Raw genomic sequence first — 57,671 nt, 5'->3', positions numbered from 1 at the left:
ACTATTAGCTTGACTGCTTCTTCAGTGGAGTAGGGAGTGTATTCTCCTTTTTCCCATAAATCATAGAGTTTGGACCCTTTGGTCACCAGGCAGGGGTAGATCTTCAGCATGTCTGGTTTGAACTGTTCATCAGAGAATAATCTCCTGAACATCCGCAGGTCACGCTCCTGGTCACTGAATAAGCCGGGCATGAGATGCATTGCCACCTTAATCCCGGAGTCTTTTAAAACAAGGGTGGCCTCTACGGTGTCCTGCACCCGGTGGCCACGCTCTACCCGGTGATAGATGAAGTTATAAATGGTTTGCACACCCAGCTCAACCCTGGTACCACCCATTCTAAGTATTCGATCCACATCCTCTCTTTTAGCATAATCTGGTCTGGTTTCAAAGGTCATACCGACACAACGAACACTGGAACTTTCATTGGCTATTTGAACGTCTTCCAGGTACTCGAATCCCTGCAGATCAATGTTGCCTCCTGTGTACTCATCATCAGAATTCAATTTATATTCCTTAACCCCGAAATCAGTCATTGCCTGGAGGCACTGGGTAATGAACCATTCCTGGAAACATAAAAAACGTGAAGGGAAGGTTCCCCCCATAATTATAAGTTCCACCTTATCCAGGGGATGGCCTATGCTCTCCAATTGTTGTAACCGGTTGTAAACCTGTTTATAAGGATGAAAATCGTACATCCTCGCCCTCAATGCTGCTGGCTCTTCCCCCGTATAACTGGGAGGGGCTATTGTGCTTTCAGGGCAGTAAAGACACCTTCCATGGGGACATTTATGTGGGGGACACATAACTGCTACCACTGCCACACCAGAGATGGTTCGTGTGGGTTTTTTCTTCAAAATAGGGGTGATGATTTCTTTTTCACCTTCCTGTGCCATATGAAGTATCTCCGAGTTACGGGGAAACCGGTCCAGTTTATAATTACGACACACCTGAAACTTCGCCTTCTCCAGATCCTTCCTGTTTTGTATTTTTCCTTCCAATATATCGTTTATTATGGATCTTGCGGCTTCCTTCATGTTTTTTCTCCAAAAATTTAGTAGAATGTGATATTTTTTAGCTTAATAATGAACTGTTAACTATGATTTTATTGAAAATCAATGATTTCCATGGTAAAAATATGTGAGTTTAATTATTATTTTTTAAGTTTAAGTATCTCCATGGCACGCATAATGTCGGTTCTGGAGATTATACCAACTAACTGGTTATCCTCTACCACAGGGAGCCTTCCTATGTTTGCCTGGCTTAGCTTGGCCAGGGCATCATTTAAAGGTTCTTCCGGGTGGGTTATGATCACATCACGGGTCATGAATTCAGTTACAGGTTTCTTTTCATCTCCTTTATTGGCCCGGGAAATGTCATTGAATGTTATGATACCTAAAAGATTGTCCCCATCCGTAACTGGGTAACCCATATGTTTATTCTGGAACATAACTTCCATTAGCTCTTCCACTTGGGTTGCAGGTGGCACTGTTCTCACTTGTGGTGTCATTATCTCCTTCACTTTTATCCCCTCCAGGAGAGTGGAAATCATTATTTCCTTGTACTCGGCATCAGCTCCAATGTAAATAAATAATGCAATGAGTATTAGGAAGTAATTCCAGAATATACCAACTACAGCCATAATTATGGCCAGGAACTTACCCACTGAAGCAGCAGTTTCCGTGGCCTGAAGGTAACTCATTCTCCCTGCTAGAAAGGCTCGTAAAACTCTGCCACCATCCATAGGGTATGCTGGGATCAGGTTGAATGCCCCCAGAATTACATTCACCAGTGCAAAGTAATTAAGGAAGGATGCAATGGTAGGATAAGATTGTAACAGTACAAAAAAGAGCCCGTAACATACCAGTGCTATTAAAATGTTTACCAGTGGTCCGGCAATGGCGATCCTGAACTCCTGGCCCGGTTCTTCTGGCAATTCTTCCATAGCTGAAATTCCACCAATTGGTAAAAGCACGATCTTTTCAATGCCAATACCGTACCGTTGAGCAACATAGGAATGGGCTAATTCATGCAGAACAACAGTAACAAAAAGCAGGGTGATTAGTAACGCTGCATTTAGATCCACTCCAGGGACCAGGTTGAAGATGGCCACACCATAGATCAGGGCCATCAGAAGCAGGAATGAAATATGCAGTTCCACAGGGATGTTGAAAACACTGAAAATCTTAAATGAATACTTCATTATTCATCACTCCCTAAATTCATATCGTACTCCTACAATTATTTTATTAACTCGTACTCCTACAATTTATCTTATTAATAGTTGGTTTTAAAACTGTATAAATGACAGTGTGAAAATAAAAACCCATCCCTGAATAATCAGAATATATCTGGGAAAATTGACTTTTGAAGGTGTTTCATATCCATCTTTCAAATTTGAACTAGATTAAAAGGATATAAAACCCTCTAAATGGGCAATAAAAAATATATACATTAAAAAACAGAATATAAACTGGTGTTTAAATGAAAGTGAGCGACTTTTTCGGGCGAAGAGTTTTGGATAAAAAGGCTAACGAAATAGGTAAAGTTGTGGATATGGTCATAAAACCAAAGGAAGGAGTTATAACCAGTATGATCATATCAACCAGTGACTTTGGCCTCACCAGAAAAGATCTGGAGATAGAAACAGCGGATATTGATGAAGTGGGGGATTATTTACTGTTAAATGTTGAAAAGGACGAACTGGAAGCAAGGGTAGAGGCTGTTCAAAAAAAAGAGATTCAGAAAAAAGAGAAAGTTAGGCTGGATATTAAAAAATAGAAATTAATATGGATATTAAATTTAAACCGGATATTAGAATTAGATATAAAAGATATTAAAATTAGATATAAAAGATGTTAGAAGTTAAGACATTAAAATTGAACCATTAAAAATAGAACTTTTGATATTTAAACTCTTTATTGGGAGATGAATTATTTATATACAATCCATTAACCGGGGGTGAAGATGTGGAATCAGTAAACCCGAAAAACAAAGAGATTTTAGTCGGTTCTCATGTGCGTTACAGTGGTACTGGTAGTGCAGGGGAGGTTTTAAGTGTTCGAAGTGATGAAGATGGTGTTTGGGCTAAAATGGACACCACTGAGTTATGGTACAACAGCCGTTATCTTGAACTGTTGAATGAAGAAGAGTACACTCGATTTAAAAGTAGGGAATACCGACGAAATTCTACTAAATCCAGTGATGAAGCTGCTGATGATAAGGAAGCTACTAAGAAAAAGCTGGAAAACATTAAAAAGAACCTGGAAGACATAGACATGAGCAATGAACTGTGTGATGGTGGAGGTTAAAACTCCACTTTTAATCTATTTTTTTGAAATTTATGACTTATTGAACGCTATTAATTTGATCTTCATGGAATCGATTATTATTTTTTTATTTACCTATTAAAAATGGAATATAAATTAGGTCTTTTGAATCTATTAACATGGAAAGTAACTTAGGTCTTATTTACTTGTTAAACATAAAATATAACTTAAATTAAGTTTTTGCTTAAATTAACTCATAATAAGGGTTTAACTTAAATTAAAGCTTCAAATTCTGGATGCACTGATTTAATGAGTCTTTAACCATAGATTTATCCACTTCTAGACCATCTAAAACCTCAATATTGTAACTTTTTCCCTGAACCTGCTGGTGTACTGGATCGCACACAGTTTGATTGTTAGCAGGAATATGCACCGGGTCACAGATAATAGGCTCTGTCACCATTTTATAGAAAACATAAACTATAATTATGGAGGCTATCCCTGAAATGATGGCAATACTTATTTTTATTTTATCATTCTCCACAAAATAATCAATAAAACAACTAAATAGGTAGCTCAACACCATGCCCGTCACCAGAAAGGTGAATATTTTCATTAAAAAGAGATAGGAGATGTGGGAAAAATAATAATTATAATAAAAGTAGTCACTGCCCAGTAGAACAGTTATCATGGCGATACAGGGAATGGTCAACAATAAAAATAGGGTTACCTTAAACTTGTTAGGATAAAGTAGTTCTCTTATATCTACCATAACTATTCTTTATCTTTTTTAATATTTAATTTTTAAGATAAAATTAAAGAAAATCTGCGAATCCAATTTATAAGTTTTTTTAAAAGGCTAAATCCTGAAAATCTTCTCCATAGTTGGTGAATTTTGAAAATAATCACTCACACCCCTATCCTGAAACTTTTTTTCCACCAACTGAAACCTTCCCATTTTTCCAGCCATTTCAGATGCCTTTTTAGTTGAATTTTCATAAAAAACATTCATCTTTTTGAATAAACCGTTTATATCATCCTCAATTATTTTTTCAGCCACCAAATTGTAGATTTCAAGTAAAGACTGGAGTGTAAATTCGTTGGTATCCCTGATAAGGCATTTTGTCTCATCCTGTAGTTTTTCTGATTTTTTGCCTGGATAAAAATGTTGGAGTAAGTTGGAGCGATAGGATAATGCTATTAGTTTATGGGATAGTTCAGGGTAGGGTGAGTTTTCCCTGTAAAATGTGAGACTGTTGAGGCGGAACATCTTCTCAACAGCATCATCCTGAATTCGATAATCCCAGTGAGGCCACTGGCCCATTAAAAGTCCTTTACGTTTAACAAACTGTTCAAGTGGGGAGCCAGCCACAATTTCCGCCCTACCAAAATCAAATGCCAGTTTTTTGTTCATATTCATGAAGCATATGTTCTCGTTGATCTCTTCTAGGGTGGCCCGTGGATGGAACATCAGCAGATTAAAAGTAACGCCCATGTTTAAATCTTCCAGGAGTTTCAGGGAATGATTAATTTCATCTACAGTTGAAGAACGAGCCAGGACTTTTAATCCACTGTCACTTGCATTTTCAACTCCCAAAAACACACCTACTGTGCCCATTTCTTCTAAAATAGTTAAAATATCCTGATCAACACCTTCGGGGCGGGTTTTAATTAAAAGAGCAATATCCTCCAGTTCCACTTTCTCCTCTATTAATGATTTTTTCAAAGAATTCAGGCGAGCGTGGGAGCTCTTTTTAGAGGGTAAAAGGAAGTTATCGTCATGAAACTGAAATAATCTCACTTTATGCTGGTGATAAAGTTTTCCCATTTCCCTGGCAACATTTTCTGGAGATCTCAATGAATAGGGGAGTCCTGTTTTTTGTTTATGAAACGCACCAATACAGCAGTAAATACAACTGGAATGGAAACATCCCCTACTGGTGATGAGGGTGGCAAATCTCTCACCCAACCTGTTATGGGGGGTTTCATTACGTAGTGGGAATGGTAAATAATCCAGATCAGGGAATTTCCGAATAAGATGATTCTCTTTTATTGTTGATTTTTCTCCAGCCGATTTATAGACTAAGTTAGGAATTTTTGATAAGTTTTTTTCGAAATTGGAGATATTTGATAATCTTTTAGGAGTATCTAATAAGCTTTCAGAGATATCTGATAAATTTTTATTTAATTTAAGTTTATTAAATGAACTTTTATCATTCACCAGGGCATCTGCCAGTCCTACAATGGAGTGTTCTCCCTCAAAACGAATTACTGAATCAATGGTTTCGTATTCTAATAATTTTTCAAATTCAAAGGTGGGAAAATGCCCTCCCACAGTTACGTGTACTCCTGGTTTAGTTTCTTTTATGTTTAAGATAAGTTCCAGGAACATGGGTGCTAGTGACTGGAAGGCCATTGAAACTGCCACAATATCGGGATCAAATGTTTTCAATTCCTTTAAAACCCCTGAAAAATCATCGTTATTTGAGCAGGGGACAATTCTAACCGTATGTCCTTTTTTCTGGAGTTCAGCTCCCAGATACCTGATAGCCAAGTTTTCTTCGTCTTCTGCACCTACCAGGAGGACTTTTCCTTTTCTCTTTTCTTTCATGTAAAACCCTATACATTTAGGTCCTTTGAATCGATATTTTTCTCTTACACGTATTAATATGTCTGGACTACATTTCAGACATATGCTACTACATTTAATAATCCTTTATAACTAATTCTTAAAAAGTTAATAAGTTTCGAAAAAAGAAGTACTAATTTTTAACAACAATTAAGGCGTTAAATTAATTAATTTACACGATTTTAGTTTTTTTTTCATATATTTAAACATTAACTCCTTTATAAATAAAATTTATGCCTAAAAATAATGATCTACAAAAATGAATGCGTACCCACTATAATTATATGTTAGAATAAATAATATTAATTATAAAATACAATTTTGTCAGTGAACAAAAATACGAAACATCTACTAAAATAACCTTTTACTAGTTTTAAAGGTTTGACAACATTCATTGACAAAACCTGACAAAATAAATGAATTACTTGATCAATTGTAAAAGGAGGTGAAAAGAACTTGAAAAAACAAATAACAATCTTAATACTGGCTTTAGTAACAGGAGTAATTTTCTGTGGTGCAGTTTCAGCTGCCGACGGAACATGGAACACAGAAACCGTTGACAGCACTGGAAACGTAGGTGTGGATACTTCATTGGCTCTGGACAGCAACAACAACCCTCACATAAGCTACTATGATGAAACAAATGGTGATTTGAAGTACGCCTCTTATGATGGTACCCAATGGAACATTGAAACTGTAGACAACACCGGAAATCCAGACTACTATACCTCACTAGCTCTAGACAACAACAACAACCCCCACATAAGCTACATGGACGGAACAAATCGTGATTTGAAGTATGCATATAATGATGGTACCCAATGGAATATTGAAACCATAGACACCGCCGGAGCTGTGGGTTGGTTCTCTTCTCTATCTTTAGACACCAGCAATAACCCACACATCAGCTACTATGCAGGGGATCCCTATAATGATTTAAAGTATGCTTATTGGGATGGTACTCAATGGAATATTGAAACCGTGGACAGCGGAAATGCAGGTCCATATACCTCTCTGGCCCTGGACAACAACAACAACCCCCACATCAGCTACTATAACTGGGATATTGGTGATTTGAAGTATGCCTATTATGATGGTACTCAATGGAATATTGAAACCATAGACAGTGCAGGATCTGTTGGCAGATATACTTCATTAGCCCTGGATAGCACCAACAACCCCCACATAAGCTACTTTGAGGATATTAATCATGATTTGAAGTATGCCTATTATGATGGTACCCAATGGAATATTGAAACCATAGACAGTGATCTGGATTGGTTACCTACTTCATTGGCTCTGGACAGCAACAACAACCCTCACATAAGCTACACTGACGGAACAAATGGTGATTTGAAGTATGCCTATTATGATGGTACCCTATGGAATATTGAAACCATAGACAGTGCAGGATCTGTTGGCAGATATACTTCATTAGCTCTGGACAACAACAACCCCCACATCAGCTACTACGACTCTACTAACAGAGATTTGAAGTATGCATCTTTTGTGCCCACTCCAATAAATCCCAATGATCCTAACTCGGTAAGTTCATCCAGCAATGGCTCTCAAGTAAACGCCGCGACCACAACAACAGCACTGGGAAACACGGTCGGAATGCAGACCACTGGAGCACCATTAGCACCATTGGCCATAGCTGTTCTAAGTGTACTGGGTGGATTATTTGCAACCCGGAAAAAAACAATAAGTAATTAAATCCCTTCTTCACTTTTTTATTTTTCTTTTAAAATAAATTAATCAAAGATTTGATCTAAAACCTTTTTTACTACCTTTACCCAACATATTAATATTGTATTACATGCATAATTAAATGTTTATAATCTGTCAATTTTTTGGATTAATTCTTTTTAAGTTATGTTTTCATGGATATTCTGTGGAGATAAGTTTATATTGAATAAGTTTAATAAAAAAATTAACAAACCGACGGTCGGTTTGCAGGAGGTTAAGATGGTTCCAAGAAAACCCCGGGAAGAAAGAATAAATGAGATAACACAGGCAGCAATTGATGTATTCCTGGAAAAAGGTTACGAAAACACTACAATGGATACTATTGCTAAAAAAGCAGGGATAAGTAAAGGTGGACTTTACCATTACTTCCCCAGCAAAGACATGGTGTTGGTATCGGCCAATGAGAAAATTAGCGAAAAAGTAGGGGAAATAATGGAAAGCGCAGGGTGTTGTTCATCAGTCCGTGAAGGAATCCTGTATTATATCGAAAATTACATTCGCTACTGGCTGGAACATCCCAAAGAAACTGCCTTCCTGTTTCTTTCAATTGCAAAAATGCTGGAAAATCCGGAGTTATTAAAGTACTACCAGCAGTACACCTCAGATTATGTGGCCTTTTTTGAAGGTGCATTCAACCTGGGGATCCAGCTGGGTGAATTCAAACCCCACAATGTGAAAGCCAGTGCCATAACATTGATGGCAGCACTGGACGGTGTTTTAAGTTACATGATATTTGATGAAGAATTAGTACTGGAAGAAGTTGTTAAACAATTTGAAGAAAAGTTCATCACACCCATTGAGGTCTAATTTAGGGATTACCATGAACAATAAAAGACAAAAAATCCGAAAAACAACATTACTCATATCATTTTTACTCTTTCCGGTTACATTATTCTATTTTTCCCCATTTTTGATTATGTGGGGAGCATCACTTGGAATAATAACTGGCAGCTTTTTGACCTTCACTGCACTGTTTATCCTGTCTCTGTTTTTTGGAAGAGCATTCTGTGGATGGGCCTGCCCTACTGGTGGAGTTCAGGAATACTGTTTTTCAATAAACAATGGAAACACAAGGGGAGGAAAATATAATTGGATTAAATACTTCCTCTTTGTCCCATGGATAACCACCATAGCACTACTGGCTGTGATGGCTGGAGGATTGACTACCATTGATCCTTTATTCATGACCAAGTATGGAGTTTCCATCTCAGAACCAGCCATATACATTATTTACTATGGAATCATCTTCACAACGATTATAATAGTTATTCTTGCAGGTAAAAGGGCCAACTGCCATTACTTCTGCTTCATAGCTCCATTCATGATCATAGGGACAAAGATTAAAAACTTCTTCCAATGGCCCTCCCTTCACCTGAAAGCCAATAAAGAACTGTGTGTGGAGTGTAAGTTATGTAAAAATTGCCCGATGAGTCTTGTTGTGAAAGAAAAAGTACTTAAAGAAGATATGCACGACTTTGAATGTATTTTATGCGGAAAATGCGTGGATTCATGCCCTAAAGGAGCTATAAATTATTCTTTTGGCATACCCAAAAAGAGGTAGATGAAAATGGAAACAGTGGATTTTTACTTTTTCTCAGGAACCGGAAACACCTTACTTGTGGTTAAAAAGATGCAGGAAACCTTCCAGGAGAACGGTATCCCTGTGAACCTGCACAAAATAGAAGAATCAAACCCGGAAGATGTTAATTTAGAACATACCATTGGCCTGGGATTTCCAATAGCAGAATTATCCACCTACAACTTCGTATGGAAGTTCATCCGGGCACTGCCCGTGACTGATACGGCCACAGAGGTCTTTATGGTGGACACCCTGGGAGGATTCTCAGGGGGCATTGTGGGTCCAGTGCACGAAATAGTCAAAAAGAAGGGATACAAACCTATTGGGGCGAAAGAGATTGTAATGCCTCCCAACATATTCTACATTCAGGATGAGGAAACCTGTCATGAAAAGGTTCAAAAAGGACTCATAAAAGCAGAGGAATATACATTGAATCTTATCAATGATGAATCAAAGTGGGGAAGGGTCCCGGTACTTTCTGATGCACTTTACTACACATCCATTGCCAGTTTGAAGATCACAGAATCCAATCTCAACCAGAAACTGTTACGTCTGGAAACAGATAACGAAGAATGCCGCAGGTGCGGTATATGTGTAAGACTCTGCCCGGTGGATAACATAACCCTGGAAGAAGGAAAGCCACCGGAGCATGGTTTTAACTGCGAATACTGTTTAAGGTGCACATCTTTATGTCCCCGTGGAGCTATTCCCTGCCCCTGCAATTACAAGGGTAAAACATATAGGGCGGTTAAGGCCAAGGAATTTCTAAAATAGATTAGTTGGTTAAAAAGGGATTAGTTGTATTAAATGGATTAAACGTGTCAAATGGATTATTGTGTTAAAATATTTCACCCGGTTATACTATTAAAAAAAGTTAAATAAGGTTAAACTAAAAACCAACTAAATTTTTAAAAACCTTTTTTCAATAAATCCCAGGGAGATTCTAAAAATGCTAAATTTAAATGAGAAAAACATTGATGTGGAGGGACTGGCCCGAGATGCAGTTAAGGATAATGATACTTTCCAGGAACTGAAAGATGGGGTGCGATCCAAGGATAACACCATCCGGCAGAACAGTTTCAAGGTCATGCAGAAAATAGCCGAGGAAAATCCTGAATTCCTGTATTCTGAATGGGATTACTTCCAGGAAATGCTTCAAAGTCCCAATAACTACCATAAATATATAGCCATCTACATATTGGCCAGTTTAACCAGTGTGGATAAGGATAATAAGTTTGAAACAATATTTGATAGTTATTATAGAATACTGGCCGGGGATAAAGCTATGACTGCATCTCATGTTGCTTTAAATTCTTGTGTGATATCTCATAACAAGCCTAACCTCAGATCCAGGATTGTGGATATACTCATGAGTATTGATGAGATTCATCAGGGCAAGCAGAAGGAACTCATAAAAGCCTACGCTATTGAGACCCTTGGGAAGATCTACCCCGAAGCAGAGGATAAAGAACTTATTGAAAATTATGTGAAATCTCAGAGGGATAGTAAAAGTCCTAAGACCCGTTCTATGGCTCAGTGTTTTCTGGAGAGGTGTTAAAATAAATCTGGAGTGTATTAAGATAAATTTAAAACATATCTTAACCGTATTTATTATTTATCCTGATTTTTAGGAAATTTAGGATTAATAATATCAATCATTTCAATATAAAGTCGATTGTATCCAAAAGAGTTAGAGATGATCACATGAGCTTTTTTTACATTAATATTATTGCAGGAATAGGTTTCCTAATTGCGGGTATTCTAACTTTATATAAGCAGAGAAAAAATCCATCAGAGAACAAATATATGACATTAGCCGGATTTTTATTAATCTTAGCCGGAATTTGTCAATTTATAAGTGTTGTATCTTATTTTTATGAACTTAATTTCTGATTATTTCAATGTCTTTCACCAAACTTGAATACTGGATTGATCTTCACTCAATATGGTAATTTATCCCCGGTAAATTGAGGTTTGAATATCCATTTCCTGTCCACATAATTAAATACTATAAACCTTCATAATATTGATTAAGGGGTAAAAATGGTAGATATGGTCCGTACAACAAGGTCCCACCACTTCCCACAGCGGAAGAATAAATTCAAGAAAATGGTGGCCCAAATCAGGTCCAGGCGGGGATCTAACCCACACAGTAAAAAGCCACCAAAAATGGCATTGCTGAAATATTCCACAAAAGAAAACGAGTCAACCAACTGGTTATCTAAAAACCCGGAACGATGGAAAAAGTTCCAGAAAGAGTACCAGAATGAGTTTATAGATAAGATCAAACTCATGGATGAAATTAGGGATAAGAAAAAAGGCAATGAACTATTATACAGGTTCTTCACGGGTGGAAGATCCTAATTTTTAGGAAGATCCTAATTGTGATTTAGTGGGTTTTTGGGTTAAAAAAGAGTTTTTTAGTGTTAATTAGTGCTTTTTAAATTCAATACTCATTTGATATTATCAAATTATTTTAAATCATCTGAAAATCATATTATATAATCAATTAATTAGGAATTTAAAATTAAAAATTACACAACAAAAAGTTATTATCAAGGGGGATGGGATAAATATGGGCAATTTTGGAGTGATTAAGGCAATGTAATTATAAAATGAAATGGTTAAAATTCAGTAGAATAATTTAAATTATTTAAAATGAATTTCAATAATACATTAAAAATTGTTAGGCTTGGGCGCTTACAATTCATTTTAGGAGGGTTTTTATTCTTTTGTGCCGGAACATTACTGGCTCTTTTATTAAATGCCCAGTTCAATTTGGAAAAATTTATAATGGGCTATGCGGCTTTATTTGCTGCACATTTATCAGTTTCTTACAGTAATGATTACTTCGACTTTGAGGTGGACCAGTTTCAGAAACCTACCCGTTTTTCAGGGGGGAGTGGAGTTCTGGTTACCAATCCTGAGCTTCGTGAATTTTCTAAAAACTTTGCCCTGTTTCTCATGGGATTATCCATTTTCCTGGCCATTATCACCACTATCCTTTTTCAGTTACCAGTTTCATTCTTCATTTTGATATTAAGTGGAAACCTCCTGGGATGGTACTACTCTGCCCCTCCGCTCAAATTATCTTATAATGGGTTAAGCGAATTAGCAACGGCATTAACTGGATTTATAGTGCCTGGGATTGGTTACGTAGTTTTAATGGGAAAATTGGATATAAATTTCATTATTTTTGCAATCCCTCTGATATTTTATGAGTTACTCTTTATAATCAATGTGGAGATACCGGATATGGAAGCAGATAGCTTTGGGGGTAAAAAAACAGCAATAGTAACATATGGTCGTCATTTTGGATTTATAATAGGTGCAATAGCAGCATTAATTGCAACATTATCCTTCTTTTTCATGCCACTAATTACAAACATTCCCCCAATCAACTGGGGAATGCTTTTCATATTTTCATTAGTTCCCCTAGGTTTTGGAATATTAAGCGCCAGGAAAAAATCAATTAAAAAAAAATCTGCCCTTAAATTAGCGAATTATAACATTTTATCTCTTTCTGTTTTCATAATCATGGTAAACACTTATTTCATCTACTTAATTTAGAAAATTGGTAGGTGAGGGGTGTTTAATGGGTTTCATTGAATTTTAATAAATTAATAAAAATAATAAACTGAGATCATCATACGCATTTTCCTGCTTCCTAAAGTACAGGGAGGTACAAGTAAAGGCTGGTATCATGATTTAAATGAGTTTAATTCTAATAATAGAGTCTAATTCCAAATAATATTCAGGATGTTTATATAGTTCCAATTCATTGAGAATTGGAAAATTAGTTCTCATTCATTGAGAATTGGAGATAATAAACAACTTATTTTTTAATTTAACCTTTCACTTAAAAAAACATACAAACGAGGCTTTTTCAACACCCTGAAAGATTTATAAATCTCAAATATTCCTTTTAAAAATTTGCTTAAAGCTGAGGCCACTTCATACATTCCAATGAATTGGATTAAAATAAGGATCACATAGGCCACTCCACCTATACTGAAGCTTAGAGCAATTTCACCTGGATTTGTAAAATGATCCTTGATGAGGTTCACCAGTAAAAAAATACCTAAACCCACAATAAACTGGACTGTGGCCACAAAAAAGGCTTCACCAGATGTTACCATTGATTTTTTCACCTTTTCATGCAAGTCACTCATCGCAGCGATGTAGGTGAAGGTTAGAAGTGAAAGTGTGGCTGAACTTAAAACAAAAACTTCAATGAGAGTTAAAACCTGATCTGAATTATGTAACTGGAGATTACCAAGAATCCATGGTACCAGAAAAATTAAAACAAATATAAAACTCAAATAAGGAGTTACAAGGGTACTGATTTTGTAGATAAATCTTAAAATATTTCTTGTATTCAAAGGAGAATCCTTACAAATAATGGTAATACCTCTATTGGTGTTTTAATAATTTATTTCATGTAGTTGAGTTTATAACACGTTGATTACGGACTGTTTCACATGTGAATTCATGTTTTGAATTTTAGATTCACCTGTTTTAGTTTAATAAATGGTTTATTTGATCTTGTACTCTTTCTAAAAAAGGTTATAAAAAGAATTTTTCCCAAATTAAACCAGTTTGTGCCCAAGTTCCAGTATTCCCTAAAATAATCTGACATTTTAAAGCTTATTCATGTTGTGATGTCTTCATTGTGCTGGTTTGGGAGTGTTTTAAGTAGCTGCTCGTTTTTACCATTATTTAAAAATTAACGAACAACTATTAACCATTCATCCTCTTTTAAGGGTGAGGTATCTGCAGGAACAGCTAGTGTTCCGTTGCTTAAAACCCTTAGAAAAGGTTTCATTCCCTGTGGAACACCACCTTCAGCCGGTTGTGTTGATGGATTAATGGCTTCAAAAACAGCACCTTCATCTAAAAAGTCCAGTATTTCGTCCTGGTTGCGGCCAAAAAGTCCAAATGGAGTGTTTATTAACATGTCTGATCCTCCTTTGGCGAAAATAATCTCATCCTGCTTCTGCCGGTACCTGCCAAGCACGATCATGCTCAAATATCCTAACTGGCGTAAAAAAGTGTCCTGAACAATTTTCACGCGATCTGGATTTTCAGTGACTATTATAAGCCACTCAACCCTATTTTTAAATTCATGAAATTCATCTATTCTATCTTCATCTGCTAAGTGCGCCATAGGCCCGGTATAGGTTAAGTAGGGAAGTGTGGATTTAATTTTCTCAACATCCTCCTCATCAGGGGCCACCAACATCACACTGCAACCTGCTTTATGTAGTGAGTTGGTTAAACTGATGATCCACGGTTGGTCACCAATCACTGCTACTGCATTCCTTCCGGGCTGAGAAATTTTTAGTTTCCTGGAAAGAATTGGTGCCATGATCCCATATATAGCCACTGTGAATATTATTACCAGGAATACCATGGGCATCAAGTGTGGAAAATTAACACCTACCTTTAACAGGCTTATGGAAAACAGAGAAGCAGTAGCTGCAGCCACAATGCCCCTGGGGGCCATTGCTCCAATGAAAATCCGTTGTTCCCAGTTGAATCCTAAACCTCTGGTGGCAACCATTCCCACCAGTGGCCGGACAATAAGAACGTAAACACCTACTAATAGCAGAGCCGAGAAGAAATATGTTCCCATGGCATTTAAATCAACCAGGGCAGCCAGCATTACAAATATAATTCCCAGTATCAATGGTTCAATTGTCTCGGTGAATTCTTCAATACCCTTTGCTGGAGCTAAACGTTGATTACCCACTACTAACCCCATGGTAACTGCGGCGAAAAGTCCTGCTTCCTGTAGTATTAATTCTCCACTAACTATGGCTATTATTCCAAACATGAAGGCTACCAGTGCACTTAAATTTGGTGGAATTCTTCTGGATCTTTCAGAAGCAATGTATAATCCTGCTGCAATCAATCCGATCACAATTCCAGTTATTATGGTAAATAAAATATCCAGGATGGGGAATGAATTGGGGGAGATAATGTAACTTAAAACTGCAACCCCTAAACTGGCACCTATGGGATCTATAATAATACCCTCCCACATCAATACCGAGCCCACTGGCTCCTTGGGACGAGCATATTGGAGTATGGGGCCCACTACTGTTGGTCCAGAAACAACCAGAATTGAGGCAAGAAGAAGCGCCAGGATAAATGGGACTTTTAAAATTAGTAGAATAGTTAGCGTACCTAAAGTCAGGGTTATTAATACACCTAATGTAACTAAACGCCACACAGCCTTACTCACATTGGGTTTAAGATCCCGAATGCGTAACTCAAAACCTCCCTTTAGAAGGAGAATACCAACACCAAGGGTGATAATTGGGAAAAGCGAATCTCCAAAAATTTCAAAGGGTTTCACCAGACCTAAAACAGGACCCACTATCATTCCTGCGGGGAGTAGTAATATAATTCCCGGTATTTTAATTGTACGGGCTAACCATTGCAGAGAAATTCCCAATCCAATAATAAGGCCCAAACTAAGTAGAATTTGATCTCCACTCATGGTCATCATCCGTTAGATAGATTTAAAGCAATTTGCACCTTTTTTGCAGTTCTTAGATATCTTTATGGGGTGCTTACATACTTTTATAAGTGTTTATAAACTATTCCTCACTGAACAGATAAAAAATAACTAAAAAATATTACTTTTTACCCAGTCCATTTATGATCAATCTGCGTATAATGTATGATCTGGAACGATCCTCTTTTTTGGCTATCTGGTCAATTCTTTCGATGTACTCTGGCTCCAGACGGATGTAAACACTCTTTTTTTTTGTCATGTTTATCAGTACATTCCAATACATATATATACTTTACTGACAAACTGGGGTTATCTGTTAATTTAGCCACGTTAATGAATCGATTGAATTGGAAGATGTTAAGAATTTGGTTGGATAATTAAATAAAGTGAATTACTGATTATGATTAAATAAATTAAGGACAGCAATGATTAATAATCCTGTAATGGTTTAATGCGATTATTGTTAATTTCTCCTGAAATTTGTTAAGTGTCATTGAGGATCATAGAAATAGAATTATAGAAGTTAAATACAGGATATGCTACCTTATAGAAATGAGGAGAATCCAATGAGAAAGATCAGCATTTCAGATATCAGCATACGACTTATACATTCAACCTTCAACACTCGTTTTTTCATGGCAAGGGCTTGCCAGAAACTTCCACCTCTGGCATGGCTGGTTAATAGAATACTTTTTGCAGGGGATGATATACAAGTACTTCCCCGGGATGCTACTATTAAAACCAACCTTGCAGTAAATGTTCAGGAGCTGGATGTAAATACTAAAGTTCCATTTTCAAATGAAAATACAGTACTCCCCAGTCAGGTTTTAGGGGAGATGATCAAAAGGTCAAGATACCATTTTATAATGGATACTTGCATATGCCGAACTTCCAACGATTGCCAGAACTATCCTCATGATATAGGATGCTTATTTTTAGGGAAAGGAAGTCAGAGAATATCTTCCACACTGGGGAGAACAGTTTCAGCAGATGAAGCAATTCAACACATAAATAGATGTCAGGAAGCAGGTCTGGTCCCGATAATAGGTAGAAATAAGATAGACAGCCTTTGGTTAAATACAGGTCCCAAAGAAGAGCTTCTTTCCATCTGTCACTGTTGCCAGTGCTGCTGTCTCTGGAAGATGACCTCCAACCTACCAGAGAGTATGACTGGTAGTTTTTCGTCCATGGAAGGAGTTGAAATAATTTTCCAGGAGGAAAAATGCAATAATTGTGGATTGTGTGCCCGCAACCAGTGTTTTGTAGAATCAATCATCATGGAAGAAGGAAGAATAACACGAAACATGGAAAAATGTAGAATATGTGGACGATGCGTTGAAATCTGTCCTAAAGGTGCTTTAAAGATTGAAATAAGTGATGATGCTGTAAAACGCTCACTGGCAAGAGTGGAACCACTAGTTGATGTTGAGCTGGAATAAAATCAGATTTTATGGGGTAGTATTGTATTATTTGTCTTGGTAAATATTGTCGTGATGATTATAATCCTGAAAAACCACTCTACCATTCTTAATTCCGTATATCAATACAAAATCTCCTATATGTGTTCGTCGGGAACCATGCAGATCACCACTCAATGGTTTGTAGTGCAAGGGGTTGGCTGTGATCTGTTCCATCTTCTTTAAAACATGACTATACTGTTCATGGTCTTTTTGGGACAGTTTTTCCATCTCGTTCTGGAACCTGTTGGAAATTATTGGATTTGATCTATGGGATTCAGCCCAGAAATCCTCAAAAAGTAGTAAACATTCCCTCAAAGTACTACAATGGCCCTGTTTCACTTTTTCCCGGATTTCGTCCAGTTCAGCATGATATTCACGGGAAATAATCTGATCTTCATCATTAAATTTATCATTGATGATAATCCCCCCATTATACTCCTAATTGTCGTTTATATGATTATTTATCATATTCACTGTTTTTAGAATCTATTTTATAATGTTATAATTCTATACATTCCGTTTTATAAGGTCATTCGCCGGTATGTTTAGTTTTAGCCCATCTTCTCTCTTTACGGGTTAAAATATGAATAAAAGCAGCAAAGAAGAGTGGTATCAGATAAAGACAGTAAGCCCAGTATTCCACTGCCCGAACCAGTGACCTTAAAATTCCAACTTTATCCCGTCTGATCCCCAAAAGAACCCCTGGGAAGAAGGCTACTGTAGATATTAATCCAATGATCACCGGAGCTTCCATTGCAAAGCGTACCACATTCCCTAAATTCATTATGGCTACAATGTATCCCAGCATCACAAATACGGTGAACAGGAGGAAAACCAGGTACTGTATGGAATCTATTTTTTTGTAGACGGGGATTTTCGCATCTATAATTGGGGCCAGGTACACGAATAATGTTTCAAGATTTCCTGTGGCCCAACGAACTCTCTGCCTGAAGAAAGGCTTCCACTGGGGAACTGCTTCCTGCCAAACTACTGCTTCAGAGCAGTAACGTATTTTATGACCGTCCAGTATCAGTTTAATACTCATGTTCAAGTCTTCGGTAACTGCAAAACCATCCCATCCCTCAATATCCTCTACAAATTTCTTCCGGGTTAACTGCCCATTACCTCCCAGGAATCCAGATTTGTCCATTACATCCCGTGCCCTGAGAATGACATTACCAAAAATGGAAAATTCAACCTCCTGCATCTTGGTGAGCAGATTTCGGTCAGCGTTGTACATACGTACCCTGGCCTGTACTCCTGCCACATCGTCATCATCAAGATATGGGACGATTTTACTGAGAAAATCAGGTTCTAACCGGGCGTCAGCATCAAAAACAGCGATAACTTCACCTTGACATATTCTCACACCATCGTTAAGTACGTATCCTTTACCTTTACCTGCCCTTGGCGCTTTGCGGGTTACAATACGCAGAAAATTGAATTCTTTTTTTAGTGGGCTTAGAACCTGACCAGTCTGGTCAGTGGAGCCATCGTTAATCACAATGATCTCATAGTTGCGCTTTCCATCTTTATAGTAATCTAATTCAGCCAGTGAACGAACGCACCGCTCAATGGTGAACTCTTCATTGTGTGCAGGGATGAGAATGCTGATAAATGGAAGTTCCACTCCTAAAGCCGGTGAAGGTTTCTTTAAACTGACGGTGACAATGAAAAGGTTGTAGATAGCAGGGATGAATAAGAGATACATGAGCCAGGTCATACTTCTGGTGGCCAGACTGTAAACAATCAATGAAAGAATAATGGCGCTGATGAAGAATACCGCTGTTTTTTCAATTACCATCTCCTCTTCCTTAACACTGATCTTATTATCCATCTCTTTTATCTTCTCAAGCTCTGATTTGTGTTGTTGCAGGGCAGTTTCCAGGGTACTGTAAAGTTCATCAATCTGGTAAGGTTTGGACAGATAACCATAAGGAGATGTTTTAAGAGCCCTTGTTACTGTTGAATCATCGGTGTAAGCACTGAGGTAAACCACTGGTATGTCCAGGTCCTGTATGTGTTCAGCAACATTTATACCATCCAGTTCTCCGCTGAGCACGATATCCATCAGTATCAGATCAGGACGGAATAACTCTGCTTTTTGAATAGCTTCCCTGCCATTGGTCACTGTATCCATCACCAGATAACCCATCTCCCCCAACTGGGCAGCAAGGTCCATGGCGGTGATGATCTCATCTTCCACAATCAGTATCTTTGGACGTTCCTCCCATGAAACCTCTTCATCAGGACTGGTCACAGGCACTCCTTCGCCCAGGCCGGTATAACGTATTAATTCAATCTTTTCACGGTATTCCCGGTGTTTCTGGATAGTGGTTTCAAGTACCAGCTCTAGTTCTTTATCAGGGTAAGGTTTAATAATATAACCGTAAGGACTGGTAGTTTTAGCCCTTTGTAAGGTCTTATCATCTGAATAGGCTGTTAAAAATATCACTGGTATGTCCAGGGAGCTTATTTTCTGTGCAGCCTGGATTCCATCCATCTCCCCCTGCAGAACAATATCCATAAGCACTACATCTGGTCTTAGCTCCGCCACGGTGTTAACTGCATCTTCTCCATTGGAAGCGATGGCTGGAACTTTAAAACCAATGTTAATCAGTTTCTGCTTCAGATCCATGGCAGTTATTTTTTCATCTTCCACGATAATTACTGATGCCGGTTCCATATTGTGCACTCCAAATAGCTGTTAAAACTGTTTTTAATATATTAAACAAAATAGCTTACAAATTCTTTGTTATTTAATTTAAATAGTTTTTATCCTCTTTTTCATTTTTTTATTCCCTTTTTTCATTTCTTCATATTTTCAAGATGATACTAGAAAACTACTAGAAAAACAATTTTTTGTAAATTCAGTAATTGTTTGTTACTATTATTTTATTAAAATAGGAATAAAAACATTTGATAAATTAGGGGTTATGTTTTTCATCTACACTCTTATCCTGCACTGAAACGCAGAATCGGCACAGTGCACTGGGAGTATCCTGCTGTTTATCCTTCACTGGACACAGGTAAACACCCTCAACCAGTCGCAGGGTGAAACCACCTGGGAAACGGGTGCCCAGTGGATGGATGGGTTCTTCTTTTACAAAGGCAGTGTAGGTGCTGACCACCCGGGCGATAATATAGAAACATTTTTCATCAAGACTCTGGGAATTTTTGATATTCTCATTCTGAATCTTCAAGAAATTTTGAAGCTTATAAGAATCAACGTAACCGGAATAATTAGAACGGTCGTCCTTTATATTTTTAATACGGACAAATAATGCCTTGGTGAATCTGGATATGATATCATCCCTTTCCTGAGGAGGCATGAACTTCACATCCTCTTTAAGGAAATTGGATCCCCTCATAATATCTTGAATATGGATGGAACGTGCTTCGTTTTTTAAAACTTTAAAAAGATAATCTTTACTTATTTCCTGGTTGAAATCCATTTCACTAAGTTTATTGGCCATAGTTATCACCAGGCTATTCCTTTTATTTTATCAGTGTCATTGAATTATTCTAGGTGTTTTGGGGGTGGTTTTTTATCAGGTTCATTCTACATACTTGGTTTTATCAGGTATTTTACATACTTGGTTCCTGTAGGGCAATGCAGAAACCACATACCGCCAGGGGATTGTCTTCATTATTTTCTTTGACTGGGCAATAATAAATATCCTGGTCTTTACGCACCTTCAAACCCCCGGGGAATGGTGTATCCACTGGGTGGACTGGTTCTTCCAGTATGAAAGTGGTGTAAAGGGACATGATCATGTAAGGCTTGAATGATCGATTTTTACCATACTCTGCTTCCATTAGTTTTTCCTGTTTTTGCAGCAGATGTATGGCTTCTGCCAATTCAGCAACATCAACCAGTCCTGAATAGGAAGTTATATCTTTTTTAACATCAATGTAGCCCTTTAAATAACCTTCGGTGTACATTTTAATGTATTCTTCCTGATAATGTGGATGGACATGTTCCATATTCTTCTTGAGGAAGCTACAAGTTTTGATGAAGTCATTTATGTGCACCTGGTTTGCTTCACCCTTAAGCGCCTCCAAGAGATCATTTTTTGATATCTTCTGGGAGAAGTCCAGTTCTTTGATGATCATGGTTTTTTTTATTCTTTGATATTCCTGGGGTTTCTTTATAATTTAGGTTTGTACTGGTATCATGGGCTAATCATGTGCATGATACTTTTTAAGTATATTTTCAGCTGTTTTAGGTCCTATTCCTTCAATTCGAAGTAGTTCTTCACGGGACACATAGCGAAGGTCTGTTCCAAAGGCATCTACCAGAGCCCTGGCACGTCTGCGGCCCAGGCGTTTGATCCCCACCACCAGTGGAAGTAACTCCTCTTTCACACCGTAGTAAAGTCTGGCAGTAAGGATATCCATGGCATCCAGTCCAGTGTAAATACCCAGAACCTGGCATATCTCCCGGTGGAATTTCACCAGCTGGGATGCCTCGTAGGCTGCTCGTCTGGTGGATGCAGCGTAGACATTGAAGGCATTTTCAATCTCATACTCGCTCCGTTCATCCATCCACTCCATGAGGGTGGCAGTAGTAGCTTCATCATTACCCACATCCACCACAAACAGACCTGACCTGTTCAACCGGTCCCGGACAGGGTCCCGGCTTTTGCGGCCCTTAAATGAGATGGGGATCAGATCAGGGGTGCGGCATATCTCGTATACCAGGCGGGACATGTCAACTTCCCCACCAGAACGGGCGAATTCCTTAAGACGCACCGCAGTCTGCACTGCGTAGTTGCTCTTGGCAACTAACATACCAAATGCAGTGGCCCGCAGACCATCCGGGACTGCCTGGATCATCCCGTGTTCTGTGAGAAACTCCAGTGCCTCCTTAATCTGAAACTGGATAGTGTCTGAGGCGAATAAGGATGTGAATTGCGAGTGACTCATCTGGAAACCGGAAAACGTGTTCTGGAAAAATTCCATAAGTTCCTCCAGGTTTCGAGCCATCCCTGCTGCTACCTGGGATATGATCTGACGGTAAACTGCATCCCTGTTTTCCAGTAGCTTGGAGTTGGTGGCTTCAATTTCCCCGTAGATGTACTGGTACTGGAGTTGCTCAGCTTCTGATAAGGTCTTACCAATCAGGTAAGAATAACCCTCTTTATCATATCCTGGACGCCCGGCACGGCCAGACATCTGTAGGTAATCAAAAACTGGTATGGGTTGGGGTCCCTGGCTGGTCCAGCGGGTGTAATCACGGATTACAACATTTTTAGAGGGGAGGTTCACCCCGTACATCAGACTGGGGGTGGCGGTGATCATCAGAAGGTTCCCGGCACGGAATTCCTCCTCAATGATCTCCTTTTGCCGGTCGAAAAGTCCTGCATGGTGGAATGCCATCCCTTTTTCAGCACATTCTGCCAGTTTCAGGCACACCTCTGTGGGTAGTGATCCCCTCCTGCGGGGAACATCCAGTATCTTCTCAGCCACCTTCTTGAAATCCTTCCTTTTATCTGCAGGTAGACTCTTTTTGATCTTACCCGCCAGGTAATTGGCCAGTGATTCAGTGAAACGGCGTGTGGAAACAAAGACCAGAGCCTGACTGGATTCATCCATGGAATCCTTAAGAATGCGAAGAATAACATCGTTTTTGTTCTTGGTACCGTACTCCTCGGTGTTGAGAACTTCCTTAAAAAGTGGTACTGGTCGGTAGTCGTGTTCCACCACCCTGGCACCTAACCAGGTGGAAAGCTCCTCCATATTCTGGAGGGTAGCAGACAGGGCAATTAACCTCATCCCGGGGTTTAGGAGGCGGGAACGGGTTATGGCACATTCTATGGTGGGGCCCCTGCTGTACTCCCCGATCATGTGAAACTCGTCAACTATGAGAAGATCCACCTCGGAGAGGGTGTTCCAGTTGAAACGGGTCAGGGCATCGTAGGATTCAAATACCATCACTGCCAGGTCTGATGAGGAGGGGTGTTTACCCACTTTGATACCGTGTTCTTCAAATTTTTTAAATTCCTTAACCTTTTCATTCTGAATGGACAAAAGTGGCACTGCATAAACCACTTTACCTCCATCGAGTATGGTGCGCAGGGCTGCCAGAACACCCAGGAGAGTTTTACCACTGGCAGTGGGAATAGCGATGATGTAATTTTCTTTCTCATCCAACAGCCCGGCATCCACCACTGCTTTCTGGGCAGGGTTAAGCTCCTCAATCTGGGGATAAGAATCATGCACTATCTTTCTGATGGTTGGATCCACGGATTCAAGACTCATATTTCCTCTAGTTTAATTTTAATTTTTTCCTTTTTAATTACTTCAATGTCAGTGATGCGAGTGGAAGGGTACTGTCCATTTTCATCCTTTTCCACACTTTTAACCATGTCCCATATGGTCAAAAGACCCACACTAACTCCGGTGATGGCTTCCATCTCCACTCCGGTTTTCCCGGTGCTGCTCACATTCACTGTAATCTCAATAGAATCATGATTCACACAAAATTCCACTTCCACACCACCAATGGGTATGGGATGGCATAGGGGTATCATCTGGGAAGTGGATTTAACTGCCTGGATGGCTGCTATCTGGGCAGTGGTGAGCACGTTACCCTTTTTAACCTCCCCTTTTTCAATGAGGTGGATAGTTTCAGGGGTTAACTTTATTTTTCCCCTGGCAAGTGCGGTTCGTTTGATAACTGGTTTATCTCCCACTTCCACCATGTGCACCCCACTCTGGGTAAGATGTGTGAATTCTTTTTCATCCATATCCATTACTCTCCAGTTTTATTTATTAAATCTGATTTATTCATAATTGTTAAGTCTGATTTAATTCCTAATTTGTTAATCTGATCCTATCTGTTAAGTCTGATCATTCCTAAACTATAGGTGAGTTCCTAAAGTATAGGTGAGTTAAATCTATAATTATACTGTTGGGATAGAGCTAGTGATAAATAATAATTGAATCTATAATAAATGGAATTAGTAAGGTATTTTGGAATTAGTAAGGTATCTGAACTTTACTGTATCCCAGGGCCTGTTCCCTGGCCGCAACACCCATACCATTCCTTAATGCTTTATTTTCCAGTATTTTATCCAGTGCACTGGCCAGTTCAGTGGGGCTGGATGGGTTAACCATTATGCCCACCTGTTCATTCATCACTTCACTGATTCCACCCACATTGGTGGCTACTACTGGCAGGCCACTGGCCATTGCTTCCAAGATTGTGATGGGGAATCCTTCGGATATGCTGGGTAGAACAAAAACAGTACCTGATGGCATAATATTATCCACATCCCTACGGGCACCTGTGAAAACTACATCCTGGATCTTTTCATCAGGTACTTTCAGCTCCAGTTCAGGGCGTAGTGGACCATCACCCACAATCACCAGTTCTGCATCAGTTTTCATTAACTTCTTAGCTTCCAGAAGATATTTAACCCCCTTCTGATATACCAGGTTACCTACAAATAATATTACAGGCTTTTCATGACTTATCTTTATGTCGGATGGTAGTTCCTTCTTTTTGGGGTTGAATTTTTCCACATCCACGGCATTGGGAGTTATATAAACCTTCTCCTGATTTATGCCCAACTCTAGCACTTTATCCTTAAGTGTCTGGTTCACCACCAACACGTAATCTGCTTTTTTTAGAACAAACTTAATCATACTCCTGAGGACTGGATTTTTAGCCTGTATCATAAGGTCAGAGCCATGAGCAGTCACTGCCGTTTTTTTCCCAAGAAGTGACCCCACACATACTCCTATAAGTCCAGGTGGTAGAAGGAAGTGAGCGTGGATTAATTCGATATTGAAACGGCGTACCATGCTGATAAGTTTGAAAAATGAAGATATGAAGAAAAATAAACCCCTTAATCCCTTGATATTAGGTGCGAAGGCAGTTTCCACCTTCACCCCACCAATATCTTTAACATCTGGGTGAGGATAAGTTAACACGTAAACTTCATCCCCTCTTTTTACAAGTTCCCTGGAGAGGAGATAAGTATGGGATGAAACACCTCCAATATGGGGTGGGTATTGTCCTAGTAAGCACACACGCATGATTTCACCATAAAATTATCTAATACTATGAGATTTACCTAAATTAATTAATAAATCATTTAATAATCCATTAAAATGTTTTTAATTATCAACTAAAATGTTTTTAATAAATAAAATCTATTTTCATTTTTATACATCTTTAAGTTCTTATAGCATCTATAAGTACTTAAAAACATCCTTTTCGATTAATAGATAAATTAATCTCCATCATAAAATATGATAAAATTAGGTATTATAAATAAACAAAAATTTAAGAAGTTTTTAGTTCAACCTGGTGGTTACTGTTGAGTAAAGTGCCATCCATTTTCAGAATAAGTACTTCTGGTGTTATATCAAATCTTTCCTGGCAGCGCTCTTGAATGGAGATGGCAATTGAGTTGAAAACTTTCACAAGCAGTCCTTCTCTTTCCAGGATGCCCATCATATCCTCGGTGGTGTTTGATCTGTAAACTTCTTCCATAGTCTTCCTATCTCCACCTGCAAGTCCGGTGTGGGTAGTGATGATCTCACGACGTCCATCTGCCAGGCGATGTTCCGTTTGAAAGATGCCACCGGCTATTTTAACCAGTTTACCTGCATGTCCTAAAAGAATCAAACTGGATATATTACTTTTCCTGGCCTCATCTAACATGTAACCCACCAGGTTACCCATCTGGATGATCTGGTCATATTCTACGTCCAGCAACTTCAGGGCAAGTTTTTCCCCAATATTACCTGGTACGAAAACCAGTTGCTGGTATCCTTCAGCCAGTGCCACATCCAGCTGGCATTTTTTGGACTTCTCGAAACTCTCCGAATTCATGGAACGGGCAATACCAGTGGTTCCAAGTACGGATATGCCATCCACAATACCCAGACGTGGATTCATAGTCCTATGGGCAATCTCTCGACCATCAGGTATGATAATTTTAACTATGGCACCTTTACATGATGGCAGTGCATCCTCCAGATTGGACCTGATCATCTCTCTGGGAACCGGGTTTATGGCTACTTCTCCCACTGGTAGCTGTAATCCTGGTTTGGTTATCCTACCTACTCCCTCTCCACCAATGATGGTAATATCGGGTTTATCTTGAAGATGGACTTCTGCCTGAACTTCCAGGTTGATGGTGACATCCGGGTCATGGTAGGGCATTTTCACCACTGAAGCCCTTCCAGAATAGTCATCAATTTTTTGAGAAGATTTAACCGAAATATCCAGACAACCCATTGGTGTTTTGATATTAACCTGGGAAACCTTTCCTTTTATGGATAAGAGTGCGGCTAAGGCTGCGGCAGTGGCTGCACTTCCAGTGGTGATTCCATAACTTTCACTGTCAACTGGAAAAGAAACAGATGGGGGAGATGACTGATTCCCCCTACCATGTTTAGAATTAAGTTCAGGAGTATTCTGGTATTTTTGAAGGGAATGATTTTTTTCCATATTACTTAATAATCTTCTTGTAATCATTTATTAACTAATATCTCATAATCATTCGTAAAATGATAAAAATAAAATTATTTACCGGTTTTTTCTTCTTCTATGGCTTTTACCAGTTCTTCTTTACTTGGAGCACCTACAAAACGTACTACTCCATTTAAGGCAATGGCTGGTACTGCCATGAGGCCGTATTCAACTGCTTTATCCCGGTCAACCATGATGTCAATTTTTTCAACTTCCAGAGTACCTGGCATGTCTTTTTCAACTTCGTTTACAACTTCAATAGCCATGGGACAGTAGGGACATGAAGGAGATGTGAATACTTCTACTTTAACAACCATATTTTTCACCTCATTTTTTAAAACTATAATATTAACTTACATTTTTAATTTTTATGCTTGTTTATTTAAATTCTTTTTTATGATAGATTTCTAATTTTATAAAATTTGGGATGGGTTATTTATTTTGGATGATAATTTGATTTTATTAATTCTTTTCTATTTTTTATTCTCATCATCGATGTATTTATTAGTCTTTTTATTTCTATTATATAAAATAGTGCAATACACAAACAGAGTTAAGCTCTCACAGGTGATAATTTGAAAGCAATTGTCCGATCCCCCGGGTCAGCCACGGTAATTAATGCCATATCTACCGGTTGTGGATCTGCATTTGGTATAAAGCTTTATGTAACGGCAGAAGCCAGTTTAAATTCATCAAAAAGAACATTCAAAGTAGATAGAGATGTTGACACCACACTCATGGAGATATGTGTAAATAATGTGCTGGAAAAATTTAATGTAAATACAGGGATCCATATTAAGACCAGTTCCACTTTACCAATGGCTTCTGGACTTTCCAGTAGCAGTGCAACCTCCAATGCAGTGGTACTGGCCACATACCAGGCTCTGGTGAATGATGGAGTGGTTCCTCAAGATAGCTTAAACGATTTAGATGTACTTAACCTGGCAATTGATGCTTCCCTGGAGGCTGGTGTTACCATCACCGGTGCATTTGATGATGCCAGTGCTTCTTTCATGGGGGGTCTTACCATCACCCACAATTCACGGAGGGAGATCTTCCACCATGGCAACATGGAGGAGCAAAATATATTAATATATATGCCCAATAGAAAGTCACCTACTGCCCAATCTGATGTAGGTAGAATGAAACTCCTGGCACCCTGGGTAAAACTCGCATTCCAGGAAGCACTGAAAGGGAATATTTACGAAGCCCTAACCTTAAATGGAATGTTATATAGTGCTGCTTTAGGTTTTGATGCGGGAATTGCTCTGGATGCATTAAATTCTGGTGCACTGGCCGCTGGTCTTTCAGGAACTGGTCCTTCATTTGTGGCCATTGTTCCCGAGGAAAATATAGACCCGGTTCAGGAGGTATGGAGTTCATATCCTGGAAACGTCATTTTAACTCAGGTTGATAATGTGGGAACCAAGGTGGTTGACCATGGATAGGGCAGAAGCGTTACAACTCTTGGAAAGTTCTCGGAAAAAGATCGACAAACTGGATGAGGAAATAATAAAACTCATTAAACAGAGAACTTCACTGGCAACTGATATTTATCAGGCCAAAATAGTTCTGGGAATGGAAATTCATGACCCGGAAAGGGAAGAATTTATCCATCATAAGATCAGAGAAATAGCTAAAGAGCAGGAAATAGATAAAGACAGTCTCACCCAGATCACTATGATACTGACGGATTTGAGCAAAAAAGAACAACAGAAAATTCAAGGAGGTAAAAAGCATGGGTAACATTAGAACATCATTTGTTAAAAGAACAGCCAAAGAGCTGATTGAAACTTATCCCGGTAAATTCACCACAGATTTCGATGAAAATAAGAAGTTAGTGCAGGAATTCTCCACTGTAAGCACCAAACATCTGCGAAACAAAATCGCAGGTTACGTGACTCGATTAGTTAAGAATAATTACTTCTAGGTTGGTTGCTATGGGAATAATAGTGGCCAAGTTTGGAGGAACATCCATCGGAGATGGAAAAAGGATTAAAAAAGCAGCTCGTGCAGTGGTTAAGGAATACATGCAGGGCAAGAAGGTGGTGGTGGTGGTTTCAGCCATCAACAAGACCACCGATAACATCCTGGAAATTGTAAACAAATCTATAGGAGATGCCATAACCGAGAAACAGATGGCAGATATAGTATCCATGGGAGAAATCACCAGTGTAAGGGTGTTTTCATCCACCATTGAATCTTTGGGTGTTAAATCCGAGTATATAGATCCTCATATGGAACTCTGGCCAGTTATAACTGACAGCAACTATTTAAATGCTAAAATTGACTTTGCAGAGACCGAGATCAGATCCAGGGAGATCCTGAAATTACTGGATCAGGGAGTTATACCGGTTATCTGCGGTTTCCTGGGAAAAGACAAAGAAGGCAACATCACCACCCTGGGAAGGGGTGGAAGTGATATAACCGCTTTCCTGATGGGCCACTGCCTCCAGGCAGAAGAGGTGATCATTGTCACCGATGTGGGAGGAGTGATGTCCACGGATCCCAATAAACTACAGTCCGCCAGGAAACTGGACAAGATCAGTGTGGAGGAGATGAGAGATCTGGCAACACACGGAGCTCAGGTACTGCATCCCCATGCACTGCGCTACAAAGACCCCAAAATAAATGCCAAAATCATAGGATTTGAGCACGGTGATCTTTCAGCACCTGGAACAGATATAATGGGTCCCTCAAAGGATAAAATGTTAAGATCAACCACTCTCAACAATGAACCCATTTCAGTCATTGCAGTGGTTGGTGAAGAGATCCTGACCAAAGTAGGGATCCTGGCTGAACTCACCAAAACCCTGCAGGATAATAATATTAATATTTACGGTATTTCTACCGGTCAAAACTCAATAACCCTTTTCATTGATAAATCAATGGCTGATGCTGCCCATGAAATCCTTCATGAGGTGGTGGTGAAGAGTCCGGATATGAGTTCCCTGTCACTGGGTCGTGAGATCGCCATGATCAGCGTCAACAGCCAGGACTTCATTGACACACCGGGTATTATTACCAAAATCACCGCACCGTTACGTCAGAATAAAATAAACATAGTGGAAATCTCATCAAGTCAGACATCAGTGGTTATATTTGTAGACTGGAATGATGGTAAGAGAGCTTATGAAATGGTAAGGAGAGTCTTGGAATGAAATTGGAAGGTACCACAGTTGCTATGGTAACCCCATTCACCCGCGATGATAAAGTGGATGAAGAGGGAATGAGGGAGAACATGAATTATCTCCTAGAACGAGGTGTAAATGGCCTACTGGCCGCCGGAACCACCGGTGAGTCTGCCACCATAACCCACCAGGAACAGAAGAAGATGATGGAAATCCTGGTTGATGAAGTGAAGGGTAAGGCAGCCGCAGTGGCCGGAGCAGGTAGCAACTCTTCCAAGGAAGCTCTTGACCTGGTGAAATACGCAGAAGATATCGGTGCAGATTACGCACTGGTAATAACACCTTACTATAACAAACCCCAGCAGCACGGGCTTTATGAACACTACAAAATGTTATCTGAATCTGTGGACATTCCCATGATCGTCTACAATGTTCCTTCCCGTACCGGGACGGATATTGATGTGGAAACCATTGGACAAGTAGCCCAGCTGGATAACATAGTAGCCATTAAAGAGGCCAACCCTGATCTGGACAAGGTTTCCCAGACCATCCACAAACTTAAAAGCCTGGATGTGGATGATTTCCTGATCCTATCTGGAAACGACAACCTCACTTTACCCATGATATCCCAGGGATGTAATGGAGTTATCAGTGTGGTGGGTAATGTTGACCCGGCACGAATGAGTGAAATGGTTAAAAAAGCCATTGAAGGAGACTTCCAGAGGGCCAAAGATCTTCATTACGAGTTGTATGATCTGATGAAGGTTCTGTTTATTGAGTCCAATCCAGTTCCAGCCAAGGAAGCACTCAACATGATGGGTAGACCGGCAGGTCATGTTCGCATGCCACTGGTCCCATTAAGAGAAGAAAGTCAGGAAAAACTCAGGAAGGTACTCCTGGACCTGCAGTTGATCTAAACTGTTTAGTTTTCCTTCTTTTTAAGACTAAATCTATTTTAGCTGCCTGGATCCAGGCCATTGGATTTTTAAAATAACACCCTATTTTTCTCTTATTTATTTTTTTAAGGATTCTTGGAGAATTATCAAATTAGGGAAGAATTATCAAATTATTGATCTTTGGGGAAATTATCAATCTTTATGGAAATTACTAAAATAGGTATCTTAAGGAGAATTACCACTCTTTAGGCAATTACTAAATTAGGGATCTTTAGGAGAATTACCAATCTTTAGGAGATGATATATTATGATAAATGTGGCAGTAACCGGTGCCGGTGGAAGAATGGGGTCCATGATCATCAACACTATCCTCCAACAGGATGATATGCAGGTTGTGGCAGCCATTGAAGCCCCTAACACTCCCCTGGAGGGGAAAGATGTTGGGGAAGTCATGGGAATTGGACCAATTAACGTACCCATAGTGGGTGCAGAAAAGCTTAGAGAAACACTGAATGCGAAAAAACCAGACGTACTGGTGGATTTCACCATTGCAGCAGCAGCAGTTGGCACCATAAAAACCACTGCAGAATCTGGTGTTAATCTGGTGGTGGGAACAACCGGTTTCACCGAGGAACAGATGAAATCAAACCAGTCCGCCATAGAAACCAATCAAGTAGGGGCAGTTATATCCCCTAACATGGCAGTGGGAGTGAATGTTTTCTTTAAGGTAGTGGAAGAGTTGGCATCCATCCTAACCGATTACGATGTGGAGATCATCGAAGCACACCACAAGCACAAAAAAGACGCACCATCTGGAACTGCAGTCAAAGCCGCCGAACTTATAGCCGGAGCTCTAAACCGTAACCTGGATGAAGTGGGTGTTTACGGCAGGGAAGGGATGGTTGGTGAGCGAACACCTGAAGAAATCGGGATCCACGCAGTTCGCGGTGGAGACATTGTGGGAGACCACACAGTTCTATTCGCCGGGGATGGAGAACGGTTGGAAATCGTACACCGTGCCGGTACCAGGCAGGCATTTGTCAATGGTGTAATTAAGGCCATTCGATACGTGGTGACAGCTGAAAAGGGTAAGATAAGTAATATGGATGACGTTCTGGGATTATGAAAGTGTTCCATAATTATTACATAAGAATATCGAATCAAAAGAAGTAGATATTCTGGGATTATGGTATTCCACAGAATTATGATATTCCATAATTTATGTGAGTATAAAATCGAAAGAAGTGATAGTATTATATAGAGTTGATGGACAGTATTAATAAAGAGTATATTAAAAGGTTTAAAAGGTGGTTATATGGTAAATGTAGGTATTTTAGGTGCAACAGGAATGGTAGGGCAGCGTTTTATACAACTTCTCGAGGATCACCCCAAGTTTGAGATAACTGCTCTAACTGCCTCCCAGCGTTCTGCAGGAAAAAAATATCAGGATGCAGTGACCTGGCACATGGACACACCCATCCCTGAGGCAGTGCAGGATACAGTGGTAGTGGACACAGACCCCAGCCAGGTGAAAGATGTAGAGATAGTTTTCTCGGCACTACCTGCAGAAAATGCAGCAATAGTTGAGCCCAAATTCGCCGAAGCAGGTATGAAAGTTGCATCCAATGCCAGTGCTATGCGCATGGAACCGGATGTGCCCCTGGTCATACCTGAGGTGAACCCGGAACACCTGGATCTCATAGAAATCCAGCAGAAAAATAGGGGATGGGATGGATTCATAGTTACAAACCCCAACTGTTCCACCATTGCCCTGGTACTTACCCTGAAACCTATATACGACCAGTTCGACATCAACCGAGTATATGTATCCACCATGCAGGCAGTTTCCGGAGCAGGTTACAATGGAGTGCCATCCATGGCTATGATCGACAACCTGGTACCATTCATTGGTGGGGAAGAAGAAAAAATGGAATCAGAAACACTGCACCTTTTGGGTGATTTTGACGGTGAAAATGTGGAACCAGCCACCTTCGGAGTCAGCACATCCTGCCACCGGGTCCCGGTGGTGGATGGTCACACTGAGGCTGTTTTCATGGAAATGGATGAAGAATTCAACCTGGAAGATGTTAAAAAATCCCTGCAGACTTTCCAGGCACTTCCTCAAAAGTTGAACCTGTACTCTGCCCCAGAACACCCAGTTATTGTCCGGGAAGAGGAAAACAGGCCCCAACCGCGCATGGACCGTATGAGGGGAAAAGGAATGGCAGTCACCGTGGGCAGACTCCGGCAGGATCCAACATTCCCTCAAAGCCTGAAATACGTGCTTTTAGGTCACAATACGGTTAGGGGTGCTGCAGGAGCTTCTATATTAAATGCAGAGCTTATTGCAGAGATAATGTAGGAGTTATACTAATATTAACTCCTACTTTAACTTATTTTTTCAGATAATTTAATTTGAATCCTTTTTTTATGTATTTGAGGTTATTTATTATCGTAAAACCTTATTAACTTAGTAAAATTTCATTAAGTTAGTAAAAACTTTATTAAGATTTTTTTTTGACAAAGATTTGTTAGTATTTTTATTTTATTTTGAAAAGTGTGAATATTCTTTTCTTGGAGATTATTATTGAATGCATTCATATCTCAAAGCTTAAAAGGAGATTAGTGCATAAATAAGATTAGAATTAATGATTGTATTGATAATAATAATTCCACTATCTAAGTGATAAACATGGCCTTTTTGAAGGATACCGAGAGAGAACAGTTAAGGCAGCTGGTTAAAGCCTGCCTTTTAGAGATCAGCAAGTTGAAGATCGAGCTTAAAAAGTGCCAGAATGAATCTTCCAGGTCCCTGGTTCTAGAGCACAGCAAACTGCAGGAGTTACGAAAAGATCAGGATATAATCATCCAGAAAAAGGAAGATGAGATTCAGGGATTACTCAAACAAATGGAAGAAAAAGATCTGAAAATAAAAGAATTGCAGGAGATAAAAAATCAGTTCAAACTGTTAACCCAAAAACCTAAAAAGGACCTGACTTCTTTCCAGTCCAATATCTACCTGTTACTCCCTGATAAAGAGGATAACCTGGAAAATCTTTTTGAATGGATAATTGATATGGGATTCACAGAACTTACCCTGCAGAACTTTGAACACGCCCTTAGAAACCTGGAAAGGAAAGGTTACTTCCGTTCAAGGAATAATAAAGGTACAGTGATGTGGCAGAAAATAGAAAAGGACTAATATATACTTTCTTATCTATTTTCCATTATATTTATTCATCCAATTTTATACATATAGGGCTGTTATTCTCTATTTTAATAGTTTTTAATAGTCTATTATCTATTTTAAAAATGTCTCTTTATAACCACTTTTCAAAAGCCAAAAGGTGCACGTACCTATCCAATGGTGCAACTATCCTTTTTAAAATCAACCCAACCATACAATAGCAAACTATTTATATAATCGCTAACCTACTGATCATTTACATAAAACAATTTGAGGTGATAATGTGGCACAATTAGGACAAGGACAAGGACAACCTATTATAATTATGCCTGAGGGCTCTTCAAGAGTTTTAGGAAGAGATGCTCAGAGAATGAACATATTAGCAGGAAAAGTCTTAGCAGAAACCGTTAGGACCACTTTAGGTCCAAAGGGAATGGACAAAATGCTCGTAGATGGATTAGGTGACATCGTTGTAACCAACGACGGAGTAACCATCCTCAAAGAAATGGACATTGAGCACCCTGCTGCTAAAATGCTGGTAGAAGTAGCCAAAACCCAGGAAGATGAAGTGGGAGACGGAACCACCACCGCAGTTATAATCGCAGGAGAACTACTCAAGAAGGCAGAAAGCCTCCTGGACATGGACATTCACCCTACCATAATAGCTATGGGATACAGGCAAGCAGCTGAAAAATCTCAGGAAATCCTGAACGTCATAGCCATCGACGCAGAAGACCGTGAAACCCTCCTGAAAGTGGCAATGACCGCCATGACTGGAAAGGGAACTGAAAAAGCACGAGAACCATTAGCAGAACTGGTGGTTGGTGCAGTCAAACAGGTAGAAGATGACGGTGAAATCGACCAGGATCACATCAAAATCGAGAAGAAAGACGGAGCAACCATCGATGACTCCCAGCTCGTAAACGGTGTCATAATCGACAAAGAACCAGTACATCCTGGAATGCCTAAAAAAGTGGAAGACGCAAGGATCGCATTATTAAACAGTGCCATTGAAGTTAAAGAAACCGAAGTGGACGCTGAAATCCGAATCACTGACCCTGCCCAGATGCAGGCTTTCATTGAACAGGAAGAACAGATGATCAAGGACATGGTTAACAAAATAGCCGATGCCGGAGCAACTGTACTCTTCTGTCAGAAAGGAATTGACGACCTGGCACAGCACTACCTGGCCAAAGCAGGAATCATGGCAGTGCGCAGAGTCAAAAAATCAGACATGGAAAAACTCGCCCGGGCAACCGGAGCCACCGTAGTTTCCAACATCGAAGACCTGGACTTCGAAGACCTGGGACTAGCAGGATCCGTAGCTGAAAAGAAAATCTCCGGCGAAGCAATGATCTTCGTGGAAGACTGCAAAGACCCAAAATCAGTAACCCTCCTCATCCGCGGTTCAACCCAGCACGTGGTAGATGAAATCGAAAGAGCAATCGAAGACGCCATTGGCGTAGTTGCTGCAACCATCGAGGACGGTAAAGTTGTTTCTGGTGGAGGAGCTGCAGAAATCTCCATAGCCAAAGGACTCAAAGAATACGCTGACACCATCAGCGGCCGTGAACAACTAGCTGTTACTGCATTCGCAGAAGCACTGGAAGTAGTGCCAAAAACCCTGGCTGAAAACGCAGGACTGGACAGCATCGACGCTCTGGTAGACCTACGAGCAGCCCATGAAAAATCATTGTACATGGGACTCAACGTATTCACAGGCGACGTAACCGACATGTACCGTGCCGGAGTCATTGAACCTCACCGAGTCAAAAAACAGGCCATCCAATCCGCAGCAGAAGCCGCAGAAATGATCCTAAGGATTGACGACGTCATTGCATCCACTGGTGCAGGTAAAGAACCTGACATGGGTGGAATGGAAGGAATGGGCGGAATGCCTGGTGGAATGCCACCAATGATGTAAAGTCAACCGACTTTACTCATTTTTTCTATTTTTTTAAATTATTTCTAACGGTATTTTTTTTAAAATCTGTATTTTAGGGAAATCTGTATTTTCGGAATTTTATGGTCCCTTTTAGCATATTCATGGTCCCTTTTAGTAAATATTAATTCTACAAAATCATCAATTATCCAACCAAATCGGGCTATCTTTGTTTAAGTTGAAACTCTGATGAAAACTAAATCTTAACAATTGTTATTAAAAGCTCTTTAACAATCATTATTTGGTCTTTAGGGTTTTCTTTGGTTATAATAATCCATCAAAATAACGAACATTTATTCATTATAAAAAATAAAGAATATTTAACCATTTTTTTAGAGGTTTTAAAATGTTTGGACGAAAACCATCATCAAATTCTGCAACTGATCTGGATCCAAATTCAGCTTTTGAAATGATTTTAAAAAATAAACAGAACCCGGAGTTTATTTTACTGGATGTTAGAACCCTCGGGGAATACAATCAATCCCATATTGAGGATTCTATCCAGATAGACTACCAATCCCGTGATTTTGAGAAAAAAGTACAGGAATTGGATAAAAGTAAAACATATCTGGTTTACTGTAGATCTGGAATGAGAAGTGGAGCCAGTGTAGATATAATGAGTAAGCTTGGTTTTAAAAATTTGTACAACATGGCTGGTGGAATAATGGGATGGGAAAATTGTGGATTGTCCGTAGAATGATAATATCCCTTTTATAAATATTCTTTTTAAAATCAGCGAATACCAGTCAGTTAAAATTGAGTAAAAAAATATATGATTAGAAAGAATCTATTTAAGACTCTTTCCTTTTTTTGATTCTTTATACCATTGAATGGTTTAATTAACGCCCAAAGATATGCACGGCAGCAGTACCACCGGTACCACCAATGTTGTGGGTCATACCGATTTCAATACCCTCAACCTGCCTTTTACCGGCATCTCCCCTGAGTTGCCAGACCATTTCAGCAGCCTGAGCGATTCCAGTGGCTCCTAGTGGGTGTCCACGTGCTTTAAGTCCTCCAGAGGGGTTCACTGGTATTTCACCATCAATACTAATTAAACCTTCCTCTACAGCAGTACCACCCTGTCCTTTTTCCACAAATCCCAGATCCTCAATGGCTAATATACCATTGATGCTGAAGCAATCGTGTACTTCCACTGCACCTATGTCCTTAGGTCCCAGACCTGCCATATCATACGCAGTCCTGGATGCATGTACTGTGGAGTCAATGGTGGTAATATCCCTCCGGTCATGAAGGGCAATGGTACCTGATGCCTGGGCTGAGGCCTTAACATACACCGGTGTGTCGGTGTATTTACGGGCATCCTCAGCTGGGCAGAGTATAACTGCAGCTGCACCATCAGTCACCGGGGAACAATCCAGTAATCTGAGGGGGTCAGCCACCATAGTTGAGTTTAAAACCTGATCCACACCAATTTCGAAGGGGTACTGGGCCAGTGGGTTCAGGGCACCATTCTTGTGGTTGTTAACACTGAACATGGCCAGCTGTTCCCTGGTGGTTCCGTATTCATACATGTGCCTGCGGGCCATCATGGCGTAGAGTGAGGGGAAGGTAACTCCCTGCTGGGCTTCCCATTCCTGGTCAGAGGCAGTGGCAATGGCAGGGGTAGGATCCACCACATCGGTCATTTTCTCCACTCCCGCAGAGAGCACCACATCATGATAACCAGAGGCCACCGCCATAATTCCACTTCTAAGGGCTAAACCACCTGATGCACAGGCTGCTTCCACCCTGGTACAGGGTATAGGTGTTAGACCTGAATGGTCGGCAATGAGTGAGGCTATGTGCTCCTGTTGTATGAACAGACCTGCAGTCATGTTTCCAACGTACATGGCTTCTAAGTCTGCTCCTTCAATATCTGCATCGGCAGCAGCCTTAATTCCAGCTTCAGTAATCAGATCCCTAAAGGATATGTCCCACAGTTCACCAAATTTGGTTTGTGAAACTCCAATAATTGCAACATCTCTCAATTTAACATTCCTCCATTATTATATTAATTTTAATGTTTAACGTGGAGTTAGACCTGCCATCCTCATTTTTCCTTTGAACTTGGCGTATATGGCGTAGTTCACGTATTCTTTGTTCTGGATCATATCCTGAACCTTAGGAGCCAGTTCACGTTTTTCTTCTATTTTATCATTAACGGTGATGCTGAAGGCATCACTACCTGCACCGGAACCGTAAGAAACAGCAAAAATACGTTCACCCGGTTGGGCAATATCTAAAATGGCTGCCAGTCCTAGGGGTGTTGCCCCAGAGTAGGTGTTACCAATCATTGGTGTTAAGAGCCCTGTTTTGTACTGTTCTTCTGTGAATCCCAGTTTTTTAGCAGCTCTTATGTAAAATTTACCATTGGGCTGATGGAAAACTGCATGATCATAATCAGAGGCTTCTGTGCCCATCTTATCCATCATTCCCTTGGCTCCAGAGAGCACGTGTTTGAAGTATGCTGGTTCACCAGTGAAACGCCCTCCGTGGCGGGGATAGGGTTGTCCTTCCCTTCGGTAGAAGTCAGGGGTGTCGGTGGTGAAACTGTAAGTACCTTCAAAGTCAGCTACAGTATCCTTGGATCCAATAATGTACGCTGCTCCTCCTGCAGATGCAGTGTACTCCAGTGCATCGCTGGGAGCTCCTTGAGCAGTGTCTGCACCAATAGCAAGACCATATTTCACTGCATCAGAATCAACCAGTCCCATACAAACCTGCATACCAGCTGTTCCGGCCTTACATGCAAATTCCATGTCTGCTGCCGTGAGATCAGGGCTAGCTTCCACAGCCTCTGCCACTATGGTTGCAGTGGGTTTAACTGCGTAAGGATGTGACTCTGAACCAACGTATACTGCCCCAATCTTTTGAGGATCAATACATGCTCTTTTAAGTGCATTACGAGCTGCCTCCACTGATATGGTGGCGGTGTCTTCGTCTGAGGCTGGTACTGATTTCTCATTAACTACCAATCCTCTGGAAACTGCCTGGGCATTGTCTCCCCAGACCTTTGCAATCTCTTCAACCTTTATACGGTATGAAGGTATGTAAACTCCATATCCTACTATTCCTGCCATATTAAATCACAACCGTCTTAATAGTATTACTGATTTTTTCGTGTTGAGTTAATCTTCTTTTTAAGCTATACAGATTTATAATTGGTTTAATTGGGGTATACCTTATATTTTCCTTTAATCTTGGATATTTTAAAAAAAATTATGTAATTAATTTAAGGCTGAAACCAGTTTATATAGTTATGTATACCATGGGTGGAGCTGGTAGCGTTCTTAAGAGGACTGTTCTATTTCAAGTATTTATTAGATATAACTCATAAAGTAAATTTAATGCAAGTTGAAGATAAGCAAAAACTTAGAACAATGATATGGAGAGTTCTGGAGGATAATAATCTTTTAAGAACCTCAAAGTCCTGCTTCGGAAGAATTCCAGACTTCAAAGGGGCACATGGTGCTGCCATGAGGTTGAGGAAAACAGTGGAGTGGCAGGATGCAGAAACAGTCTTTTCCAGTCCAGATTCAGCCTTGAAGGATGTACGTAAAAATGCGCTTCTGGATGGTAAGGTTCTGGTGATGGCCACCCCCAAACTAGAAAATGGGTATCTTCTCCTGGATCCAGCAGAAGCCAGTGGCAATGAAAAAAGTGCATCCACCATTGACGGGGCTTACAATCTGGGGAAAAGGATTGTGAAATTCCCCAGTATTGATCTGGTGGTAGAGGGTTCCCTGGGAGTTGATCTGGAGGGTAACCGTCTTGGAAAAGGAAGAGGTTTTGCTGATCAGGAAATATCATCCTTACTACGAGCAGGAGTTATTGATAGGGAAACACCCATCTGCAGCCCGATACATCCACTGCAGATGGTGGATCATGTTCCCACTGTAGAACATGATGAACAGATTAACATGGTGGTAACCCCTGAAATGGTTATCAAACTGGATAGAATTACGTTAAAAAGATTTTTAGAAAAAAATTAAAGTTTTAAAACATTATTAACAATTAAAATGCAAATTGTTCTAAAACTTATTAAAGTTTAAAATGTTATAAATGTTCTAGAATATTAAATAAGTTCTAAAAACATTCCCAGATCCAGTTTTCCCACATCTTCTGAGGTTTTCATACCGTACTTTTTGTAAAGGAATTTCCAGTCCTGATCCATGAGGAATTCATGTAACTCTGCAGGGGTGAATGATTGTCCATTACGTTTCATATCCTCCAATTCAATTATACAGTTTTTTAGAAGATCCTCAGCGTCATCCAGTTCCATGAGTTTGCTTATCATGCCATGGTCATCTTTAAACTTCTTCTGGACATCTATTCCTTGATAGTAAAAGCTTTTAAATCTGTTTTCCTGTGAAATAACCCGGTGAACAATTAATAGTTTCTCTTGAAGTTCCTCTACTTCTTTAGGAGTAAGTTTCATATTTTCATCATTCCTGGTATCAATACACTTAATGAACTGATAGACTAACTGCTCTTTTTTAGTACTTTAACGTGCCAGTATTCGTAAATTTACTGTTTTTAGTTCTTTAATGCTGATTAATCCTTTAAATTATCCAATCTTTCACGGAATTCCTTACGATGGCGTCTTTCCTCATCTCTTATGTGTTTCAGGACGCCCACCACTTCCTCATCATCAATGACTTCAATTTGATGGGTGTAAATATCAATACCCTCTGATTCGAGTTGGATCTGACGTTTAAGCATTTCTTCAAGGTTGTCTCCGCCAAAATTGAGTTCCTTGTGTTCCATGGTTGGTTTACCCCCTCTTTTAGTTATAAGATCTGCCAACCACCACATATGACGCATTTCATCCACAGATATAGCTTCAGTCACACGACTGGGATCACATTCTTCCATTAAAAAGGAATTTTGCACGTAAACCATGGTTGCTTCCAGTTCTCTCACGAAATCATCATTCAACATGGCAATTATCTCATCTTTATTCAAAATAATACCCCCTTTATCATTTGAATATTAAAATATTACAATAATCAACTGAAACGTCCTGAACTTACCATAAACAAGGAATCGATTAACTCCTGAAGGAACCTTTATTAAATTACGAGATATTTATTTAATCACGGAACATCCATCAAATCACTGATCAACTCTTTCTTACGGTAAGCCATGCCCTGAAAGACTGCCACCAGGTCACCGGCTTCATCATGTATATCCACGGTGTAACTGGCAATTCGACCTCCACTGGACAGTTCACGGGCTTCTGCGCGTAACACTCCCTTACTGACTGCTTTGAAATAGGATATGTTAGCGTTTATGGCTACAGTAACTGTTCCATGGGAATTGGCTGCCAGGGCAAAGGTAAAATCGGCAAGGGTAAACAGTGCTCCTCCATGAACCGTTCCCACACTATTAAGGTGCATATCCTCAATTTCCATGGTGGTGGTGGCTTTTCCCGGGGAAATACTCACCACTTCAATGTTACTTAGATCGGCAAAACGATCGTTTTCAAAGAACTTTAGAATTTTTTCCATTTTAAAAACCTGGCCTTCCTAATTATTAAAATTCCCAATTTAATACTCGATAATATACTATTTGAACAAATTTAATCAATGATTAATATTTTAAACAAAGATTCAATATCTTTATTTTTCATTCATACCTATTATAAAATGTTTAAATTATAAAATTTATGATTACCACAAATTATCATAGAGTAAATTCTGTAAAGAAAAGTATGTGGGAACAGAAATAATGAAAGCCATGTTACTGCGGGTTGGCATTGACAAATCCAGTGATGGGGTTCTGGCTCCCATCTTCCCTGATGGAAGTTTTGAATACATTCCCTTGTCAGAAAAAGATGAAACATCTACAGAAAACCGCACCTACACAGATTTAACCGGTGAAAAAGGGAAACCTCTTTCAGATTACCTTCCAACCCGCGTGGCTGACCGTAAAGTACACCTGGATCCCGAGTTTAAAACTTTCACTTATGGCGATGTAGGTCGAAAGGCAGACTACCTCTTGAAACTAAACCCGGGTGACATTCTGGCATTTTACGCGGGGTTTACTCCCTACATGAAGTCAGAATATCCTGAAGCCCTTTATATAATTGGTTATTTTACTGTAGGAGAAATTATAGATTTTCACAAGATTACTGGTTCTTACAGGACTAATGATTCTCATAAAAGTTCCACTATCGAAATTAAGAGGATTCAAGAGCAGTACCCTAACAATTCCCATCCTAAAAGGGTTTCAGATATTCATGATATGGTCCTGGTAGTGGGAGACCCTGAACAAAGTAAAATATTGGAAAAAGCCATCTTAATCAGTCAAAAAAAGTTGAACAAAATTGGTAGGTATTACCATGCAGTTTCACCCCAGATGAAGGAACTACTGGGAATTAGTGGTTCTATTCAAAGGAGCATACCTCCCAGATTCATATACGAAGAGGATAAACTCCTTAACTTAAAAGATTTACTGGGTATAAGATGATGATCCCCTCTTTTGATCTGTCTTTCTATGCAAATCATTGATTTTTGATTAAATTTATCTAAACTAAAAATGACAACTTTTACGGCCAGTTTTTTCTATATACCTTTGATGGTACTCTTCTGCCCTCCAGAACGTGGGTGCTGGTTTGATCTCGGTAACAATCTTTCCCTGGTACCTTCCAGATGCATCCAATTTTTCTTTACTTACACGGGCCAGTTTCTCCTGCTCGGAGTCATGGTAAAATATAACTGACCTGTATTGAGCTCCAATATCTGGTCCCTGCCGGTTTAAGGTGGTGGGGTTATGAATGCTCCAGAAAAGATCCAGTAAATCGGTGTAGGAAACAACTTCAGGGTCATAGGTAACTTCAACCACCTCAGCATGACCGGTACCTCCTGAACAAACATCTTGATATGAAGGGTTATCAAAATCCCCTCCAGCATAACCTGCTGCAGTATCCACTACCCCGTCCAGTTTCCTGAAAGCATCTTCCACTCCCCAGAAACAACCAGCCCCAAAAGTCGCCTTTTTAAGGTTATTTTCACCCATATTCACCCACTCCTTGAATTTTTTAAGGGAATTCACCGTGCATTTGAATAACTTTCGATAATCCAAACAACTCTTTAATAAATTTAAACTCCTAAATTTGTTTTTAGGGAAACTATTAGTTTATCTTGAATGTATTTTTTGTATTTCATTTTCTATAATTTTTGTCATTATAAAAAGTTATTTTATCGTTAAGATGAGTTACGGGGTACATGTATTAAATTGATATAAAAAAATTTTAGTCACCAGGCACATAATAAACCACATGCAGAATCATAAAGTTGCCTCCATACTTCAGCAGGTGGCAGATTACCTGGAACTGGATGGTGTTGATTTCCGTACCAAGGCTTACCGTAGGGCAGCCCATACCATAGAAACTCTCAGTGTGGACGTAGCGGACATGCAAAAACAGGGAAAACTGGAGGAGTTACCAGGGATAGGTAAACATATACATGAGAAGATCGAGGAGATACTGGAGACTGGAAACCTGGAATACTTGGAAAATTTAAAAAGTGAGTTTCCACTGGACATGGATGCACTGATGCAGGTGGAAGGACTGGGTCCCAAGAAGATAAAATTATTATACCAGGAACTGGGGATTAAAAACTTGGATGACCTTGAAAAGGAGGCTAAACGTCACCATATTCGCAGGTTAAAGGGGATGGGAACTAAAACCGAGGCTGAGATTCTTCAAAACATTGAATTTGCCAGGAAAAGTATTGGGAGGCAGTTACTGGGTGATGTCCTGCCCCTGGCAATTGAAATCAAACAGAGGATAAGTACCCTGGATACGGTGGACCAGGTCCAAATCGCAGGTTCAATCCGCCGCAGGAAGGAAACAGTGGGAGATATTGACATACTCACTGTAACCCAACATCCAGATGAAGTAATGGACTACTTCACACAGATGGACCTGGTAGGTGAAGTGATAGTTAAGGGGCATGCCAAGTCAACAGTACGACTCTACAATGGTATGGATGCAGATATCCGTGTCTTTAAAGAGTCAGATTTCGGTTCAGCAATGGTCTACTTCACGGGTTCACGTGAGTTAAACATCGTCTTAAGGAAAATTGCCCTATCCAAGAGTATGAAACTCAACGAGTACGGGGTGTTCCAGGAAGATGTGCGCCTGGCGGGTCAAACTGAAAGTGAAGTTTTCAGGGCACTGGGACTGGATTACATTCCACCAGAACTTAGGGAGAACACTGGCGAGATAGAAGCAGCCCAGCGAGGAAAACTTCCTGAACTGGTTGATTACAATGATATAAAGGGTGACCTCCACATACACACCAACTGGAGTGATGGTAAATCCAGTATCTGGGAAATGGCCACTAAAGCATCTGGTATGGGCTATGAATACCTGGCTGTCACCGACCACACCCGCCTTCCAGTGGCCCGGGGCCTGGATGAGGAACGATTAACCCAGCAGATGAATGAAATCGACCAGATCAATGAAGAAATGGAAACTATAACCATATTGAAGGGTGCAGAGGTTAATTTAGATTCCTATGGTAACTTGGATATCTCTAGTGATATTCTGAGGGAACTGGACCTGGTGATAGCTGCAGTGCACTATGACCTCCGGCAGGATCCAGAAAAAATAAACGAAAGAATTTCCAGGGGACTTGAAAATGAACATGTGGACATATTAGCCCATCCTACCGGCCGGAAACTAAAAGAAAGGCAGCCCTATAAGTTAGATATCGAAAATTTGTTCCAGAAGGCCAGTGAAAGTGGAACCATCCTGGAAGTGAACTCCCAACCCAAACGATTGGATTTAAAGGATATTCATGTTAAAATGGCCACAGAATATGGCTGTCAGTTGGTGGTGAACACAGATAGTCATCACACATCTGATTTAAGTTACATGGAACTGGGTGTATCCACTGCCCGCAGGGGATGGGCCGAAAAGAAAGATATAATAAACACTCTTCCCATTAAAAAGCTTTTGAAGGTTATAAGTTAAGTTATGCTCGTTTTTGAAATATTTTTTCATAAATTACAAGCTCAAAGAGATATTAATTTTTAAAAAAAAGATTCTTTGGTAAGTATATTTTCAGATTATTTTAAAAATCCCCGGTCTGGTGAAGTAATGACAGTATCCTGGCCAGGGTAACCACATCCTCCCGATTGTGTTCAATAATAGGTACTAATGGGCCAATATTGCCTGTTTCACGGTAAGTCAGGTAAAAATCAGGAACTTTGCTACTGGGAACATCATCACATCTTTTAACACCAAAAAAGTGTTCTTCCAGGGTCTGCAACCTGCAGTTAGGGAGCTGATCATTCCACTGGCGCCGGGAGAAGTGGAGAAGATCCAGGTGCTGGGTGTTGATACCCGTTTTCATGTGATGAAAACGCATCCTACTTTTAATGAATGGAACATCAAAACTACGGCCGTTGAAGGTAACATAAACATTATCACTGTCCTGATGGGATAGAAAACCTTCAATTGCTGCCTTTTCTTCCTTCAAATTCCTTAATAAATACTGGTTAATGGTTAAACCATCCTGGTTTCCTTCGGCAACACCAATCAGGATGAGTGGCACATCTTTAAGTCCGAGTGTTTCAATATCCATGAAAAGCATGTTTTCAGCACCGGAAAGGGAGGACAGGAGGAGGTTAAGTGGATGAGAAGGTGAGTACTTGGTTGATATCCATTCTGAGATGGCACAAACATCATCTGTTTCCATTTTCTCTAAAAATTCACAGGCACGGTCCTTGTAAACTGGATGTTCGGTTAAATCATCCAGGGAGGTGAATCCACTACTTTTAAGTTTTCTTTCTGTTGATGCACCAATTCCTTTAATCAACTTCAGATCACTGAGTAAACATTCATTAACTCGTTTTTCATCTAAAGTTTTGATTTCTAACTTCTCATGAGTGGTGAAACGGTAACATGAACCGCACTTTGTATCTATCTCTTCCCCGTACTCCAGGTCTTCCAGTGATTTGTCCTGATAAGTTTCCAGGAGTTTTTGTTTAAGTTTTTCAGGGTTATTTTCAGATTCATAAACCATATGTCGACTCCAAAACTATTATGGATTCTATTTATTGATAAATTCTAATGGATAGATGATACGTAACTCATTAAACTTTACTTTAAAGCACTATTAAAGCACCATCAATCTTCACTACCCTTACTATTATTACCATCATTATTTATGGTTGTTAAGGCCATATATAGCTGTAATTATTAATTACTAAATTCCAAAATGCTGGTAAAAAATTTAAAAAACCCCCTTTTCAGGGAAAAATTACCAGTTTTCAGGGGAAATTTCTTTATAATACGTTATGGTAATTATAATTAAAATATAATACTCATAATAGAATTATAATGTAGAAGGGGGACTTATATTGATTAAAACTCTCATTTTATATGAAAGCCGGTATGGATCTACATGGGAAGCAGCCAATATAATTTCACTTATTCTTGGTCCATCCCGCCGTTATCCGCTCTCCCAGTTTGGTGAAGGATGTCGTGACTTTGATTTTATAGTGATAGGTAGCCCTATCTATAATGGGAAAGTTCACCCCAAACTACAGACTTTTCTGGATAATGAGCGAGAATGGCTTGATGAAAAGAACATAGCTCTATTTTGTACCTGTCTTAATGGTTCTGAAGGTTTGCGTGTTCTCAGGGAAGTTGAGGATAATCTGGGGGGTAAAGTTCTGGAACTGGGTGTTCTGGGGGGTCGCCTGGAAATGGATCGTTTAAATGACCGGGATTACCAGGCACTCAAGGAATATATTTCCCGGGAAGGACTGCCTTCTCAGGGAATGGACTTATTCAATAGTAGGGAAGTTGTGGACCTGGCTTTACGACTTACTGATATCAGAGATGGGCTGTTAGATGAACTTCCAGTAGTGGAACTTAAGAAAGAGGTTGAAGACTTTTTAAAGCAACACAATACCTGTACCCTGGCCACCAGCTCCCAGGATAGTGTACGTGCCACTCCAATGGAGTATGACTATGATCAGGGACATCTTTACATTCTCAGTGAGGGTGGAATGAAATTTGCCCACTTACTTTCCAATTCCAATGTTTCAGTGGCAGTTTATGAAGATTACACTGATATGGATAATCTGGTGGGAATGCAGATAACCGGAGATGCCATTATAGTGGAAGACCCGGTAGAATATCAACAGGTCATGGACATGAAGGGTCTTAGCATGGATTACATCCGAACATTACCATTTGATCTCAAACTCATCAGGGTGGATCTGGAGAAGGTTGAATTTTTAAACTCACAGTTTGAAAAAAAGGGATACTCAGAAAGACAGGTTTTGAAGTTTTAAATATTTTTTTGAAATTTACTTTACAGAATGTTTTGGGAAAAATTGAATCCTGAATTAATGATTGAATAATTCCAAGAAATAATTCAAAAGATGAAATAATTAATATTGGAATAATTCAAGAGCAAAAAATCAAAAATTGGAATAATTGAAAATAGTTGGAATTATAAAATTTTTTTTTATGAAATATAATTTTGTAATGAAATGTAGTACCAGTTATTTTGTTATTAATCATGTCGTAAACTTTATTAATTAAACCTCACAAAACCCACACCTCACTATTATTATAATCCACACGTAATGTATGAAACTATGTCAATATACAAAATATGAAAAACTGTGCTAAATCAGTAACCACATGTATACTGTGTGGATGAAAAACAGGCATTTTGGGAAAAAATGAGAAGCTGTCTATTTTCACAGATTCTGTAATATTTCCTCTTTAATTAGTTTATGATTTTTTGCTGGGTGGAAACTGTCTCCTCTTTAATTTTCAATAGTTCATCCTCTTATTTTAGAGGTCTCATCAAACTGTCAGTTTACTCTAATACTGCAGAATAAATTACTTCGTTAAACAATTCTATAACGAAGTTTGAAAAAATTCACCACATTACCTGATCTATATAGTCTGATAATAAATGCCAAGAAATAAAATATCTAATTATTAGTGAGTATCCAATTTTAATAATCATTTTTAATCCTAATATAGTCTGATTTAAGATAGAACAGATTCTTTATCCTAATATGTATTTCAATCCTAATATAGTCTGATTTTATGTAATTATATATACTCTTTGATTATACTAAAATTTGTTGTTAATTTTCAATCCAATATATTAGGATAAAGTAAAATATTAATGTAAGTGGTTGCTTAAATATAAGTAATATGATTAGAAGCAACATGTGGGGGGTGATAAATTGTATAAATCTATGATTAAAATCTTTATTTGTAGACAACTTAACTTTTATTTTTTATTGTTATTATTCTACATGTTTTTGTCGATATTTTTTCGATAAACTAATATAGTTGAAAATATTATTAATTAATAGTCTAATATTAAAAATTGAACTTAAGTTCAGTTTTTTTTGTTGCAGGGGGAGTGATTTAGTTGGGGGTTGTTAAATAAGACTTCAAATATCATTAAAAGCACCAAATGATTATTTAATTCCTTATAATTATAACCATATTCTTTCTGCCATTATATATCGTAAGATAGCAGATCTTGACTTAGCCAGTCAGCTCCATGCTTCTAAGGACTTCAAGCATTTTACTTTTTCTCAGATAAACATTCCTAGCCGTAGACCCTCCAAGAATGGTCTGATCTCCAGGGATGGTAAGTTCCATTTTTACATATCCTCACCTCATGACTATTTGATACAAAGTATGGTGGAAGGTTACCTGGAAAATCCAGAGATCAACTTCAAAGGAGACAGGCTCATGGTGGAACAGGTTGAGCTTTTGAAGCAGCCTGATTTTAAGAAGAAGATGAAAATGAAGACCATGTCTCCGGTAATTACCAGGGTAAAACGTGAAGATGGTCGGATATGGGATCTTAATCCTGGAGACTTAAGATTTTACACTGCACTGCAGCAGAACCTCATTCGTAAGTACAATTCATTTTATGATGATGCATATAATGGTGATGAGTACGTTAAAATTGTTCCTGACATGGAATCAGTGAAGAGGAAACGGATTACCATTGATAAGAATGGTACTCAGACATATCATAGGGCTTATTTGATGCATTTTGACATGGAGGCGGATGAAAGACTGGTTAAGTTTGCTTATGATTGTGGAATTGGGGAGAAGAATAGTATGGGGTTTGGGATGGTTGAAATGAATAATGGGGAGAAATAAATATGAGTGAGGTTATTTATGATTTTACGGGAAATCCATTTGTTGACGCAGGTATTTGGGCTTTGAGTCAATGGGTTGAGAAAAATCCCGAAAACTTAAGCAAAAATGATTTAGAATCATCTATTAACGATATAGTTGGTTTATATATTGAAAAAAAGTGGTCTAAATCTCTTTATTCCATTTTTCCTAACAATCCTATTATTAATCCATCTATTAAAGGAGAAATTAGAAAAAAAGAAGCATATTTTAAGTTATTAAAAAGTTTAATTGATAAAATAGAGAGCTTAGGGGAATTTGGAGATTGTATATCTTGTGGGAGACGAAATATAGATACAAGATTCTTTAAATCACAGATTCCATTAACAGGTTCTGGCGGAATGATAAACTATTTTTCATATGGAACAAGTGGGGCGGATTATTGTCCTGCATGTATATTTGCAGTTCAATTTTCTCCTTTGATAATCTATTCTTGTGGAAACATGTTATTAATGCATTCAAATTCTAGAAAGTTAATGGGGTACTGGTCTAAAAAGGCAGTTAGCAATGTTAAAAAACAGATATCATCAAAAAATTATACTGGTTGTTTTGATGAGGGATTCAAAAATCCTAAGAATGCTCTTTTCCATATCATCCAAGATATAATCTTAAAACATGATGAAAGATGGTACTCTGAAAATCCATCCATTAATTTTTACTACTTTACAAATTACATTCAAGGGCCTAATTTAGAAATATATAGTATTCCAACGCCAGTTTTCAGATTTTTAGCTTATATTCCTCAACATGAGAAATTCCCGGAATGGTTGAGGATTGTAAGGCGAGGCTATAAATTTGTGAATTGGGAAAAGGTGAAAGAAGAAAATGAGTATAAAAATAATCCAAACACAGTTTATGAAAATCTTTTAAGTGGGAAATCCATCATTGGATTCTTTATTAACCGAAAAAATAGGGAAGCTTTAGGAGGATGGGATCTTCTGAAACATTACCTGGAGGAGGTAAGAAATATGGATGAAAATAGGATAGAAACAATTAAAAAAGTTGGGGATGAACTTGCAGAGTATATAAAGTCGTCAGATGACATTAACACTTTGAAAAAGTTAGAAACAGCAAGTAATTACAAAAATTATCGCAATATTCTACGGATTATAATTAAAAAAAGGATTAAAAATGGGGTAGATAAACCATTGTTTTCTTTTGATGAATATGTTAAGAATTTATTCCCGGAAGGAAATTTAACTTGGAGGGAAACCCAGGATCTTATACTTTTTAGGATTTATGAAGTTTTGCATGATTGGATAATCCAGCAGGGAGTTTCAGAAGAATTAATTATCAATGAAGATGAAGAGGAGGCGGCAGAAAATGTCTAAAACAATTGTAGGTTTTATTTTGGTTGATGCACCACACTCAGCATTAAACAATGCAGGTGCTGATGCAGGGGACAGAACAGATAATATTGTAAGGGTAAAATCCATACGAAGGGGTAGAAAGGTTTATCCTTACGTTTCGGGTCAGGCATTGAGGTACTGGTGGAGAGATACACTGGAAAAGAAATGTGAATGGACATTATCTCCCATAGTTCGAGAGAAAAAAATTGCATTTACACATGCTAATCCTATTGATTTCGATGATGATGACATTTTTGGTTACATGAGAGCTTTAAAAGCCAAAGAGGGGGGCACTGTTACCAGAATATCTCCACTCAAAACTTCGCCATTAATATCAGTAATAGGGCAGAGTCCAACCCATGATTTTGGTGTCATGGCCCGGCATGAAGGAGATCCAGTTCCCTATGAACATGAATTTTACTCTACAGTGTTAAAAGGAATATTTTCTCTTGATCTTGATAGCGTTGGTGTCTTCTACTCTGAAGAGAAAACAGGTTACAAAAACATGTATCCTGATCTAGAGGAAATGGCTGAAGAAAAAGGCCTTAAAACTGATGAAGACGCTAAAAAATGGACTATGCCTTATGATATTCGCGTTAAGCGGGCACAAAATGTGATCGAAGCGCTTCCCTATCTTCAAGGAGGAGCTAAGTTGACTTCACACTTAACTGATGTTTCTCCAAAATTCATTATTCTGGCAGCAATTGATGGAGGAAATCACATCTTCATGAACATAGCCAAAGAAGTTGAAGGAGAAGCAACAATTGATTTTGAAGCCCTTAAAGAAGTTATTAATGAATATTCTGACAGTTTATTAACCGATATTTATATTGGGCGTAGAAAAGGATTTTTAGATGAACTAGATGAAGAAATTGCCACTCTTTCCAATGAAAATCCAAAGTTCAAATCTGGAAACATCAAAGAAACTGTTGAAAAATTTAAAACTATTATTCCCGAGCTGATGGAACCATGAAAGCTTCAAGGATCCTGATTGAAGGTTGGGTAACCTCCTTCAGGTACCCCGCCTTTATCAGTGGATTTCAACCATCTTTACCAGTACCTCCATTAAGCACGATATATGGCCTCATATCTGCTGCTAAAGGGGACTTAATTACTCCTGAAGATTTATCTGTAGGTTACATTTTCACTCATCGAGGGAAAGCCGTTGATCTTGAAACCATATATGAATTATCCGGGCTTAAGGGGAAATCAAACGTTATTAAAAGAGAATTTTTAGTGGATCCTAAGCTTTATCTATACCTTGATGATCCAAGTTATGGAAAATACTTCAAAAATCCTCATTATCCCCTCTTACTCGGAAGATCCACGGATCTTGTGACTGTAAGTCAAATCAAACAAGTAAACCTGGATGAAAGATCCAATGTACAATTAGGAAAAACAATCTTACCATTAGGCACAGAAGGGGCATATGGGACCATCCAAGCTCTTCCAACTCACTTCACAGATACAATACCACGTAAAGCTGTGGGCACAAAACCATTCATAATGATGAATCAATTCTTTGATTACACTCAAGAATGTTCTTATGATGAAGAAATGGAATGGGGAATCTGGTTCCATAAGGGGTAATAAAATTGGTACTTTTAGCTAAACCTGATGAAACTCTTATGGAGCACACGGAAAATTCGCTTAAGGTCTTTAAAAGCATTAAAGCTGCTTATGAAGGTGTACCTGAGTTGTGTGGAGTAAAAGATTTTTGGGAACATCTTTTTTACTCCTTATTTTTTCATGATTTTGGGAAAGGTGCAACAGGATTTCAAACAATGCTTGCTGAAGGAAGTCGAAAGGCACCATGGAGATACAGACATGAAATATTATCAGCAGGATTCGTATCTGCTTTAAAATATGATGAAAATTATAAAAAAGCAATAGGATTATCCATCATAACTCACCATAAAGATATTACTAAGTTAAGAGAGCGTTACAATACGTTTCCAAGTCCCAATGGGAAAAAATTATATTCTAAAAAGTTATCTGAATTGGAACCCCATTTTGAGGAAATATCATCCTATTTTGATAAAATTGGTGAATGGAGTGAAGAATATCTTGGTTATAAACTGGAAAATTTTAATGTCATTTCTTTCACGGATCTAGAAGATGTCTACAAAGAAATTGCTCTTCCCTACTTTATTTCATGGGAAGATGATGAATACACAACGTTACATGGTAAATATGGAATTTTCATGAAAGGATTCTTGAATGCATGTGATCATCTGGCTTCCGGCTCAAAATACAGTATTTTAAATGGCATTCAGGATATGAGATCAATATATAACTTCCCGGAACTTCGAAAAATGCAGGAAGAATCTCTGAACACTAAAGGAAGCGCTTTTCTCACATCTCCAACAGGTAGTGGTAAAACAGAGGCTTCACTTTTCTGGAGTGATGCAAATCAGAATACCATAAGCTCAAGGAGGGTATTCTATTTACTTCCTTATACTGCAAGTATCAATGCCATGTATAATCGGCTTCAAAGGGATTTTAAAGAAGAGAATAAAGTTGGTTTACTACATGGCAAAGCTTCCTATTTCATTTACAAAGGATTAGCTGATGACTTAGAAAAATATGAAGAAACTGAAAGGAATTCAACTGCGGATTATGATCAAATAAAAACGAAAATTAGAGAAATAAAAGGACTAAGCAAAAAGATTTACAGACCTTACAAAGTCCTCACACCATTCCAGATACTTAAAGCATTTTTTGGATCCAAAGGTTTTGAGATGCAACTTTCAGAGATGACCAATGGCCTTTTCATCCTTGATGAAATTCATGCATATGATGCACATCTAACTTCACTTATTCTAGAAATATTGAAAATTTTAAAGAACAATTACAGTGCCGAAATTTTCATAATGTCCGCAACACTTCCAACATTCATCAAAAAGTTATTTAAAGAAAATCTTAGTATTTCAACAGAAATAACTATGAAAAAAGATGAACTAGATAAATTCACACGACATAAAGTCGATGTTGTTAATGGAAGTATCATTGATAACCTGGATATTATAAGTGACGATCTATATGAAGGTAAACGGGTTCTTGTTGTTTGTAACACTGTTTTAAGGGCTCAAGAAGTTTTTGAATATTTATCTGGTGATGTGGAAAATAGTGCTCTTTTACATAGTCGTTTTATGCTGAAAGATAGGGAAAAAATCGAAAAATCATTGGATAATCTAAATTTACTGGTAGGTACTCAAGCCATTGAAGTGTCTTTAGATATAGATTATGATGTTCTATATTCTGAACCTGCTCCAATTGATGCTTTGATTCAGAGATTTGGACGGGTAAACCGTAAAGGATGGAAAAAAGACATAATTGCTCCTGTTAATATTTTTTCTGAGGGTTCAGAGAAAGATAAATACATTTACACACCCGAAATTGTCCAAAAAACTGTTGAATGTCTTGAAAAGGTAGATGTGTTAAATGAAGCTTTAATACAGAAACTTGTTGATGAAATTTATTCAGAAGGTTATGTGGGGAAAGATAAAGAAGAGTTTGATCTGGTACAAAAGCATTTTGCTGCGTTTAATAGGCGAATAGTGCCTTTTATAAATGATAATGAAAGTGAAATGGAATTTTATTCTCTTTTTCAGTCTTATGAGGTTGTTCCATTTAAATACAAGTTAGAATACCTTGGTGAAATAGAATCAGGTCGATACTTTGAGGCAATGAGTTATTTCCTTTCAATAAGTGTTGGACAGTTTAAAAAACTAGAATCTGAGAATAGGGTTGATTTTGATAAAAAAACCTATTTTGTGGATGCTGAATATGATGAAAAGATAGGTTTGATGTTGGATAAGGAAGAAGATTCATTTTTATGAAATTTATCCCAAAAACTAGGAAAATATCATGCAAATGGCTTTTACTGTTGGTTTGAACAAGTTTGTATCTTGAAAAACATTTATTTAATGTTTAGTTAAAAAACATTTTTCATTTTATACCCTAATATTAAAGAGTGCTTGACATAAACTTTGAAGAAATAAATACTTTGAAAACTAATATTTCAATAGGTGATCTAAATGACTGAAACTAAAATCTCAAAGGGTTTCCAGACAGTTGTTCCTGCGGAAATAAGAAAGAAGTTCAATGTGGGTCCAGGGGATATACTGGAATGGGTTTCTACAGAAGAAGGTGTGGAATTGAAGTTCCGGAAAAAGGTAACCATTGATGATATACTGGGTATGGTTGATGGACCTGAAACCGATGCAGTAGAGCTTAAAAAGAAAGCCCAGAGGGGAGAAAAGATTTGATTTTCATAGATGCTTCTTTTTTCATAGCTGCATCCATTAAAAAGGACCAGTGGCACACCAGGGTTCTGGAGATACTCCCTGAAGTCACAAAACAGGATAAAATGACATCAATTGTTGTTCTTTCAGAGGCAGTGACTATGGTTGGAAGTCTGGCTGGGGGTAAAATGGGGGCCCGCCTATACAATTACATAATAGATAATCATGAAGTAAAATTCGTGGATAAAGATTTAAGCACACAGGCTATGAATTTTTTCTTAAAATATGATGGAGTGCTTTCTTTTGCAGATTCTGTTTCATTAGAACTCATGAAACAGGGTAAAGTAGATACTATTGCTTCATTTGATTCTGATTTTGATAAAGTTGAGGGAATAGTTAGAATCCATTAAGGGGAATGTTGATGTTATCAAAAACTGAAAAACACCTGCAGATTATGGGAACCCAGATCAACTACTACTTCATATGCAAAACCAAACTATGGTTCTTTTCTCACCATATTCAGATGGAACAGGAATCAGATCTGGTCTCAATGGGAAAACAACTCCACCAGGGCACTTACCAGAAAGAAAAAAGAGATTACACCATTGACAACCTCATCAGCATAGATTTCATCAAAAAGGGTGACATGCTAGAGGTTCATGAGGTTAAAAAGAGTAAAAAAATGGAGAAAGCCCATGAATACCAACTTTTATACTACCTTTACTATCTGAATGTTGTTAAAGGTGTGGAAAATGTGGTGGGGATGATAAACTATCCTAAAATGAGGAAAAAAATTACCATAAAATGGGATGGAACACGTGAAGCAGAAATCCGGGAATTAACTGAAAAGGTCGCTCTTCTGGTTGATGATGATATGCCCAAACCAGTAAAATCTCCCACCTGCCGGAAATGTTCATATTATGAGCTTTGCTGGGTTTAGGGAAACTTTCTTGTCAAAAATCTCGGCCGTATTAATGTTCAATAAATGAACAAATGTTCGGTAAAATGAACATTATTTTATATTTTTCAACAATTTTGGGATGAATAAGTCCATTTCTGCCGGATGATTGGAAGAATATCTTAAATCTTTCAAAATTAAGTGATTATCCTTGTTGATGATTTAATTTAGTAAGGTGATGAGGTATGAAAAGAAATTACTATATAATGTCTGATGGAATTCTAAAAAGAAAGGAAAACACAGTTTATTTTGTAAACAAAGAGGGTAAAAAGCCTCTACCTATAAATAAAATATATTCAATCTATGCTTATGGATCATTAACCTTTTCTTCTCAGGTGGTGCACCTCCTGGCTAAGGAAGGGATACCAATCCATTTCTTCAATTATTATGGTTTTTATGATGGTAGTTTTTATCCTAGGGAAACCCTTCTTTCAGGAGATCTTCTGATTAAACAGGCAGAACACTACCTTGACCATGAAAAAAGGATGGTGATTGCTAAAAAGTTTGTGGAGGGTGCAGCACAGAATATGGGGAAAGTACTGTCATATTACCGTATTGAAAACACTATTGGAGATACAATGGGAGATCTAGCTGGTTGTGGTGCCATCACCGAAGTGATGAATGTTGAGGGAAGGATGCGGGCTGCTTACTACACGCACATGGATGAAATCTTACCCGATGGCTTTAAAATGGAAGGACGAAGTCGCAGGCCTCCAGAAAACATGGTCAATGCCCTCATAAGTTTTGGGAACTCTCTTCTCTACTCCACTGTCTTAAGTGAGATCTATAACACACAACTCAACCCCACTATTTCCTACCTGCATGAACCATCTGAACGTCGTTACTCCTTGGCATTGGATCTGAGTGAAATATTCAAACCTATCCTGGTGGATCGTTTGATCTTCTACCTGGTGAATAAAAGAATGTTGAGTGAGGATGATTTTGAACAGGACATTAATTATTGTCTCCTTAATGATAAGGGACGTAAAATATTCCTTAAAGAGTATGATGAACGCCTGAAAAAGACTATTAAGCATCGTGAACTAAACCGTAAAGTTTCCTACCGGCGATTAATACGTTTAGAAGCCTATAAACTTATAAAACATTTACTGGATTCTAAAGAGTACAAACCATTTGTGATGTGGTGGTGAAGTTTATGTATGTTATCATTGTTTACGATATCCAGGTAGAAAGGGTGAATAAAGTCAAAGGGTTCCTCCGCACACAGCTAAACTGGATACAGAACTCAGTATTTGAAGGTGAAGTCACCCCCAGTGAACTGAAATATATAAAAGATAATTTAACAAAGATTATGAATAAAAATAAGGATTCAGTGATAATTTACACGCTCAGAACAGAAAAAGCATTGAAAAGAGACGTGATGGGTATTGAAAAAGCACCCATTGATGGAATACTATGATTTCATTTTCTTTTTTACCCCTAAATTTCATGAGATAACTTTTTAGATGTTAATGGGTTGTAATCACCTGTCGTCTATTTAATGGTATGGAATTTTCTTTTAAAATAACTTCAATTTATTTAAATCCCCGATCAATTCTTATCTATTTTATGATTCTTTTGTTGAGTTATAACTCATCTAAACTTCTTGAATCATAATTTTGATATAAATTTCTGAGGTTTTTGGTGAAAAAACCTAATTTTTAAACCTCGTCGGTCCATATAAAAGAATTGGCTAACTGGGGAACGACAAATTTATCTATAAAATTGGGGATATAATAGTAAATATTGGGCAAAATAGGGCAAATTTCGGCCCTACTAAAATCAGACCATATTGGGATTGAAATGGTTTATTCACACTCACAACTGAAATACACTTTGGGACTAAAATCAGACCATATTGGGATTGAAATTATTTTTCACTGTTTATTCGAATATTGCATGTGTTATCAGACTAAAATCAGACCATATTGGGATTGAAATCAGAAACAGTAAAACAGGCAAATGAAACGTACGGCACTAAAATCAGACCATATTGGGATTGAAATCAGCTTATGGTCTCCCCTCAGAAATGGTTTGGGGAACACTAAAATCAGA

At 38.6% G+C, this 57,671-nt stretch carries 57 protein-coding genes (1 of these 57 running past the window's edge); 34 read left to right on the top strand and 23 right to left on the bottom strand.

What is annotated here, in order from left to right:
* Both A994_RS11680 and A994_RS11675 read right to left on the bottom strand, forming a co-directional pair.
* Nucleotides 1–1,034 carry the 5' portion of a tRNA uridine(34) 5-carboxymethylaminomethyl modification radical SAM/GNAT enzyme Elp3 gene (locus tag A994_RS11680; protein ID WP_004031845.1) on the bottom strand. 598 nt of this gene lie to the left of the window's left edge, so only the first 1,034 of its 1,632 coding nucleotides appear in the window; it begins with the start codon at nt 1,032–1,034; the stop codon falls past the left edge of the window.
* 116 nt (nt 1,035–1,150) lie between these two features.
* Nucleotides 1,151–2,200 carry a CBS domain-containing protein gene (locus tag A994_RS11675; RefSeq protein WP_004031844.1) on the bottom strand — a complete coding sequence of 350 codons (1,050 nt, stop codon included), beginning with the start codon at nt 2,198–2,200 and terminating at the stop codon, nt 1,151–1,153.
* Nucleotides 2,201–2,481: 281 nt separating this feature from the next.
* Here A994_RS11675 and A994_RS11670 point away from each other — a divergent pair, with 281 nt between their 5' ends.
* Nucleotides 2,482–2,778, top strand: a complete 297-nt coding sequence (locus tag A994_RS11670; RefSeq protein WP_004031843.1) for a PRC-barrel domain-containing protein — start codon at nt 2,482–2,484, stop codon at nt 2,776–2,778.
* Between the two features lie 188 nt (nt 2,779–2,966).
* Nucleotides 2,967–3,308 (top strand): DUF2098 domain-containing protein, encoded by a 342-nt coding sequence (locus A994_RS11665; protein WP_048204253.1) that lies wholly within the window; start codon nt 2,967–2,969, stop codon nt 3,306–3,308.
* A gap of 235 nt (nt 3,309–3,543) precedes the next feature.
* Here A994_RS11665 and A994_RS11660 read toward each other — a convergent pair whose 3' ends face one another.
* Together A994_RS11660 and A994_RS11655 are read right to left on the bottom strand one after the other, a co-directional pair.
* Nucleotides 3,544–4,038: a hypothetical protein gene (locus tag A994_RS11660; protein WP_048204252.1), complete on the bottom strand. Its 495-nt coding sequence runs from the start codon at nt 4,036–4,038 to the stop codon at nt 3,544–3,546.
* 87 nt (nt 4,039–4,125) lie between these two features.
* On the bottom strand, nt 4,126–5,877 hold the full coding sequence (locus tag A994_RS11655) for a B12-binding domain-containing radical SAM protein (RefSeq protein ID WP_004031840.1): 1,752 nt from the start codon (nt 5,875–5,877) through the stop codon (nt 4,126–4,128).
* A gap of 474 nt (nt 5,878–6,351) precedes the next feature.
* On the opposite strand from A994_RS11655, the gene A994_RS11650 reads away from it, so the two are divergent.
* From A994_RS11650 to A994_RS11615, 7 genes are all read left to right on the top strand, one after another.
* Entirely contained in the window at nt 6,352–7,611 is a 1,260-nt protein-coding gene (locus A994_RS11650) for a hypothetical protein (RefSeq protein ID WP_004031839.1), read from the top strand.
* A gap of 252 nt (nt 7,612–7,863) precedes the next feature.
* On the top strand, nt 7,864–8,451 hold the full coding sequence (locus tag A994_RS11645) for a TetR/AcrR family transcriptional regulator (protein ID WP_004031838.1): 588 nt from the start codon (nt 7,864–7,866) through the stop codon (nt 8,449–8,451).
* Nucleotides 8,452–8,464: 13 nt separating this feature from the next.
* Nucleotides 8,465–9,205 (top strand): 4Fe-4S binding protein, encoded by a 741-nt coding sequence (locus A994_RS11640; protein ID WP_004031837.1) that lies wholly within the window; start codon nt 8,465–8,467, stop codon nt 9,203–9,205.
* 6 nt (nt 9,206–9,211) lie between these two features.
* On the top strand, nt 9,212–9,997 hold the full coding sequence (locus tag A994_RS11635; RefSeq protein WP_237739743.1) for an EFR1 family ferrodoxin: 786 nt from the start codon (nt 9,212–9,214) through the stop codon (nt 9,995–9,997).
* A gap of 175 nt (nt 9,998–10,172) precedes the next feature.
* Nucleotides 10,173–10,781, top strand: a complete 609-nt coding sequence (locus tag A994_RS11630) for a hypothetical protein (RefSeq protein ID WP_004031835.1) — start codon at nt 10,173–10,175, stop codon at nt 10,779–10,781.
* 485 nt (nt 10,782–11,266) lie between these two features.
* Nucleotides 11,267–11,587 (top strand): hypothetical protein, encoded by a 321-nt coding sequence (locus A994_RS11620; protein WP_004031833.1) that lies wholly within the window; start codon nt 11,267–11,269, stop codon nt 11,585–11,587.
* A 294-nt stretch (nt 11,588–11,881) separates the two neighbouring features.
* Nucleotides 11,882–12,793 carry a prenyltransferase gene (locus tag A994_RS11615; protein WP_004031832.1) on the top strand — a complete coding sequence of 304 codons (912 nt, stop codon included), beginning with the start codon at nt 11,882–11,884 and terminating at the stop codon, nt 12,791–12,793.
* A gap of 272 nt (nt 12,794–13,065) precedes the next feature.
* Here A994_RS11615 and A994_RS11610 read toward each other — a convergent pair whose 3' ends face one another.
* The 3 genes from A994_RS11610 to A994_RS11600 all read right to left on the bottom strand — a co-directional run bounded on the left by A994_RS11610 (nt 13,066) and on the right by A994_RS11600 (nt 16,005).
* Nucleotides 13,066–13,605 (bottom strand): hypothetical protein, encoded by a 540-nt coding sequence (locus A994_RS11610; protein WP_004031831.1) that lies wholly within the window; start codon nt 13,603–13,605, stop codon nt 13,066–13,068.
* Nucleotides 13,606–13,949: 344 nt separating this feature from the next.
* A complete protein-coding gene (locus A994_RS11605; RefSeq protein ID WP_004031830.1) occupies nt 13,950–15,728 on the bottom strand; it encodes a cation:proton antiporter in 1,779 nt (592 codons plus the stop codon).
* Between the two features lie 139 nt (nt 15,729–15,867).
* Nucleotides 15,868–16,005: a CopG family ribbon-helix-helix protein gene (locus tag A994_RS11600; RefSeq protein WP_004031829.1), complete on the bottom strand. Its 138-nt coding sequence runs from the start codon at nt 16,003–16,005 to the stop codon at nt 15,868–15,870.
* A gap of 307 nt (nt 16,006–16,312) precedes the next feature.
* Between A994_RS11600 and A994_RS11595 the strand changes: the two genes are divergently transcribed.
* Nucleotides 16,313–17,185, top strand: a complete 873-nt coding sequence (locus A994_RS11595; protein ID WP_004031828.1) for a 4Fe-4S binding protein — start codon at nt 16,313–16,315, stop codon at nt 17,183–17,185.
* A 27-nt stretch (nt 17,186–17,212) separates the two neighbouring features.
* Here A994_RS11595 and A994_RS11590 read toward each other — a convergent pair whose 3' ends face one another.
* The 9 genes from A994_RS11590 to A994_RS11550 all read right to left on the bottom strand — a co-directional run bounded on the left by A994_RS11590 (nt 17,213) and on the right by A994_RS11550 (nt 27,040).
* Nucleotides 17,213–17,545: a type II toxin-antitoxin system mRNA interferase toxin, RelE/StbE family gene (locus A994_RS11590; protein WP_237739742.1), complete on the bottom strand. Its 333-nt coding sequence runs from the start codon at nt 17,543–17,545 to the stop codon at nt 17,213–17,215.
* A 190-nt stretch (nt 17,546–17,735) separates the two neighbouring features.
* Nucleotides 17,736–19,892, bottom strand: coding sequence for a response regulator (locus tag A994_RS11585; RefSeq protein ID WP_004031821.1), 2,157 nt, complete (start codon nt 19,890–19,892; stop codon nt 17,736–17,738).
* A 241-nt stretch (nt 19,893–20,133) separates the two neighbouring features.
* The gene (locus A994_RS11580; protein ID WP_004031820.1) at nt 20,134–20,682 is read right to left on the bottom strand and encodes a DUF2115 domain-containing protein; all 549 of its coding nucleotides are present in this window, start codon (nt 20,680–20,682) and stop codon (nt 20,134–20,136) included.
* 112 nt (nt 20,683–20,794) lie between these two features.
* Nucleotides 20,795–21,322 (bottom strand): DUF2115 domain-containing protein, encoded by a 528-nt coding sequence (locus tag A994_RS11575; protein ID WP_004031819.1) that lies wholly within the window; start codon nt 21,320–21,322, stop codon nt 20,795–20,797.
* A 66-nt stretch (nt 21,323–21,388) separates the two neighbouring features.
* Complete coding sequence (locus tag A994_RS11570; protein WP_004031818.1) at nt 21,389–23,470, bottom strand: DEAD/DEAH box helicase; 2,082 nt, start codon at nt 23,468–23,470, stop codon at nt 21,389–21,391.
* Complete coding sequence (gene moaC / locus A994_RS11565) at nt 23,467–23,958, bottom strand: cyclic pyranopterin monophosphate synthase MoaC (protein WP_004031817.1); 492 nt, start codon at nt 23,956–23,958, stop codon at nt 23,467–23,469. Before moaC ends, A994_RS11570 begins: the two co-directional genes overlap by 4 nt.
* Nucleotides 23,959–24,190: 232 nt before the next feature.
* Nucleotides 24,191–25,252 (bottom strand): glycosyltransferase, encoded by a 1,062-nt coding sequence (locus tag A994_RS11560; RefSeq protein ID WP_004031816.1) that lies wholly within the window; start codon nt 25,250–25,252, stop codon nt 24,191–24,193.
* A 250-nt stretch (nt 25,253–25,502) separates the two neighbouring features.
* Nucleotides 25,503–26,675: a cobalt-precorrin-5B (C(1))-methyltransferase CbiD gene (gene cbiD / locus A994_RS11555; protein ID WP_004031815.1), complete on the bottom strand. Its 1,173-nt coding sequence runs from the start codon at nt 26,673–26,675 to the stop codon at nt 25,503–25,505.
* 74 nt (nt 26,676–26,749) lie between these two features.
* Nucleotides 26,750–27,040 carry an MJ0307 family thioredoxin gene (locus A994_RS11550; RefSeq protein ID WP_272942744.1) on the bottom strand — a complete coding sequence of 97 codons (291 nt, stop codon included), beginning with the start codon at nt 27,038–27,040 and terminating at the stop codon, nt 26,750–26,752.
* A 231-nt stretch (nt 27,041–27,271) separates the two neighbouring features.
* Between A994_RS11550 and A994_RS11545 the strand changes: the two genes are divergently transcribed.
* The 10 genes from A994_RS11545 to A994_RS11500 all read left to right on the top strand — a co-directional run bounded on the left by A994_RS11545 (nt 27,272) and on the right by A994_RS11500 (nt 36,552).
* Nucleotides 27,272–28,144, top strand: a complete 873-nt coding sequence (locus A994_RS11545) for a shikimate kinase (RefSeq protein ID WP_004031813.1) — start codon at nt 27,272–27,274, stop codon at nt 28,142–28,144.
* Entirely contained in the window at nt 28,137–28,442 is a 306-nt protein-coding gene (locus tag A994_RS11540) for a chorismate mutase (protein ID WP_004031811.1), read from the top strand. Before A994_RS11545 ends, A994_RS11540 begins: the two co-directional genes overlap by 8 nt.
* Nucleotides 28,435–28,626 (top strand): 30S ribosomal protein S17e, encoded by a 192-nt coding sequence (locus A994_RS11535; protein ID WP_004031810.1) that lies wholly within the window; start codon nt 28,435–28,437, stop codon nt 28,624–28,626. Before A994_RS11540 ends, A994_RS11535 begins: the two co-directional genes overlap by 8 nt.
* A gap of 10 nt (nt 28,627–28,636) precedes the next feature.
* Nucleotides 28,637–29,857: an aspartate kinase gene (locus A994_RS11530; RefSeq protein ID WP_004031809.1), complete on the top strand. Its 1,221-nt coding sequence runs from the start codon at nt 28,637–28,639 to the stop codon at nt 29,855–29,857.
* The gene (gene dapA / locus A994_RS11525; protein WP_004031808.1) at nt 29,854–30,744 is read left to right on the top strand and encodes a 4-hydroxy-tetrahydrodipicolinate synthase; all 891 of its coding nucleotides are present in this window, start codon (nt 29,854–29,856) and stop codon (nt 30,742–30,744) included. Before A994_RS11530 ends, dapA begins: the two co-directional genes overlap by 4 nt.
* A gap of 286 nt (nt 30,745–31,030) precedes the next feature.
* Nucleotides 31,031–31,849: a 4-hydroxy-tetrahydrodipicolinate reductase gene (gene dapB, locus A994_RS11520; protein WP_004031807.1), complete on the top strand. Its 819-nt coding sequence runs from the start codon at nt 31,031–31,033 to the stop codon at nt 31,847–31,849.
* 189 nt (nt 31,850–32,038) lie between these two features.
* A complete protein-coding gene (asd, locus tag A994_RS11515; protein ID WP_004031806.1) occupies nt 32,039–33,085 on the top strand; it encodes an aspartate-semialdehyde dehydrogenase in 1,047 nt (348 codons plus the stop codon).
* A gap of 330 nt (nt 33,086–33,415) precedes the next feature.
* The gene (locus A994_RS11510) at nt 33,416–33,925 is read left to right on the top strand and encodes a hypothetical protein (protein ID WP_004031805.1); all 510 of its coding nucleotides are present in this window, start codon (nt 33,416–33,418) and stop codon (nt 33,923–33,925) included.
* A 310-nt stretch (nt 33,926–34,235) separates the two neighbouring features.
* The gene (gene thsA, locus A994_RS11505; RefSeq protein ID WP_048204255.1) at nt 34,236–35,834 is read left to right on the top strand and encodes a thermosome subunit alpha; all 1,599 of its coding nucleotides are present in this window, start codon (nt 34,236–34,238) and stop codon (nt 35,832–35,834) included.
* Nucleotides 35,835–36,198: 364 nt separating this feature from the next.
* Complete coding sequence (locus A994_RS11500) at nt 36,199–36,552, top strand: rhodanese-like domain-containing protein (protein ID WP_004031794.1); 354 nt, start codon at nt 36,199–36,201, stop codon at nt 36,550–36,552.
* Nucleotides 36,553–36,691: 139 nt separating this feature from the next.
* Here the strand turns inward: A994_RS11500 and A994_RS11495 are convergent, their stop codons facing one another.
* Together A994_RS11495 and A994_RS11490 are read right to left on the bottom strand one after the other, a co-directional pair.
* Nucleotides 36,692–37,843, bottom strand: coding sequence for an acetyl-CoA acetyltransferase (locus A994_RS11495; RefSeq protein ID WP_004031793.1), 1,152 nt, complete (start codon nt 37,841–37,843; stop codon nt 36,692–36,694).
* Nucleotides 37,844–37,879: 36 nt separating this feature from the next.
* On the bottom strand, nt 37,880–38,935 hold the full coding sequence (locus A994_RS11490) for a hydroxymethylglutaryl-CoA synthase (protein WP_004031792.1): 1,056 nt from the start codon (nt 38,933–38,935) through the stop codon (nt 37,880–37,882).
* Between the two features lie 267 nt (nt 38,936–39,202).
* On the opposite strand from A994_RS11490, the gene A994_RS11485 reads away from it, so the two are divergent.
* A complete protein-coding gene (locus A994_RS11485) occupies nt 39,203–39,847 on the top strand; it encodes a 5-formyltetrahydrofolate cyclo-ligase (protein WP_048204251.1) in 645 nt (214 codons plus the stop codon).
* 83 nt (nt 39,848–39,930) lie between these two features.
* On the opposite strand, the gene A994_RS11480 is transcribed toward A994_RS11485, so the two are convergent.
* The 3 genes from A994_RS11480 to A994_RS11470 form a co-directional block, all read right to left on the bottom strand.
* On the bottom strand, nt 39,931–40,293 hold the full coding sequence (locus A994_RS11480; protein ID WP_004031790.1) for a hypothetical protein: 363 nt from the start codon (nt 40,291–40,293) through the stop codon (nt 39,931–39,933).
* A gap of 116 nt (nt 40,294–40,409) precedes the next feature.
* On the bottom strand, nt 40,410–40,820 hold the full coding sequence (locus tag A994_RS11475) for a ferritin-like domain-containing protein (RefSeq protein ID WP_004031789.1): 411 nt from the start codon (nt 40,818–40,820) through the stop codon (nt 40,410–40,412).
* Between the two features lie 131 nt (nt 40,821–40,951).
* On the bottom strand, nt 40,952–41,365 hold the full coding sequence (locus A994_RS11470) for a PaaI family thioesterase (RefSeq protein WP_004031788.1): 414 nt from the start codon (nt 41,363–41,365) through the stop codon (nt 40,952–40,954).
* 220 nt (nt 41,366–41,585) lie between these two features.
* On the opposite strand from A994_RS11470, the gene A994_RS11465 reads away from it, so the two are divergent.
* The gene (locus A994_RS11465; RefSeq protein ID WP_004031787.1) at nt 41,586–42,326 is read left to right on the top strand and encodes an Nmad3 family putative nucleotide modification protein; all 741 of its coding nucleotides are present in this window, start codon (nt 41,586–41,588) and stop codon (nt 42,324–42,326) included.
* 63 nt (nt 42,327–42,389) lie between these two features.
* Here the strand turns inward: A994_RS11465 and msrA are convergent, their stop codons facing one another.
* Nucleotides 42,390–42,875, bottom strand: coding sequence for a peptide-methionine (S)-S-oxide reductase MsrA (msrA, locus tag A994_RS11460; RefSeq protein WP_004031786.1), 486 nt, complete (start codon nt 42,873–42,875; stop codon nt 42,390–42,392).
* A 262-nt stretch (nt 42,876–43,137) separates the two neighbouring features.
* On the opposite strand from msrA, the gene polX reads away from it, so the two are divergent.
* Nucleotides 43,138–44,838 (top strand): DNA polymerase/3'-5' exonuclease PolX, encoded by a 1,701-nt coding sequence (polX, locus tag A994_RS11455; protein WP_004031785.1) that lies wholly within the window; start codon nt 43,138–43,140, stop codon nt 44,836–44,838.
* Nucleotides 44,839–44,938: 100 nt separating this feature from the next.
* On the opposite strand, the gene A994_RS11450 is transcribed toward polX, so the two are convergent.
* A complete protein-coding gene (locus A994_RS11450) occupies nt 44,939–45,892 on the bottom strand; it encodes a ribonuclease H-like domain-containing protein (RefSeq protein ID WP_004031783.1) in 954 nt (317 codons plus the stop codon).
* 337 nt (nt 45,893–46,229) lie between these two features.
* Between A994_RS11450 and A994_RS11445 the strand changes: the two genes are divergently transcribed.
* The 11 genes from A994_RS11445 to cas2 all read left to right on the top strand — a co-directional run bounded on the left by A994_RS11445 (nt 46,230) and on the right by cas2 (nt 57,036).
* Entirely contained in the window at nt 46,230–47,171 is a 942-nt protein-coding gene (locus A994_RS11445) for a flavodoxin domain-containing protein (protein WP_004031781.1), read from the top strand.
* A gap of 1,120 nt (nt 47,172–48,291) precedes the next feature.
* Entirely contained in the window at nt 48,292–49,026 is a 735-nt protein-coding gene (cas6, locus tag A994_RS11440) for a CRISPR-associated endoribonuclease Cas6 (RefSeq protein ID WP_048204250.1), read from the top strand.
* Nucleotides 49,027–49,028: 2 nt separating this feature from the next.
* On the top strand, nt 49,029–50,393 hold the full coding sequence (cas8a1, locus tag A994_RS11435; protein WP_004031777.1) for a type I-B CRISPR-associated protein Cas8b1/Cst1: 1,365 nt from the start codon (nt 49,029–49,031) through the stop codon (nt 50,391–50,393).
* Complete coding sequence (cas7i, locus tag A994_RS11430) at nt 50,386–51,384, top strand: type I-B CRISPR-associated protein Cas7/Cst2/DevR (RefSeq protein ID WP_004031775.1); 999 nt, start codon at nt 50,386–50,388, stop codon at nt 51,382–51,384. Before cas8a1 ends, cas7i begins: the two co-directional genes overlap by 8 nt.
* Nucleotides 51,381–52,001 carry a type I-B CRISPR-associated protein Cas5b gene (gene cas5b / locus A994_RS11425; RefSeq protein ID WP_004031773.1) on the top strand — a complete coding sequence of 207 codons (621 nt, stop codon included), beginning with the start codon at nt 51,381–51,383 and terminating at the stop codon, nt 51,999–52,001. The genes cas7i and cas5b overlap by 4 nt, the downstream gene beginning before the upstream one ends.
* Nucleotides 52,002–52,006: 5 nt before the next feature.
* Nucleotides 52,007–54,253 (top strand): CRISPR-associated helicase/endonuclease Cas3, encoded by a 2,247-nt coding sequence (locus A994_RS11420; protein ID WP_004031772.1) that lies wholly within the window; start codon nt 52,007–52,009, stop codon nt 54,251–54,253.
* Nucleotides 54,254–54,451: 198 nt separating this feature from the next.
* Nucleotides 54,452–54,682 (top strand): AbrB/MazE/SpoVT family DNA-binding domain-containing protein, encoded by a 231-nt coding sequence (locus A994_RS11415; RefSeq protein WP_004031771.1) that lies wholly within the window; start codon nt 54,452–54,454, stop codon nt 54,680–54,682.
* Nucleotides 54,679–55,068 carry a type II toxin-antitoxin system VapC family toxin gene (locus A994_RS11410; protein ID WP_004031770.1) on the top strand — a complete coding sequence of 130 codons (390 nt, stop codon included), beginning with the start codon at nt 54,679–54,681 and terminating at the stop codon, nt 55,066–55,068. The genes A994_RS11415 and A994_RS11410 overlap by 4 nt, the downstream gene beginning before the upstream one ends.
* Nucleotides 55,069–55,079: 11 nt before the next feature.
* The gene (gene cas4, locus A994_RS11405) at nt 55,080–55,598 is read left to right on the top strand and encodes a CRISPR-associated protein Cas4 (protein WP_004031769.1); all 519 of its coding nucleotides are present in this window, start codon (nt 55,080–55,082) and stop codon (nt 55,596–55,598) included.
* A gap of 203 nt (nt 55,599–55,801) precedes the next feature.
* The gene (cas1b, locus tag A994_RS11400; RefSeq protein ID WP_004031768.1) at nt 55,802–56,767 is read left to right on the top strand and encodes a type I-B CRISPR-associated endonuclease Cas1b; all 966 of its coding nucleotides are present in this window, start codon (nt 55,802–55,804) and stop codon (nt 56,765–56,767) included.
* Nucleotides 56,768–56,772: 5 nt separating this feature from the next.
* A complete protein-coding gene (cas2, locus tag A994_RS11395; protein ID WP_004031767.1) occupies nt 56,773–57,036 on the top strand; it encodes a CRISPR-associated endonuclease Cas2 in 264 nt (87 codons plus the stop codon).
* Nucleotides 57,037–57,671: the final 635 nt, after the last annotated feature.

Source organism: Methanobacterium formicicum DSM 3637, assembly GCF_000302455.1.
Classification (GTDB): Archaea; Methanobacteriota; Methanobacteria; order Methanobacteriales; family Methanobacteriaceae; genus Methanobacterium; species Methanobacterium formicicum_A.
Note: the sequence above shows the minus strand (reverse complement) of the source record. Positions and strands in the feature narration are given on the sequence as shown.

Coding starts and splice junctions, on each gene's coding strand:
- A994_RS11675 (WP_004031844.1), bottom strand. CDS start 2,200: ATGAAGTATTCATTTAAGATTTTCAGTGTTTTCAACATCCCTGTGGAA.
- A994_RS11670 (WP_004031843.1), top strand. CDS start 2,482: ATGAAAGTGAGCGACTTTTTCGGGCGAAGAGTTTTGGATAAAAAGGCT.
- A994_RS11660 (WP_048204252.1), bottom strand. CDS start 4,038: ATGGTAGATATAAGAGAACTACTTTATCCTAACAAGTTTAAGGTAACC.
- A994_RS11655 (WP_004031840.1), bottom strand. CDS start 5,877: ATGAAAGAAAAGAGAAAAGGAAAAGTCCTCCTGGTAGGTGCAGAAGAC.
- A994_RS11645 (WP_004031838.1), top strand. CDS start 7,864: ATGGTTCCAAGAAAACCCCGGGAAGAAAGAATAAATGAGATAACACAG.
- A994_RS11640 (WP_004031837.1), top strand. CDS start 8,465: ATGAACAATAAAAGACAAAAAATCCGAAAAACAACATTACTCATATCA.
- A994_RS11635 (WP_237739743.1), top strand. CDS start 9,212: ATGGAAACAGTGGATTTTTACTTTTTCTCAGGAACCGGAAACACCTTA.
- A994_RS11630 (WP_004031835.1), top strand. CDS start 10,173: ATGCTAAATTTAAATGAGAAAAACATTGATGTGGAGGGACTGGCCCGA.
- A994_RS11620 (WP_004031833.1), top strand. CDS start 11,267: ATGGTAGATATGGTCCGTACAACAAGGTCCCACCACTTCCCACAGCGG.
- A994_RS11615 (WP_004031832.1), top strand. CDS start 11,882: ATGAATTTCAATAATACATTAAAAATTGTTAGGCTTGGGCGCTTACAA.
- A994_RS11605 (WP_004031830.1), bottom strand. CDS start 15,728: ATGAGTGGAGATCAAATTCTACTTAGTTTGGGCCTTATTATTGGATTG.
- A994_RS11600 (WP_004031829.1), bottom strand. CDS start 16,005: ATGACAAAAAAAAAGAGTGTTTACATCCGTCTGGAGCCAGAGTACATC.
- A994_RS11595 (WP_004031828.1), top strand. CDS start 16,313: ATGAGAAAGATCAGCATTTCAGATATCAGCATACGACTTATACATTCA.
- A994_RS11585 (WP_004031821.1), bottom strand. CDS start 19,892: ATGGAACCGGCATCAGTAATTATCGTGGAAGATGAAAAAATAACTGCC.
- A994_RS11580 (WP_004031820.1), bottom strand. CDS start 20,682: ATGGCCAATAAACTTAGTGAAATGGATTTCAACCAGGAAATAAGTAAA.
- A994_RS11575 (WP_004031819.1), bottom strand. CDS start 21,322: ATGATCATCAAAGAACTGGACTTCTCCCAGAAGATATCAAAAAATGAT.
- A994_RS11570 (WP_004031818.1), bottom strand. CDS start 23,470: ATGAGTCTTGAATCCGTGGATCCAACCATCAGAAAGATAGTGCATGAT.
- moaC (WP_004031817.1), bottom strand. CDS start 23,958: ATGGATGAAAAAGAATTCACACATCTTACCCAGAGTGGGGTGCACATG.
- A994_RS11560 (WP_004031816.1), bottom strand. CDS start 25,252: ATGCGTGTGTGCTTACTAGGACAATACCCACCCCATATTGGAGGTGTT.
- cbiD (WP_004031815.1), bottom strand. CDS start 26,675: ATGGAAAAAAATCATTCCCTTCAAAAATACCAGAATACTCCTGAACTT.
- A994_RS11540 (WP_004031811.1), top strand. CDS start 28,137: ATGGATAGGGCAGAAGCGTTACAACTCTTGGAAAGTTCTCGGAAAAAG.
- A994_RS11535 (WP_004031810.1), top strand. CDS start 28,435: ATGGGTAACATTAGAACATCATTTGTTAAAAGAACAGCCAAAGAGCTG.
- A994_RS11530 (WP_004031809.1), top strand. CDS start 28,637: ATGGGAATAATAGTGGCCAAGTTTGGAGGAACATCCATCGGAGATGGA.
- dapA (WP_004031808.1), top strand. CDS start 29,854: ATGAAATTGGAAGGTACCACAGTTGCTATGGTAACCCCATTCACCCGC.
- dapB (WP_004031807.1), top strand. CDS start 31,031: ATGATAAATGTGGCAGTAACCGGTGCCGGTGGAAGAATGGGGTCCATG.
- asd (WP_004031806.1), top strand. CDS start 32,039: ATGGTAAATGTAGGTATTTTAGGTGCAACAGGAATGGTAGGGCAGCGT.
- A994_RS11510 (WP_004031805.1), top strand. CDS start 33,416: ATGGCCTTTTTGAAGGATACCGAGAGAGAACAGTTAAGGCAGCTGGTT.
- thsA (WP_048204255.1), top strand. CDS start 34,236: ATGCCTGAGGGCTCTTCAAGAGTTTTAGGAAGAGATGCTCAGAGAATG.
- A994_RS11500 (WP_004031794.1), top strand. CDS start 36,199: ATGTTTGGACGAAAACCATCATCAAATTCTGCAACTGATCTGGATCCA.
- A994_RS11490 (WP_004031792.1), bottom strand. CDS start 38,935: ATGGCAGGAATAGTAGGATATGGAGTTTACATACCTTCATACCGTATA.
- A994_RS11485 (WP_048204251.1), top strand. CDS start 39,203: ATGCAAGTTGAAGATAAGCAAAAACTTAGAACAATGATATGGAGAGTT.
- A994_RS11480 (WP_004031790.1), bottom strand. CDS start 40,293: ATGAAACTTACTCCTAAAGAAGTAGAGGAACTTCAAGAGAAACTATTA.
- A994_RS11470 (WP_004031788.1), bottom strand. CDS start 41,365: ATGGAAAAAATTCTAAAGTTCTTTGAAAACGATCGTTTTGCCGATCTA.
- A994_RS11465 (WP_004031787.1), top strand. CDS start 41,586: ATGAAAGCCATGTTACTGCGGGTTGGCATTGACAAATCCAGTGATGGG.
- msrA (WP_004031786.1), bottom strand. CDS start 42,875: ATGGGTGAAAATAACCTTAAAAAGGCGACTTTTGGGGCTGGTTGTTTC.
- polX (WP_004031785.1), top strand. CDS start 43,138: ATGCAGAATCATAAAGTTGCCTCCATACTTCAGCAGGTGGCAGATTAC.
- A994_RS11450 (WP_004031783.1), bottom strand. CDS start 45,892: ATGGTTTATGAATCTGAAAATAACCCTGAAAAACTTAAACAAAAACTC.
- cas8a1 (WP_004031777.1), top strand. CDS start 49,029: ATGAGTGAGGTTATTTATGATTTTACGGGAAATCCATTTGTTGACGCA.
- cas7i (WP_004031775.1), top strand. CDS start 50,386: ATGTCTAAAACAATTGTAGGTTTTATTTTGGTTGATGCACCACACTCA.
- cas5b (WP_004031773.1), top strand. CDS start 51,381: ATGAAAGCTTCAAGGATCCTGATTGAAGGTTGGGTAACCTCCTTCAGG.
- A994_RS11415 (WP_004031771.1), top strand. CDS start 54,452: ATGACTGAAACTAAAATCTCAAAGGGTTTCCAGACAGTTGTTCCTGCG.
- cas4 (WP_004031769.1), top strand. CDS start 55,080: ATGTTATCAAAAACTGAAAAACACCTGCAGATTATGGGAACCCAGATC.
- cas1b (WP_004031768.1), top strand. CDS start 55,802: ATGAAAAGAAATTACTATATAATGTCTGATGGAATTCTAAAAAGAAAG.
- cas2 (WP_004031767.1), top strand. CDS start 56,773: ATGTATGTTATCATTGTTTACGATATCCAGGTAGAAAGGGTGAATAAA.